The organism is Brevibacterium otitidis (assembly GCF_042429315.1).
Classification (GTDB): Bacteria; Actinomycetota; Actinomycetes; order Actinomycetales; family Brevibacteriaceae; genus Brevibacterium; species Brevibacterium otitidis.
Map to the genome: position 1 here is coordinate 1 of NZ_JBHMAU010000066.1, position 57,671 is coordinate 57,671.

The 57,671-nt window shown below is 67.4% G+C and carries 49 protein-coding genes, 1 tRNA gene and 1 pseudogene (1 of these 51 running past the window's edge); 13 read left to right on the forward strand and 38 right to left on the reverse strand.

What is annotated here, in order from left to right; all coding sequences use genetic code 11:
* Window positions 1–393 precede the first annotated feature (393 nt).
* Window positions 394–687, forward strand: a complete 294-nt coding sequence (locus ACFFN1_RS09800) for a transposase (protein ID WP_376840542.1) — start codon at window positions 394–396, stop codon at window positions 685–687.
* 321 nt (window positions 688–1,008) lie between these two features.
* Here ACFFN1_RS09800 and ACFFN1_RS09805 read toward each other — a convergent pair whose 3' ends face one another.
* The 8 genes from ACFFN1_RS09805 to ACFFN1_RS09840 are packed head-to-tail and all read right to left on the reverse strand — an operon-like array spanning window position 1,009 to window position 7,650.
* On the reverse strand, window positions 1,009–1,344 hold the full coding sequence (locus tag ACFFN1_RS09805) for a metal-sulfur cluster assembly factor (protein ID WP_376840543.1): 336 nt from the start codon (window positions 1,342–1,344) through the stop codon (window positions 1,009–1,011).
* A gap of 30 nt (window positions 1,345–1,374) precedes the next feature.
* Window positions 1,375–1,851 (reverse strand): Fe-S cluster assembly sulfur transfer protein SufU, encoded by a 477-nt coding sequence (sufU, locus tag ACFFN1_RS09810; RefSeq protein WP_376840545.1) that lies wholly within the window; start codon window positions 1,849–1,851, stop codon window positions 1,375–1,377.
* Window positions 1,852–1,870: 19 nt separating this feature from the next.
* The gene (locus ACFFN1_RS09815) at window positions 1,871–3,142 is read right to left on the reverse strand and encodes a SufS family cysteine desulfurase (RefSeq protein ID WP_376840546.1); all 1,272 of its coding nucleotides are present in this window, start codon (window positions 3,140–3,142) and stop codon (window positions 1,871–1,873) included.
* A 17-nt stretch (window positions 3,143–3,159) separates the two neighbouring features.
* Window positions 3,160–3,918, reverse strand: coding sequence for a Fe-S cluster assembly ATPase SufC (sufC, locus tag ACFFN1_RS09820; protein ID WP_376840547.1), 759 nt, complete (start codon window positions 3,916–3,918; stop codon window positions 3,160–3,162).
* Window positions 3,919–3,953: 35 nt separating this feature from the next.
* Entirely contained in the window at window positions 3,954–4,274 is a 321-nt protein-coding gene (locus ACFFN1_RS09825) for a non-heme iron oxygenase ferredoxin subunit (protein ID WP_376840548.1), read from the reverse strand.
* Window positions 4,271–5,422 carry a Fe-S cluster assembly protein SufD gene (sufD, locus tag ACFFN1_RS09830; RefSeq protein WP_376840550.1) on the reverse strand — a complete coding sequence of 384 codons (1,152 nt, stop codon included), beginning with the start codon at window positions 5,420–5,422 and terminating at the stop codon, window positions 4,271–4,273. The genes ACFFN1_RS09825 and sufD overlap by 4 nt, the downstream gene beginning before the upstream one ends.
* A gap of 54 nt (window positions 5,423–5,476) precedes the next feature.
* Window positions 5,477–6,913, reverse strand: coding sequence for a Fe-S cluster assembly protein SufB (gene sufB, locus ACFFN1_RS09835; RefSeq protein WP_376840551.1), 1,437 nt, complete (start codon window positions 6,911–6,913; stop codon window positions 5,477–5,479).
* The gene (locus ACFFN1_RS09840; protein ID WP_376840552.1) at window positions 6,910–7,650 is read right to left on the reverse strand and encodes a helix-turn-helix transcriptional regulator; all 741 of its coding nucleotides are present in this window, start codon (window positions 7,648–7,650) and stop codon (window positions 6,910–6,912) included. The genes sufB and ACFFN1_RS09840 overlap by 4 nt, the downstream gene beginning before the upstream one ends.
* A gap of 123 nt (window positions 7,651–7,773) precedes the next feature.
* On the opposite strand from ACFFN1_RS09840, the gene ACFFN1_RS09845 reads away from it, so the two are divergent.
* The 3 genes from ACFFN1_RS09845 to ACFFN1_RS09855 are packed head-to-tail and all read left to right on the forward strand — an operon-like array spanning window position 7,774 to window position 10,571.
* Window positions 7,774–8,724, forward strand: coding sequence for an ABC transporter ATP-binding protein (locus tag ACFFN1_RS09845; RefSeq protein ID WP_376840554.1), 951 nt, complete (start codon window positions 7,774–7,776; stop codon window positions 8,722–8,724).
* A complete protein-coding gene (locus tag ACFFN1_RS09850; protein WP_376840556.1) occupies window positions 8,721–9,551 on the forward strand; it encodes an ABC-2 transporter permease in 831 nt (276 codons plus the stop codon). Before ACFFN1_RS09845 ends, ACFFN1_RS09850 begins: the two co-directional genes overlap by 4 nt.
* A 12-nt stretch (window positions 9,552–9,563) precedes the next feature.
* On the forward strand, window positions 9,564–10,571 hold the full coding sequence (locus ACFFN1_RS09855) for a COX15/CtaA family protein (protein WP_376840558.1): 1,008 nt from the start codon (window positions 9,564–9,566) through the stop codon (window positions 10,569–10,571).
* Here the strand turns inward: ACFFN1_RS09855 and ACFFN1_RS09860 are convergent.
* Window positions 10,543–12,162 (reverse strand): CYTH and CHAD domain-containing protein, encoded by a 1,620-nt coding sequence (locus ACFFN1_RS09860; RefSeq protein ID WP_376840560.1) that lies wholly within the window; start codon window positions 12,160–12,162, stop codon window positions 10,543–10,545. The two genes, ACFFN1_RS09855 and ACFFN1_RS09860, sit on opposite strands and share 29 nt — an antisense overlap.
* Before the next feature lie 156 nt (window positions 12,163–12,318).
* On the reverse strand, window positions 12,319–13,230 hold the full coding sequence (locus ACFFN1_RS09865) for a heme o synthase (RefSeq protein WP_376840703.1): 912 nt from the start codon (window positions 13,228–13,230) through the stop codon (window positions 12,319–12,321).
* A gap of 408 nt (window positions 13,231–13,638) precedes the next feature.
* Here ACFFN1_RS09865 and tkt point away from each other — a divergent pair, with 408 nt between their 5' ends.
* Genes tkt through ACFFN1_RS09880 form a run of 3 tightly spaced genes read left to right on the forward strand, consistent with a single transcriptional unit; the run spans window position 13,639 to window position 18,442 of the window.
* On the forward strand, window positions 13,639–15,717 hold the full coding sequence (gene tkt, locus ACFFN1_RS09870) for a transketolase (RefSeq protein WP_376840561.1): 2,079 nt from the start codon (window positions 13,639–13,641) through the stop codon (window positions 15,715–15,717).
* Complete coding sequence (tal, locus tag ACFFN1_RS09875; protein WP_376840562.1) at window positions 15,717–16,826, forward strand: transaldolase; 1,110 nt, start codon at window positions 15,717–15,719, stop codon at window positions 16,824–16,826. The genes tkt and tal overlap by 1 nt, the downstream gene beginning before the upstream one ends.
* Window positions 16,823–18,442: a phosphoglucose isomerase-related protein gene (locus ACFFN1_RS09880; protein WP_376840563.1), complete on the forward strand. Its 1,620-nt coding sequence runs from the start codon at window positions 16,823–16,825 to the stop codon at window positions 18,440–18,442. Before tal ends, ACFFN1_RS09880 begins: the two co-directional genes overlap by 4 nt.
* Window positions 18,443–18,576: 134 nt before the next feature.
* Here ACFFN1_RS09880 and secG read toward each other — a convergent pair whose 3' ends face one another.
* From secG to ACFFN1_RS09930, 10 genes are all read right to left on the reverse strand, one after another.
* Window positions 18,577–18,825, reverse strand: coding sequence for a preprotein translocase subunit SecG (gene secG / locus ACFFN1_RS09885; protein ID WP_376840564.1), 249 nt, complete (start codon window positions 18,823–18,825; stop codon window positions 18,577–18,579).
* A gap of 47 nt (window positions 18,826–18,872) precedes the next feature.
* On the reverse strand, window positions 18,873–19,661 hold the full coding sequence (gene tpiA, locus ACFFN1_RS09890; protein WP_376840565.1) for a triose-phosphate isomerase: 789 nt from the start codon (window positions 19,659–19,661) through the stop codon (window positions 18,873–18,875).
* Window positions 19,662–19,671: 10 nt separating this feature from the next.
* Window positions 19,672–20,895 (reverse strand): phosphoglycerate kinase, encoded by a 1,224-nt coding sequence (locus tag ACFFN1_RS09895; RefSeq protein WP_376840566.1) that lies wholly within the window; start codon window positions 20,893–20,895, stop codon window positions 19,672–19,674.
* 77 nt (window positions 20,896–20,972) lie between these two features.
* Entirely contained in the window at window positions 20,973–21,977 is a 1,005-nt protein-coding gene (gap, locus tag ACFFN1_RS09900) for a type I glyceraldehyde-3-phosphate dehydrogenase (RefSeq protein WP_376840567.1), read from the reverse strand.
* A gap of 126 nt (window positions 21,978–22,103) precedes the next feature.
* Entirely contained in the window at window positions 22,104–23,087 is a 984-nt protein-coding gene (gene whiA, locus ACFFN1_RS09905; RefSeq protein WP_376840568.1) for a DNA-binding protein WhiA, read from the reverse strand.
* A 32-nt stretch (window positions 23,088–23,119) separates the two neighbouring features.
* A complete protein-coding gene (locus ACFFN1_RS09910; RefSeq protein ID WP_376840704.1) occupies window positions 23,120–24,103 on the reverse strand; it encodes a gluconeogenesis factor YvcK family protein in 984 nt (327 codons plus the stop codon).
* Window positions 24,104–24,219: 116 nt separating this feature from the next.
* Window positions 24,220–25,125 (reverse strand): RNase adapter RapZ, encoded by a 906-nt coding sequence (gene rapZ, locus ACFFN1_RS09915; protein ID WP_376840569.1) that lies wholly within the window; start codon window positions 25,123–25,125, stop codon window positions 24,220–24,222.
* On the reverse strand, window positions 25,118–27,055 hold the full coding sequence (uvrC, locus tag ACFFN1_RS09920) for an excinuclease ABC subunit UvrC (protein WP_376840570.1): 1,938 nt from the start codon (window positions 27,053–27,055) through the stop codon (window positions 25,118–25,120). The genes rapZ and uvrC overlap by 8 nt, the downstream gene beginning before the upstream one ends.
* 2 nt (window positions 27,056–27,057) lie before the next feature.
* Window positions 27,058–29,931 (reverse strand): excinuclease ABC subunit UvrA, encoded by a 2,874-nt coding sequence (gene uvrA / locus ACFFN1_RS09925; protein WP_376840571.1) that lies wholly within the window; start codon window positions 29,929–29,931, stop codon window positions 27,058–27,060.
* Between the two features lie 47 nt (window positions 29,932–29,978).
* The gene (locus ACFFN1_RS09930) at window positions 29,979–32,507 is read right to left on the reverse strand and encodes a DEAD/DEAH box helicase (protein ID WP_376840572.1); all 2,529 of its coding nucleotides are present in this window, start codon (window positions 32,505–32,507) and stop codon (window positions 29,979–29,981) included.
* Between the two features lie 105 nt (window positions 32,508–32,612).
* Here ACFFN1_RS09930 and ACFFN1_RS09935 point away from each other — a divergent pair, with 105 nt between their 5' ends.
* On the forward strand, window positions 32,613–32,900 hold the full coding sequence (locus ACFFN1_RS09935) for a YciI family protein (RefSeq protein WP_376840573.1): 288 nt from the start codon (window positions 32,613–32,615) through the stop codon (window positions 32,898–32,900).
* Window positions 32,901–33,326: 426 nt separating this feature from the next.
* On the opposite strand, the pseudogene ACFFN1_RS09940 reads toward ACFFN1_RS09935, so the two are convergent.
* Window positions 33,327–34,262, reverse strand: a pseudogene (locus tag ACFFN1_RS09940) (TerC family protein); the annotation flags it as partial.
* Window positions 34,263–34,407: 145 nt separating this feature from the next.
* Entirely contained in the window at window positions 34,408–36,591 is a 2,184-nt protein-coding gene (uvrB, locus tag ACFFN1_RS09945) for an excinuclease ABC subunit UvrB (protein WP_376840574.1), read from the reverse strand.
* Between the two features lie 140 nt (window positions 36,592–36,731).
* On the opposite strand from uvrB, the gene ACFFN1_RS09950 reads away from it, so the two are divergent.
* Window positions 36,732–37,163, forward strand: a complete 432-nt coding sequence (locus ACFFN1_RS09950; RefSeq protein ID WP_376840575.1) for an OsmC family peroxiredoxin — start codon at window positions 36,732–36,734, stop codon at window positions 37,161–37,163.
* A gap of 15 nt (window positions 37,164–37,178) precedes the next feature.
* On the opposite strand, the gene coaE is transcribed toward ACFFN1_RS09950, so the two are convergent.
* The 3 genes from coaE to rpsA are packed head-to-tail and all read right to left on the reverse strand — an operon-like array spanning window position 37,179 to window position 41,766.
* A complete protein-coding gene (gene coaE, locus ACFFN1_RS09955) occupies window positions 37,179–38,354 on the reverse strand; it encodes a dephospho-CoA kinase (protein ID WP_376840576.1) in 1,176 nt (391 codons plus the stop codon).
* Window positions 38,355–38,410: 56 nt separating this feature from the next.
* Entirely contained in the window at window positions 38,411–40,270 is a 1,860-nt protein-coding gene (locus ACFFN1_RS09960; protein ID WP_376840577.1) for a hypothetical protein, read from the reverse strand.
* A gap of 23 nt (window positions 40,271–40,293) precedes the next feature.
* A complete protein-coding gene (gene rpsA, locus ACFFN1_RS09965; RefSeq protein WP_376840578.1) occupies window positions 40,294–41,766 on the reverse strand; it encodes a 30S ribosomal protein S1 in 1,473 nt (490 codons plus the stop codon).
* 263 nt (window positions 41,767–42,029) lie between these two features.
* Between rpsA and ACFFN1_RS09970 the strand changes: the two genes are divergently transcribed.
* Window positions 42,030–42,875 (forward strand): class I SAM-dependent methyltransferase, encoded by an 846-nt coding sequence (locus ACFFN1_RS09970; RefSeq protein WP_376840579.1) that lies wholly within the window; start codon window positions 42,030–42,032, stop codon window positions 42,873–42,875.
* Window positions 42,876–42,919: 44 nt separating this feature from the next.
* On the opposite strand, the gene polA is transcribed toward ACFFN1_RS09970, so the two are convergent.
* A complete protein-coding gene (gene polA / locus ACFFN1_RS09975; RefSeq protein ID WP_376840580.1) occupies window positions 42,920–45,598 on the reverse strand; it encodes a DNA polymerase I in 2,679 nt (892 codons plus the stop codon).
* A 69-nt stretch (window positions 45,599–45,667) separates the two neighbouring features.
* Between polA and ACFFN1_RS09980 the strand changes: the two genes are divergently transcribed.
* Window positions 45,668–46,120, forward strand: a complete 453-nt coding sequence (locus tag ACFFN1_RS09980) for a PaaI family thioesterase (RefSeq protein ID WP_376840581.1) — start codon at window positions 45,668–45,670, stop codon at window positions 46,118–46,120.
* Between the two features lie 97 nt (window positions 46,121–46,217).
* Here the strand turns inward: ACFFN1_RS09980 and ACFFN1_RS09985 are convergent, their stop codons facing one another.
* Window positions 46,218–46,835, reverse strand: coding sequence for an ANTAR domain-containing response regulator (locus ACFFN1_RS09985; RefSeq protein ID WP_376840582.1), 618 nt, complete (start codon window positions 46,833–46,835; stop codon window positions 46,218–46,220).
* Between the two features lie 100 nt (window positions 46,836–46,935).
* Between ACFFN1_RS09985 and ACFFN1_RS09990 the strand changes: the two genes are divergently transcribed.
* A tRNA-Leu gene (locus ACFFN1_RS09990) sits at window positions 46,936–47,017 on the forward strand.
* 95 nt (window positions 47,018–47,112) lie between these two features.
* Entirely contained in the window at window positions 47,113–47,529 is a 417-nt protein-coding gene (locus tag ACFFN1_RS09995) for a phage holin family protein (RefSeq protein ID WP_376840583.1), read from the forward strand.
* Window positions 47,530–47,629: 100 nt separating this feature from the next.
* Here ACFFN1_RS09995 and pyk read toward each other — a convergent pair whose 3' ends face one another.
* The 11 genes from pyk to ACFFN1_RS10050 all read right to left on the reverse strand — a co-directional run.
* A complete protein-coding gene (pyk, locus tag ACFFN1_RS10000) occupies window positions 47,630–49,150 on the reverse strand; it encodes a pyruvate kinase (protein WP_376840584.1) in 1,521 nt (506 codons plus the stop codon).
* 105 nt (window positions 49,151–49,255) lie between these two features.
* Window positions 49,256–50,458 carry a prolipoprotein diacylglyceryl transferase gene (gene lgt, locus ACFFN1_RS10005; protein WP_376840585.1) on the reverse strand — a complete coding sequence of 401 codons (1,203 nt, stop codon included), beginning with the start codon at window positions 50,456–50,458 and terminating at the stop codon, window positions 49,256–49,258.
* Window positions 50,451–51,233: a tryptophan synthase subunit alpha gene (trpA, locus tag ACFFN1_RS10010; RefSeq protein WP_376840586.1), complete on the reverse strand. Its 783-nt coding sequence runs from the start codon at window positions 51,231–51,233 to the stop codon at window positions 50,451–50,453. Before trpA ends, lgt begins: the two co-directional genes overlap by 8 nt.
* Window positions 51,230–52,501, reverse strand: a complete 1,272-nt coding sequence (trpB, locus tag ACFFN1_RS10015; RefSeq protein ID WP_376840587.1) for a tryptophan synthase subunit beta — start codon at window positions 52,499–52,501, stop codon at window positions 51,230–51,232. Before trpB ends, trpA begins: the two co-directional genes overlap by 4 nt.
* 39 nt (window positions 52,502–52,540) lie before the next feature.
* Window positions 52,541–53,347, reverse strand: coding sequence for an indole-3-glycerol phosphate synthase TrpC (gene trpC, locus ACFFN1_RS10020; RefSeq protein ID WP_376840588.1), 807 nt, complete (start codon window positions 53,345–53,347; stop codon window positions 52,541–52,543).
* The gene (locus tag ACFFN1_RS10025) at window positions 53,344–53,619 is read right to left on the reverse strand and encodes a DUF6704 family protein (RefSeq protein WP_376840589.1); all 276 of its coding nucleotides are present in this window, start codon (window positions 53,617–53,619) and stop codon (window positions 53,344–53,346) included. Before ACFFN1_RS10025 ends, trpC begins: the two co-directional genes overlap by 4 nt.
* Before the next feature lie 123 nt (window positions 53,620–53,742).
* Window positions 53,743–54,243 carry a Trp biosynthesis-associated membrane protein gene (locus ACFFN1_RS10030; RefSeq protein ID WP_376840591.1) on the reverse strand — a complete coding sequence of 167 codons (501 nt, stop codon included), beginning with the start codon at window positions 54,241–54,243 and terminating at the stop codon, window positions 53,743–53,745.
* Window positions 54,240–55,757 carry an anthranilate synthase component I gene (locus ACFFN1_RS10035; RefSeq protein WP_376840592.1) on the reverse strand — a complete coding sequence of 506 codons (1,518 nt, stop codon included), beginning with the start codon at window positions 55,755–55,757 and terminating at the stop codon, window positions 54,240–54,242. The genes ACFFN1_RS10030 and ACFFN1_RS10035 overlap by 4 nt, the downstream gene beginning before the upstream one ends.
* Window positions 55,735–56,127, reverse strand: coding sequence for a phosphoribosyl-AMP cyclohydrolase (gene hisI / locus ACFFN1_RS10040; protein ID WP_376840593.1), 393 nt, complete (start codon window positions 56,125–56,127; stop codon window positions 55,735–55,737). The genes ACFFN1_RS10035 and hisI overlap by 23 nt, the downstream gene beginning before the upstream one ends.
* The gene (hisF, locus tag ACFFN1_RS10045; protein ID WP_376840594.1) at window positions 56,124–56,897 is read right to left on the reverse strand and encodes an imidazole glycerol phosphate synthase subunit HisF; all 774 of its coding nucleotides are present in this window, start codon (window positions 56,895–56,897) and stop codon (window positions 56,124–56,126) included. The genes hisI and hisF overlap by 4 nt, the downstream gene beginning before the upstream one ends.
* A gap of 45 nt (window positions 56,898–56,942) precedes the next feature.
* Window positions 56,943–57,671, reverse strand: partial view of a carboxyl transferase domain-containing protein gene (locus tag ACFFN1_RS10050; RefSeq protein ID WP_376840595.1) — the 3' portion only. 777 nt of this gene lie beyond the right edge of the window; only the last 729 of its 1,506 coding nucleotides appear in the window; its start codon lies beyond the right edge, outside the window — the gene reads right to left on this strand; the stop codon is at window positions 56,943–56,945.

Consider the following 57,671-nt stretch of genomic DNA (forward strand, 5'->3'; position numbering starts at 1 on the left):
GGAAGAGACCGGTGAGAGGCCGGGACACTACCTCCTGCCCACTCATCGCGTCCGCGCTCGAATCCGAATGAACCCCCGGACATCAAGCAGATCGGTGGATCAAGGATTAGAAGAGATTGAATCGCATCTGCTTGCTCGGAGCTCAGGGCTAAGAATCCCTGCCCGAGACACCGAGCTGCGTTTCGAAGACAGGCCAGCTCACTAGCCATGCGCTGTTCAATTGCGGTGGGCTCTACTCCGCTGTCGGTGTTGCGGCTGACGATGGCTGAGTTTTGACCCCTCTTGTGTTAGTTTCTGCCGGCTTCGGTCAGTGGCCCTCTACTACGTTTAAACCAGCCGGCTCATCGGAGCCGACGTACCCCTATGAACTCTCCACCGAACTCGGGTCGATCCATGATTCTGCCGCAGGTGCCGGCTGATATTCGGGTTCCGCGGGCTGGTGGTGGTCGTGCTCGCACTTGTCCGAACGCCGTCGTGGCTGATCGTGCTTATGGGGCCAAAGCCAACCGCGAATACGTGCGTTCGCGCGACATCCGGGCTGCGATCCCGAAGAAGAAGGAGGAGATCGCGACTCGAAAGAAGCGCAGCAGCATGGGTGGGTGGCCGCCGGTCTTCGATGCCGCTGCGTATCGGAACCGCAACGTCGTCGAGCGTTCGTTTGCCTACGTCAAGCAGTGGAGGGGTTAGCGACTCGGAATGACAAGCTCGCAATCACGTATCGAGCCGCTGTCGTGATGAGCGCGATCTTGGCGTCGCTCCGTAAATAAGGAGACATGCCCCAGCTACCCAAGAAATGGAGCTACGGCGCGCCTGCACGCGAGTCGCGGTGAACACCCTGAATCACCCGAATTTGCGGGATGGCCATGCCAGATCTGCGGAAAGAGCAGTAAGTTCGCTCGACGGAGGGATCTCGAAGACGGCGCGACCCGACCTCGGGACGCCCTGCGCGGGCACAGAATAAGGCCCTCTGACCTGTAAATATGAAGATCAGAGGGCCTATCCCGAAGCTCAGATGTTGAAACCGAGGGCGCGCATCTGCTCCTTGCCGTCCTCGGTGATGCGCTCGGGACCCCACGGCGGCATCCACACCCAGTTGATGCGGTAGGCCGGCACAATGCCCTCGAGCTGCTGGGCGCACTGGTCTTCGATGACATCGGTCAGCGGGCAGGCCGCCGAGGTGAGGGTCATCTCGATGACGGCGGTGCCGTCGTCCTCGACGGACGCGCCGTAGACGAGTCCGAGGTCGACGATATTGACGCCGAGTTCGGGGTCGACGACGTCCATGAGGGCGTCGACGACCTCTTCGGGTGTTGCATTGGTCGGTTGGTCGATGACTTCAGGCATGGTCTCCTCCTCGCACCTCAAGCCTAATGGTCAGCGGTTGTCTGCGGCCGCCTGCGCCTGGACGAAGGCATCCTTGAATGCCATCCAGGCCAGCAGCGCACACTTGATGCGCGCAGGAAACTTCGAGACTCCTTCGAACGCGGCGGCATCGCCGAGGAGCTCCTCATCGGCGTGCCCCCGGCCGCGGGAGTGCATGAGCTCGTGGAAGCCGGCCTCCACCTCGGCGAAGGCATCCGGGCTCAGCTCTTCGGCCATCTCTGCCAGCACCGAGGCCGAGGCCATCGAGATCGAGCAGCCGGCGCCGTCCCAGCGCATGTGCAGGGACCCTGCGGCTGGGTCGTAGAGCACTTCGACGGTGATCTCATCGCCGCAGGTCGGGTTGACCTGATGCGATGACCCGAAGAGCACTGAGCCGTCCTCGGGTGCGCCGGTGAGCGGCAGGTTGCCGCAGCGGCGCTTGGCGTGGTCGAGGATGACCGCTTGGTACAGCTGCTGCAGATCGCTCATGATGCCCTCATCTCCTGTCTCAGGACAGCCCGAAGAACGGACGGACTTCTGCCAGCGCGGCGAGAAAGGCGTCGCAGTCCTCAGCTGTGGTGAACACCGAGGCGCTGGCCCGGGTGGTGGCGGTCAGGCCGTACCGGCGGTGCAGCGGCTGGGCGCAGTGGTGGCCGACGCGCACCGCGATGCCGCGGCTGTCGAGCACCTGGCCGACGTCGTGGGCGTGGACACCGTCGACATCGAATGACACGGCGGCGATGCTGGCCTCGTCGGCCCGCGGTCCGATGCGCCGGATTCCCGGGATCTGCGCGATGCCGTCGATGAGCCGCTCAGCGATCTGCGCCTCGTGCGCGGCCAGCTCAGCCATCCCGTAGTAGCCGAGGTAGTCGACGGCCGCGTGCAGGCCGACGACCTCTGCGATCGGCTGGGTGCCTGCTTCGAAGCGCTGCGGGGCCGGCATGAACTGGGCTGATTCCATGTCGACGGTGGTGATCATCGAGCCGCCGGTGAGCACCGGCGGCAGTGCATTGAGCAACTCCGAACGGCCGTAGAGGACGCCGATGCCGGTGGGCCCGAGCATCTTGTGCCCGGAGAACGCCGCGAAGTCGACGTCGAGACCGTGCAGGTCAACGGGCACGTGCGGCACCGACTGGCAGGCATCAAGCACCGTGTAGGCGCCGACAGCGCGGGCCCGGTCGACGAGCCGGTCGACCGGGTTGATGGTGCCGAGCACATTCGACACATGCGTGAAGGCCAGCACCTTCGTCGTCTCATCGACGATCGCGTCGAGCTCACTGAGGTCGAGCTGGCCGTCGTCGCTCAGCGGCAGCCAGCGCAGCTGCGCTCCCGTCAGCGCTGCGGCCTGCTGCCAAGGGATGAGGTTGGCGTGGTGCTCCATCTCGGTCACGACGATCGAATCGCCGGGACCGAGGCGGAACCGCTGGGCCTCTGCTCCCCCGAGCCCGGCGGAGGCATGTGCCATGCCGAGGGCGACGACATTGAGCGCCTCAGTGGCGTTCTTCGTCCAGCACACCTCGGACGGGTCCGCGCCGACGAAGGCGGCCACCGCCTCGCGCCCGGCCTCGAACGCATCGGTGGCGTCGACGGCCAGCTGATGCGCACCCCGGTGCACCGCGGCATTGCGCCGCTGGTAGAACTCATCGATCGCGTCGATGACCTGGTGCGGCTTCTGCGCGGTGGCACCGGAGTCGAGATACACCAACCGCCCTCCGCCGACTTCCCGATCGAGGATCGGGAAGTCCTTGCGGATGCGGTCGATATCAGCAGAGCTGAGCACGGCAGTGCGCCTGTCGATCAGGCGTCCTGCAGGGCCAGGCGGTCGTAGCCCTCGTTCTCAAGGCGCTCGGCCAGCTCCGGACCGCCGGACTCGGCGACGCGGCCCTTGTAGAGGACGTGGACGCGGTCCGGGCGGATGTACTGCAGGATGCGGGTGTAGTGGGTGATGAGCATGATGCCAACATCGGTCTTCTCGCGGGCGCGGTTGACGCCTTCGGAGACGATGCGCAGGGCGTCGACGTCGAGGCCGGAGTCGGTCTCGTCGAGGATCGCGAAGCGCGGCTTGAGCATCTCCATCTGGAGGATCTCGTGGCGCTTCTTCTCACCGCCGGAGAAGCCTTCGTTGACGTTGCGGGAGGCGAAGGCCGGGTCGACCCGCAGCTCCTGCATCGCCGTCGAGAGCTCCTTGGTCCAGCTGCGCAGCTTCGGGGCCTCGCCGTCGATGGCCGTCTTGGCCGAGCGCAGGAAATTCGTCACGGTCACGCCGGGGACCTCGACCGGGTACTGCATGGCGAGGAACAGGCCGGCACGGGCGCGCTCGTCCGGGCTCATCTCGGTGATGTCCTCACCGTCGAGGGTGACGGTGCCCGAGGTGATCTCGTACTTCGGGTGGCCGGCCAGGGCGTAGGCCAGAGTCGACTTGCCGGAGCCGTTGGGGCCCATGATGGCGTGGGTCTCCCGGGAGTTGATCTCCAGGTCGACGCCCTTGAGGATCTCCTTGGATTCGGTATCGGTCTGGACGCTGACGTGCAGGTCGCGGATGGAAAGAGTTGCCATTATTCAGTCCTTCGGTGTTGTTCGTTCGGTGAAGATCAGGAAACCGGCGTGGTATCGACGTAGACGACGCCGTCGCGCTCTTCGCACGGATAGACGGCGACCGGTTCGAAGGCCGGCGGGGACAGCGGCTCACCCGTGGTGAGCGAGAACGCCGAGCCGTGCAGCCAGCATTCGATCGAGCAGTTCTCGACTTCTCCATCGGCCAGCGACACCTCGCCGTGGGTGCACAGATCGTCGATCGCATGCACGGTGCCGTCATCGGTGCGGGCGATGCAGATCTCGCGCTCGTCGACGACGACCCGCAGCGCAGAGCCGGCGGGGACGGCGCTTGCCGGGCAGGCTTCGTGCAGGCTCACAGCATGCTCCTGGAGAGCTCTTCTTCGATCTGCTCGTTGAGGACGTCCTCGATCTCCGGCACGCGGATCTGCTGGATGACCTCGTTGAAGAATCCGCGCACCACGAGGCGGCGGGCGACGACCTCGGGGATGCCGCGGCTCATGAGGTAGAACAGGTGCTCCTCATCGAAGCGGCCGGTCGAGGATGCGTGGCCGGCGCCTTCGATCTCACCGGTCTCGATCTCCAGGTTCGGCACCGAGTCCGCACGCGCACCCGCGGTGAGGATGAGGTTGCGGTTGAGCTCATAGGTGTCGATGCCGAGCGCCTCGGGGCGGATGAGCACATCGCCGATCCACACGCTGCGCGCGTCGGTGCCCTGCAGAGCGCCCTTGTACAGGACGTTCGAGGTGGCCTTGGGCGTGTTGTGGTCGATGTAGGTGCGGTGCTCCAGGTGCTGACCGGCATCGGCGAAGTACAGGCCGAGCAGCTCGGCCTCGCCGCCGGGACCGTCATAGCGGACATTGGAGTTCAGGCGCACAATATCGCCGCCGAGCGAGATCGCGATGTGCTTGAACTGCGCGTCCTTGCCGACGAGCGCATCATGCTGGCCGAGGTGGACCGAGCCGTCCTCCCACAGCTGGATGGTGGCGAAGGTGACCTCTGCGCCCGCGCCGACGAGGATCGAGACATGCTCGCTGTAGCGGGCCCGCCCCTCGTGCTCGACGACGATGGTGGCCTTGGCGTTCGTGCCGATGGTGACGAGGACCTGGCCGTGGACGGTCTGGCCGTCGACGCCGTCGGCGTGGATGATGACCGGGGCGTCGAGCTCGGTGCCGGCGGGCACATCGTAGTGGAGCACGCCGGGTGCCTGGTTGGCGGCGATCGCTGCCGGGCGGTCCTCCGGGGTCAGCGCGCCGAGCTGCTGGGCAGCGGCAGCGTCGATGGCCTCGCAGCTGACGCCGGCCGGCAGATCCTGCTGCAGCGCCAGCTTCTCGCCCGTGCCGGCATCCTCCATGAGGTCGGACAGTTTGCGCACCGGAGTGAAGCGCCATTCCTCTTCCCGTCCGGTGACCTGCGGGAAGTCGGCGACTGAGAAGCTGCGGATCCGTTCGCTGCGGGAGGCCGCCGGAACCTGAACCTCGCTCGGGTTCTCAAGAGTCTGGGACATGTAGTTCTCTCTCCTGTGTGAGACGTGGGTGCCTGGATGGGGACGGCGGGGTGATCAGCCGACCGCACCCTCCATCTGCAGCTCGATGAGTCGATTGAGCTCGAGGGCGTACTCCATCGGCAGCTCACGGGCGATCGGCTCGACGAAGCCGCGCACGATCATCGCCATCGCCTCGGTCTCGTCGAGGCCGCGGCTCATGAGGTAGAACAGCTGATCCTCGCTGACCTTGGAGACGGTGGCCTCGTGGCCGAGCGACACATCGTCTTCGCGGATGTCGATGTAGGGGTAGGTGTCCGAACGCGAGATATTGTCGACGAGCAGCGCATCGCACAGCACGGTGTTCGACGATCCCTTGGCCTTCGGATGGATGTGGACGAGGCCGCGGTAGCCGGCACGTCCGCCGTTGCGGGCCACGGACTTCGACACGATCGAGGACTGGGTGTGCGGTGCGGCGTGGACCATCTTCGCGCCGGTGTCCTGGTGCTGGCCGCCGCCGGCGAAGGCGACGGACAGGGTCTCGCCCTTCGCGTGCGGGCCGGTGAGCCAGATGGCCGGGTACTTCATGGTGACCTTCGAGCCGATGTTGCCGTCGACCCATTCCATCGTCGCGCCCTCTTCGGCGATCGCACGCTTCGTCACGAGGTTGTACACATTGTTCGACCAGTTCTGGATCGTCGTGTAGCGCACGCGGGCGTCCTTCTTCGCGATGATCTCGACGACAGCCGAGTGCAGCGAATCGGACTTGTAGATCGGGGCGGTGCAGCCTTCGACGTAGTGCACATAGGAGCCTTCGTCGGCGATGATGAGGGTGCGCTCGAACTGGCCCATGTTCTCGGTGTTGATGCGGAAGTAGGCCTGCAGCGGGATCTCGACATGGACGCCCTTGGGCACGTAGATGAACGATCCGCCGGACCACACTGCGGTGTTGAGCGCGGAGAATTTGTTGTCACCGGCGGGGATGACGGTGCCGAAATACTCTTCGAACAGCTCCGGGTGCTCCTTCAGCGCAGTGTCGGTGTCGAGGAAGATGACACCCTGGCGCTCGAGCTCTTCGTTGATGCGGTGGTAGACGACCTCGGACTCGTACTGTGCGGCCACACCGGCGACGAGGCGCTGCTTCTCCGCTTCCGGGATGCCGAGGCGGTCGTAGGTGTTCTTGATGTCCTCGGGCAGGTCCTCCCAGGACTGCACCTGGCCTTCGGTCGAGCGGACGAAGTACTTGATCTCGTCGAAGTCGATCTCGCTGAGATCGGCACCCCAGTTGGGCATCGGCTTCTTCTCGAACAGGCGCAGAGCCTTGAGCCGGCGGTTGAGCATCCACTCCGGCTCCTCCTTCAGCTCTGAGATTCGGCGCACGACGTCTTCGTTCAGACCGCGCTCGGCGGTCGCGCCTGCATCGGTCTCGTCGTGCCAGCCGTAGGCGTAGTTGCCGATGTCGTGAAGCTCGGGATTGGCTTCAAGAATCGGATTGGTCTCGGTGGTGTCAGTCACCTTGAGCCTCCTTGTGTGCGGTCATTCTGGTCGATCAACGGACGGTTGACGACAGACGTTGGGATATGGGTCGTGCAGACGTGGGCGCCGCCGGCGAGCGTCGACAGCCGGCGCACGTCGACCCCGAGGTAGTCCGAGAACATCTCGAGCTCCTGTTCGCAGAACTCGGGATACTCCTCGGCGACGTTCTGAATCGGGCAGTGACCCTGGCACAGCTGCATCGCCTCCAGCGGCGTGCCAACGGCTACGGGGGTTGCCGAGGCGGCGAAGCCCTCCGCTGAGAGCGCCTGGGCGAGTTCGCGCGAACGGCTGGGAATCGTCTCCGCTGACTGCGCAAGACGCGCACGCAGCCGGGCGCGCAGACCCTCGACGTACTCGGCGGCGAACTCCGCGACGGCCTCGCGACCGTCCTTGCGGGCGAGGAAGTCGAGGACGTCGACGGCGAGGTCGTCGTAGCTGTGACTGATCTCGGCATGGCCTTCGGCGGTCACCACGTACTGGCGTGCCGGGCGGCCGCGGCCGAGCTTCGAGCCTGCCAGATCGCGGACCTCGACGAGGCCGTCTGCAGCCAGGGCGTCGAGGTGCCGGCGGATCGCGGCTGCCGTGAGGTCCATGGACTTCGCCACCGCCGAGGCGCTGACGGGCCCCTGGTCGAGGACAGCGGCCAACACCCGATGCCGGGTCTTGACGTCCTCGTGTGCGCGCGACTTGCGCTGTGGAGCATGCTGAGCAGCCATGTTCTTCACCCCGCTTCCCACCGACGGCACCAATGACACTGCATTACACAACAGTATTGTGAGCTAAATTGTTCCGTGTAAAGAAAGGGCACCCTAAAGTGTCGCGCCCGGGGCACAGCTACGATGGTACGCGTGTCTGCCTCACCTGCCGCTGCGCTTCCGCTGCAGATCGACGGCCTGGCCTTCTCGTATCGTGCCGGCCGGCGTGCCGTCGATGACGTCTCCCTGCATGCCGCTCCCGGCACGGTGCACGCGATCCTCGGCCCCAATGGCGCAGGCAAATCGACGACGATCGCCTGCGCGGTCGGCCTGCACCGCCCGGAGGCCGGCAGCGTGCGCATCTTCGGCCGCGATCCGGTGTCCGAACACACCTTCACCGCCGGGCGCACCGGGGTGATGCTCCAGGACGGCGGGCTGCCGATGGCCGCCCGTCCCCTGGCCGTGCTGCGGCATCTCGCGCGCCTCTATGCTTCCCCGCTCGATGTCACTGCGCTGGCTGAGCGGCTCGGCATCACCTCCTTTGCCGACCGCTCGATCCGCCGCCTCTCCGGCGGTCAGCGGCAGCGTGTCGGACTGGCGGCCGCACTCATCGGCCGGCCGCGGCTGCTGTTTCTCGATGAGCCGACTGCCGGCCTCGACCCGCAGGCCGCGCTCGTCGTCCACGAGGTCATCGCCGAGCAGCGCAGCGCCGGCGCCTGCATCGTCCTCACCACGCACGATATGGACGATGCGCAGCAGCTGGCCGATGAGGTCACCGTCATCGACCACGGCCGGGTCATCGCCGCCGGCACACCCCGCCGGCTCATGAACGGCGGCGGGAACCGGATGCTGCGCATCGTCACCGGCTCACCCCTGCCGGCAGCGGTGCGGGAGAGGCTCGACCGCTTCGGCACGGTCGATGCGCGCGAGGCGGAGACGAGCACGCTCATCCTACGCGGCGATCTGACACCGGCTGATCTTGCCGCGATCACCGCGCTGCTCGCCGAACACGAGATCAGCTGTGAGGAGTTCGCCGTCACCGGCCGGACCCTCAATGACGTCTTCCTCGACCTGACCGGAAGGAGCCTGCGGTGAGCAAAGTCGACCGGACCCCCGCCTCGGGGGCGGCGCCGAGCGCACAGCCGGCCCCCGCCTCGGGCGTGGCCGCAGGAACCGGGGCCGCCCCGGCCGGCTCCCGGGTGCTCGCCCAGACGGGCTTCGAGATCGCCGCGATCCTGCGCAACGGCGAGCAGCTGCTCGTCTCCATCATCCTCCCGGCGATCATCCTCATCGGCTTGGCGACCACCCCGATCCTCTCAGCACTCGGCGCCGATCTGGGCGGCCGGCCGGCCGTCGATGTCGCCACCGCCGGCGTGCTGAGCCTGGCGCTCGGCTCGAGCGCCTTCACCGGGCAGGCGATCGCCACTGCCTTCGACCGCCGTTATGGGGTGCTGCGCCAGCTGGCCACCACTCCCCTGGGCGTACGCGGTCTCATCGCCGGGAAGTTCATCGCCGTCGCCGCCGTCGTCGTCATCCAGTACGCCCTCATCGGCATCCTCGCGTGGATCCTCGGCGCCAGCGGCGGCGTGCACATCCTGAGCCTGGCGCTCACCGCAGGGCTGGGCACCGCGATGTTCCTCGTGTGGGGGCTCGTCATGGCCGGCACGATCCGTGCCGAGGCGACGCTGGCGCTGGCGAATCTGCTGTGGGTGCTCATGGCCGCCGCCGGCGGGCTGCTGCTCGCACCTCCCGGCATGTGGGGTGCGATCGTGTCGTGGCTGCCCTCCGGGGCGCTCGGCGAGGCGATGCGCACGGCGGTGCTCAGCGGCGGCATCGATCCGCTCGCCCTAGCGGTCATGGCCGGCTGGACGCTTATGGGTATTGTCACAGGGGTGCGGTTTTTCTCATTTGATGCCAGATGAGATAATCAGCCTATGACCGCCACAACCCCACCGCCGAGCATCGCGCAGCCCAGCGTGATGAGCCGGCTCATGCCGCACCAGCCCAATCGCTTCACCCGCGCAGTCGCGTGGATCATGCTGCTGGCGCAGTCGGGGATCATCATGACCGGCGGCACAGTGCGGCTCACCGGCTCCGGGCTCGGCTGCCCGACATGGCCGCGCTGCACCGAGGACTCCCTGACGAACACCCCGGCGATGGGCATCCACGGCTACATCGAGTTCGGCAACCGGGTGCTGGCGATCTTCCTCGGCATCTACTGCCTCGTCGCCCTCATCGCAGTGTGGCGGATGCGCCGCACCCGCCCGGATGTGTTCCTGCCGGTCGTCGGGCTCGGCCTGCTCGTCGTCGCCCAGGGCATCGTCGGCGGCATCAGCGTGCGCATGCAGCTGAATCCGTGGATCGTCGCCAGCCACTTCCTGTTCTCCGCCGTCGCCGTCATCATCTCCGCATACATGCTGCGGCGCACCGGTGATGCCGGGAAGCCCATCGCGCCGCTCGGCACGGCCCTGCTGCGCCGGCTGGGTTGGGCGATCGCGGCGCTGACATCGCTCGTCGTGCTCCTCGGTGTGCTCGTCACCGGAGCCGGGCCCCATGCCGGCGATGCGCTCAGCGCCCGCAACGGCTTCGACACCGTCGTCATCTCCCGCATGCATGCGCTGCCGGTCTGGCTGCTCGTGGCGACGACGATCACCGCTCTGCTGCTCGCCCGCCGGCAGGGCCTGGCACAGCCGACCCGCACGCTCAGCGTGCTCCTCATCATCGAGCTCGCCCAGGGCCTCATCGGCTACATCCAGTACTTCACCGGTCTGCCGGAGCTGCTCGTGGCCGCCCATCTGCTCGGCGCCTGCTTCATGCTCGCCGGAGCGACAGTCGTCGTCGACTCCCTCTACCGCCGGCCGGCCCTCGCCGAGGCGGACATGGCCGACGGCCCACAGAGCGAGGGAGCCGAGGTCACAGCTTCTGTTCGAGTGCCTTCCTGAGCACCCGGTCGGCTTCCTTCAGTGAGGCCTCCGTGTGCTGCAGCTGGGTGCCGAAGAGCACCCCGTAGGTGAAGGACGACTGGCCGTCGGCCTCTGCCCGGCGCGCCAGCTGCTGGATCCACTCCCGCGCGACAGCGGCATCGTTGAGCTCACCGTAGTGTTCGGTGACCGCCTCCCACCGCGCTGCGGCCTCTTCGGCTGGGCGTCCGAGCGCCAGGGCCAGCGCCTCGCAGACATAGCGGACGACCTTGGCCTTCTTGCGCACCTCGTGCCGGTGCTCCAGCTGCTCCGCACCCGAGGTGGCCCGCACCTTCCGATGCTCCCGCCGGACCTTCCGGATCGCCTTCTCCAGCAGCTCCGGATACGCCTTGCCGGTGCTCCGGGAGGTGTCCCAGGCCGGATCGAAGGGCGGATCCTGCAGCCATCCGAGGAGGCTGCCGAGCAGCCGCCCATAGCGCTCGGTCGACAGGGTGCGGCGCACATTGGCCACCGATTCGCGGTGGTGGGCGCTCAGCTGATCCGTCATGTGCTCGGCTGCGTGCTCTGTGATCGCCTCATCCGGCAGCTCCGCCAGCAGCCGCGGCAGCCGTTCGAGCTGCACTTCGGCATCGCGGGCATAGCCCAGCCGCGTGGCGTACCACTTGAGCTCGCCGCGCAGCCGTTCGACGGAGCTGGCGTCGAACAGCGGGGCGAAGGTCTTGAGGATGCTGCGCAGCCGGCGCGAGGCCACCCGCGCCTTGTGCACCCCATCCGGGGCGTTGTCGGCGACATCCTGTTCGCGGTGCTGCAGGACGCCGATGTGCTCGGCCATCGCTGCGAGCACAGTCTCGGCCAGCGGCGACTTGCGTGAGAGCCGGCGGGCTGCCGCGAGCTCCGGTGCGGTGCCGAGCGCCTGGGCGAGCTTCGAGGGCGCAGCCGATGGGGAGATGCCGGCGGCTGCGAAGGCACCGGCGATCGCGTCGAGGAGTTCACCACCGGTGCCTGCATTGAGCAGCTCGACTTCGAGCTCGCGCCATTCGGAACGGGCAGCGGTGACGCCCAGCCGGGCGAAGCGGGCGGCAGTCACGGTGTCATCGGAGAGCTCTGCGACCGCCGGGCCGCCGGCTTCGGCAGCGAGCAGGCGGGTGGTGCGCTCCGTCGTGAGCCGGGCGACGGGGATGAGCGGCACGAAGCCGATCTCCTCGCGGATGACGGCGAGCAGCTCACTGGGCACCCGCAGCTCATCGCCGTCGTTGAGTTCGACATGCATCTCCGTGCGGGCGCTGCCGGCCGGCAGCTTGAGATGCCAGCCGGCATCGGCACCTCCGGTGCGCCGGCGCAGGGTGAGCTTCGCCCGCGCGAGCTGGAAGTCCGGAGAATCGAAGTACACCGCATCGAGCAGCATCTCATCGCCGTCCACCTGGTGTGCGACGCCTGTCAGCTCGGGCACCGGCTGGCTGGGGTGGGGGGCGAACTTCAGCTCCTCTTCGGTGGCCACCTGCACCCGGTCGGACGCGGCCGCGGCCTCAGCGACCGCCTCGGGAACGGGGGCGCTGTCCGGTGCTGCAGAGGGATTCGGGTCACCGTGGGGATCAGCGTGCACGTCGCTCACAGACACTCCTGTGCTCATCTCAGGGCGCCGCAGAATGGCGCTTGCGGTTATTCTCGTCAAGTATATCGAGACCCCTGACGCACCAGCGGGCGCAGGCGGGCGGAGACGACTGCAGCCCGGCACCGGGCCGGGCTGCAGAGAACGGCTGGCCGCAGCTCAGCCGAAGAACGGGTTGAAGAACGGGTCGACCGCCACCGCGAGGAACAGCACCGACAGGTAGGTGATCGATCCGTGGAAGACCTTCATGGCACGCAGCTGGGTGCCGCTGAAGCCCTTCTTGGCGCGGGAGACGAGCCGGTAGCACTGGTACATGAACCAGCCGCCCGAGAGCACCGCGACGGTGATGTAGATAGGGCCCATCGGCGCAACCGGGATGAGCGCGAGGCTTGCTGCGACCATCGCCCAGCCGTACCAGATGATCTGCTTGCCGACGCTCGTCGGCGGGACCTTCGACGGCAGCATCGGCACGCCGGCGGCGTCGTAGTCGGCCTTGTACTTGATGGCCAGCGGCCAGTGGTGCGGCGGCGTCCAGAAGAACACGACGAGGAAGAGGATGAACGGCTCCCAGCTGAGCGAACCGGTGACAGCCGACCAGCCGATGAGCACCGGCATGCAGCCGGCAGCACCGCCCCAGACGATGTTCTGGGTGGTGTGGCGCTTGAGCATGATCGTGTAGAACACGGCGTAGAGGAGGATCGCGGTGGCGGTGAGACCGGCGGCGACCCAGTTGGTGAAGCCGCCCATCCAGAAGATCGATCCGATGCCGAGCGCGAAGGCGAAGACGAGGGCCTCGCGCGCGCTGACCTCACCGGTGACGAGCGGACGGTTCTCCGTCCGGTGCATCTTCGCGTCGATATCGCGGTCGAGGTAGCAGTTGAAGACATTCGCCGAGGCGGCGGCAGCCGAACCGCCGATGAGCGTCGTGAGCACGAGCCACAGGCTCGGCATCCCCTGCGCGGCGAGGAACATCACCGGAGCGGTCGTCACCAGCAGCAGTTCGATGATCCGCGGCTTCGTCAGGGCGACGAAGGCCATGAACCGGCTGCGGGGCTTCGAACCGCGCGTCATCTCGTCGGCGATCCGCTGCAGCGGCTTCTCCTCGGAAAGGGCGGCACGGTTCTGGTCAGCAGTCACGCTCAGGTCACTTCCTCAGTCCATCAGGGGCACGGCCGGGCTGCGGCGTCTCCGCCGACACGCGGCCAACTGCCCTTATTCTACTCGTCGTCGAGTTAAATTCCACTTCCGTCCCCACGCCCGTGTCCCCGTGGGAACCATGCCCGCCCACCCGACTCTCACCGCGCCCGAGGCGGGGGCCGGCTGGGGCGTGCGGGCCGCCTCGGCGGCGGCGACCCGGCGGCCTGTGCCGGTCGTCGCACAGCCCGTCACGAACGCCTGCCGGCACAGTTCCCCACAGCTGTGCCGGACGGGTAGAGTCAGAGGTGGACAACCGTTGATGAGAAGGATTGATTCAGCCACATGAGCTCCCTCCCCTGGTCCGCCGCTGACCGCACCGCTGTCGACACCGCCCGCCTGCTTGCCGCCGACGCCGTGCAGAAGGCCGGCAACGGTCATCCGGGCACCGCGATGAGCCTGGCCCCAGTCGCCTACTACCTCTATCAGCATGCGATGGTCCACGACCCTGCGGATCCGCAGTGGATCGGCCGGGACCGCTTCGTCCTCTCTGCGGGACATTCGAGCCTCACCCAGTACATCCAGCTCTACTTCAGCGGCTACGGCCTGGAGCTCGACGACCTCAAGGCGCTGCGGCAGTGGGGTTCGCTCACCCCCGGCCACCCGGAGGTCGGCCACACCGACGGCGTGGAGATCACCACCGGCCCGCTCGGCTCGGGTCTGGCCTCCGCTGTCGGCATGGCGATGGCTGCACGCCGGGAGCGCGGGCTCTTCGATCCGGAGACCGCAGCCGGAAAGTCCGTCTTCGACCACCGCATCTTCGTCATCGCCGGTGACGGCGACCTGCAGGAAGGCGTGTCCTCGGAGGCCTCTTCGCTGGCCGGCACCCAGAACCTCGGCAATCTCATCGTCATCTGGGACGACAACCGGATCTCCATCGAAGACGACACCTCGATCGCCTTCACCGAGGACGTCGAGGCCCGCTATGCGGCCTACGGCTGGCACGTCCAGCACGTCGACTTCCTCGGCGACGGCGAGTACCGCGAGGACATCGACGCCCTGCATGCTGCCGTCGAAGCCGCCAAGGCCGATCCGCGCCCGTCCTTCATCCGCCTGTCGACGATCATCGCCTGGCCCACCCCGACCGCACAGGGCACTGGGGCCTCCCATGGTGCCGCGCTCGGCGCCGAGGAGATCGCCGAGACGAAGAAGCTCCTCGGCTTCGACCCGGAGGTCGACTTCGCCGTCGCTGACGACACCCTCGCCCACGTCCGGCAGGTCCGCGACCGGGCAGCCGCGGTGCGCAGCGACTGGGATGCCCGCTACCAGCAGTGGCGCGCCGCCGAACCCGAACGCGCCGCACTGCTCGACCGCCTGCAGGCCGCTGCGCTGCCTGACGGCCTGGCGGAGCTGTTCCCGGTCTTCGAGGCCGACGGCAAGGGCGTGGCCACGCGTGCCGCCTCGGGCACCGTCCTCAATGCGATCGCCGGTGCGATGCCGGAGTTGTGGGGCGGCTCCTCGGACCTGGCTGGCTCGAACAACACCCTCATCAAGGATGATGTGTCCTTCCTGCCGCCGGAGCGCAGCTCGGCGATGTTCGCCGGCGAGCTCTACGGCCGCAATCTGCACTTCGGTGTGCGCGAGTTCGCCGCGGCGCTCATCTGCAACGGCATCGCCCTGCACGGACCGACCCGCCCGTACAACGGCACCTTCCTCGTGTTCTCCGACTACCAGCGCCCGGCCGTCCGCCTGGCAGCCCTCCAGCAGCTGCCGACGGTCTTCGTGTGGACCCACGATTCGATCGGCCTCGGCGAGGACGGCCCGACCCACCAGCCGGTCGAGCACCTGTCCTCGCTGCGCGCGATCCCCGGCCTCGACGTCGTCCGGCCGGCCGATGCCAATGAGACTGCCGAGGCGTGGAAGCAGATCCTCACCCGCACCGATGGGCCCTCCGGTCTCGTCCTCACCCGCCAGGCCGTCCCGGTGCTCGATCGCAGCGAACTGGCCCCCGCCTCGGGAACGGCGCGCGGCGGCTACATCCTCAAGGACTGCACCGGCACCCCGGACGTCATCCTCATGGCCTCCGGCTCCGAGGTGGAGGTCGCGCTGGCAGCCGCCGCGACCCTGCGGGAGCAGGGCCGGGCAGTGCGCGTCGTGTCGATGCCGTGCTTCGAATGGTTCGCCGCCCAGGACGAGGACTACCGCACCTCGGTGCTGCCGGATGCGGTGGCCGCCCGCGTGAGCGTCGAGGCCGGCATCGCCCAGAGCTGGCACCAGTTCCTCGGCACTCACGGACGTGCCGTCTCGCTGGAGCACTTCGGCGCCTCGGCGGACTACAAGCGCCTGTACCAGGAGTTCGGCATCACCGCCGAGGCCGTGGTCGCAGCAGCAGAAGAGAGCATCTCCGCAGTGGAAGGACGATGATGACCGATCGACTCGCTCAGCTCAGCCGCGCCGGAGTCTCCGTCTGGCTCGACGACCTGTCCCGCTCCCGCATCACCTCCGGCTCCCTCGGCAGGCTCATCGTCGACAGGAGCGTTGTGGGTGTGACGACGAATCCGACGATCTTCGCAGCGGCGTTGGCCGACGGCGAAGCCTATGACGCCCAGGTCCGCGAGCTCGCGGCAGCCGGCACCCGCGTCGACGCTGCGATCGACGCCCTCACCTGCCACGATGTGGCACAGGCGGCCGATATCCTCGCGCCGATCTACCGCTCCTCCGGCGGCGTCGACGGGCGCGTGTCGATCGAGGTGCCCCCGCATCTGGCGCATGACACCGAAGGCACCGTCGAATGCGCCCGCAAGCTGTGGGAGATGATCGACCGGCCGAACGTCCTCATCAAGATCCCCGCGACCGAGGAGGGGATGCTCGCCATCGCCCGCACCCTCGGCGAGGGCATCAGCGTCAACGTCACCCTGATCTTCGCGCTCGACCGGTACCGCAAGGTCGTCGAGGCGTTCATCAGCGGTCTGGAGCGGGCTCGCGAGGCCGGCCGGGACATCTCCCGGATCCATTCGGTCGCCTCGATCTTCGTCTCCCGCGTCGACACCGAGATCGACAAGCGCCTCGACGCGATCGGCACGGAGAAGGCGCTGAGCCTCAAGGGTCAGGCCGGCATCGCGAACTGCCGGCTCGCTTTCGAGATCGCCTCCCAGCTGTACGACAGTGAGCGCTGGGACGTCCTCGCAGCCGCAGGTGCGCACCGGCAGCGTCCCCTGTGGGCCTCGACCGGCACGAAGAACCCGGACTACCCCGACACCCTCTATGTCAGCGAGCTCGTCACCGACGGCGTCGTGAATACGATGCCGGAGAAGACGCTGGAGGCCTTCGCCGATCACGGCGAGCTGCACGGCGACACCGTGGCCGGCCGCCATGTCGCTGCCGATGAGCTGTTCGACCAGCTGGCCGTCTTGGGCATCGACTACGCCGAGGTGATGGACGTCCTCGAGCGCGACGGCCTGGAGAAGTTCGATGCCAGCTGGGCTGAACTTGTTGAAACCGTCACCCGCCAGCTCGAAGGAGCGACGTCATGACCCTCTCACTCGGCTACCCATCCCCTGCAGAGTTCGACGACGAGGTCCGCGATCTCGTCACCGCCCGCGCCGCCTCGCGGATCACCTCCGGTGACCACACCCTGTGGGGTGAGGCCGCTGAGGAGGAGGCCGCCAAGCGCCTCGGCTGGGTGCGGCTTCCGGACACGTCCGTGGAGCTGCTCGACGACATCGCCCGGCTGCGCGAGGAGCTCGTGGCCGAAGGCATCGACCATGTGACCCTGTGCGGTATGGGCGGATCTTCGCTCGCCCCCGAGGTCATCTGCGCCACCGCTGGCGTGTTCCTCGAAGTCGTCGATACGACCGATCCGAGCCAGATCGCCGAGGCGATCGGCACCGACCTGGAGCGCAGCGTCGTCGTCGTGGCCTCGAAGTCCGGTTCGACGATCGAGACCGAGTCGCAGCGCCGCGCCTTCGTCGAGGCCTTCGAGGCCGCCGGCATACCGGCCGCTTCCCGGATGGTCGTGGTGACGGACCCGGGATCGCCGCTGGGCCAGCTGGCTGAGCGTGAGGGCTACCGCAGGGTCTTCTACGCCGATCCCACCGTCGGCGGCCGGTTCTCCGCCCTCAGCGCCTTCGGGCTCGTTCCCGCCGGCCTGGCCGGTGCCGATATCGCCGGGCTGCTCGCTGAGGCCCGCGAGATCGCTCCACAGCTGGCAGAGGATTCTGCAGACAACCCGGCGCTCCGCCTCGGCGCGTTCCTGGGTGTGGCCCATGCCCGCGACACCGACAAGCTCGTCATCGCCGACACCACCTCTCCGATCGTCGGGCTGGGCGCCTGGCTGGAGCAGCTGCTGGCCGAATCGACCGGCAAGGACGGCGAGGGCATCCTCCCGGTCGTCGTCGAAGGCCCGCAGGCTCCCGGCTTCGCTGACGCCCGCGCCGATGCGCTGCTCATGTACGTCGGCGAGATCGACGGTGAGGCTGCTCCCCCATCAGGGTTCGCCTGCGCTGTCGACTATCCGCTCGGTGCGCAGTTCCTGCTGTGGGAGTACGTCACCGCGATCACCGGCTTCAGCATCGGCATCAACCCCTTCGATCAGCCCGATGTGGAAGCGGCCAAGGCCAGCGCCCGCGCCCTGCTCGCTCAGGACTCCGCCGCAGAGGCTGAGGAGCCGCTCTTCACCGACGGAGCGGTCGAGGTCTACGGCTCCCCGCACCTGCTCGAAGGTGTCGACAGCGTCGAAGGCGCGCTGCGCGCACTCGCCGCGACGGCCGACGAGTACGGGTACCTCGCGATCCAGGCGTTCCTCGACCGGCTCAGCGATCGCCGTGCCGAGCTCATCCGCCAGGCGGCAGCGCTGCGCACCGGCCTGCAGACGACGCTCGGCTGGGGTCCGCGCTATCTGCACTCGACCGGCCAGTATCACAAGGGCGGCCGTCCCAATGGCGTGTTCCTGCAGATCACCGGCAGCACCCGGGCTGATGTGCTGATCCCCGATGAGAGCTACAGCTTCGGTCAGCTGCAGGCTGCGCAGGCCGCCGGAGATGCCGATGTGCTCACCGACCGCGGCCGACCTGTCGTGCGGATGCACCTGCGCGACCGGGCCGAGGGCATCTCCGAGATCCTCGCAGCCTTCGGATTCGACGACGCCTGATGAGCGGCTGAGGCTGCAGAGCATGCGCATGCTCTGCAGCCTCAGCCGCTGGGTGCTGCGGACAGTAGCGATACAGAGAAGCAGGTGGGGCCGGCGAGTGATCGCTGGCCCCACCTGCTGTCATTCAGCTGTGCTCAGCCCTGGAAGCGGACCATGAGCCCCAGCAGCACGATGGACGCCACCCAGACGATCGCGACCAGCGTGGTGAAGCGGTTGAGGTTGCGCTCGGCAACACCCGAGGACCCGAGATTGGAGCTCATGCCGCCACCGAACATGTCCGACATACCGCCGCCCTTGCCCTTGTGCAGGAGGATGAGCAGGGTGAGGAAGATGCTGGTGAGCACGAGGATGCTCGTCAGTGTCCACGTGAGGATCGAATCCACAGTTGTCTGCCTTTGCGTACGTTGAGGTAATGATGCTGAGTGAGAGTCTACTTCGATGACGCCGCACGACACAACGAGGCGAACCCCTCGGGGTCGAGACTCGCACCGCCGACCAGCGCGCCGTCGACATCGTCATGTGCGACGATCTCTGCGACGTTCTCAGCTTTGACGCTGCCGCCGTAGAGCAGCCGCACTCCCGCGGCGAACTCCGGGCTGAAGAGCTCCCCGAGGCGGGCGCGGATCGCCGTGCACATCTCGGCTGCGTCCGCAGCGGTCGCCGTCTCCCCGGTGCCGATCGCCCAGACGGGCTCATAGGCGATAACGAGCTCGGAGAGCTCATCTGCGGTCCGCCCGTCGAGCGCCCGCTCGACCTGGCCGAGGGTGAAGGCGACATGCTCGCCGGCCTGCCGGGTCTCCAGCGATTCGCCGACGCACAGGATCGGGGCGAGCTCATGCCGCAGCGCGGCCTGCAGCTTGGCGCTCACGACCTCATCGGTCTCCGCATGGTGTGCCCGGCGTTCGCTGTGGCCAACGATGACGTAGCTGCAGCGCAGCCGATTGAGGAAGGCGCCGGAGACCTCGCCGGTGTAGGCGCCGTCATCATGTGCTGACAGGTCCTGGGCACCGTAGGCGATCGGCAGCTTGTCGCCCTGGACGAGGGTCTGCACGGAGCGGATGTCGGTGAAGGGCGGCAGCACCGCCACTTCCGTCTGCTCCGGATCGACCCGGTTGTCCTTGAGCGACCAGGCCAGCTTCTGCACCGTGGAGATCGCCTGCAGGTGATCGAGGTTCATCTTCCAGTTCCCCGCCAGCAGCAGGGTGCGAGTCGTCGTCATCGTTCCTCTTTCAGTCGGCGAGTGCGTCCAGGCCCGGAAGGGTCTTCCCCTCAAGATACTCGAGGCTGGCGCCGCCGCCGGTGGAGATGTGGCCGAACTGCTCGTCGGCGAAGCCGAGGCTGCGCACCGCGGCAGCCGAGTCGCCGCCGCCGACGACGGTCAGCCGGCCGTCGGCCTGGCCGCCGTGGTCATCGGTCAGCGCTGCTGCCACCGCGCGGGTGCCGGCAGCGAAGGCCCGGAACTCGAAGACGCCCATCGGGCCGTTCCAGAACACGGTCTTGGCTGCGGCGATCCGCTCAGCATAGGCCTGCGCCGTCGCCGGGCCGATGTCGAGGCCGACACCGTCTGCGCCGGCGGGAGTCGATTCGAGGGCGTCGCTGCTGACCGTCCAGTGCTCGGCATCGGCGGCGAAAGAGGCGGCCATGACGATATCGGTCGGCAGCAGGATCTCGACGCCGCGCTCCTCAGCGGTGGCGAGGTAGCCCTTGACGGTGTCGATCTGATCCTCTTCGAGCAGGCTGGAGCCGATCGCGTGGCCCTGGGCCTTGAGGAAGGTGAAGAGCATGCCGCCGCCGATGACGAGGGTGTCGGCACGTTCGAGCAGGCTGGCGATGACGCCGAGCTTGTCGGAGACCTTCGAGCCGCCGAGCACGACAACATAGGGGCGGGCCGGGTCGTGGAGCAGCCGGTCGCAGACCTCGACTTCGGCTGCGACGAGGCCGCCGGCCATATGCGGCAGACGCTGGGCGATGTCGTAGACGCTCGCCTGCTTGCGGTGCACAACACCGAAGCCGTCGGAGACATAGACATCGGCGAGAGCGGCGAGCTCATCGGCGAAGGCACCGCGCTCGGCATCGTCCTTGGAGGTCTCGCCCGGGTTGAAGCGCAGGTTCTCCAGCAGCAGGATCTCGCCGTCAGCCAGGGCGGCGGCCTTGGCCTTGGCATCCTCGCCGACGGTGTCGGCTGCGAATTGGACGTCGCGGCCGACCGCCTCGGACAGGGCGGCGACGACAGGCTTGAGGGAGTACTTCTCCTCCGGGACGCCCTTCGGCCGGCCGAGGTGCGCCATGACGATGACCTTGGCCCCGGCCTCGGCGAGGCTGCGCAGCGTCGGTGCGGAGGCGACGATGCGGCCGGTGTCGGTGATCGTGGTGCCGTCCATCGGAACGTTGAGGTCGCTGCGCACGAGCACTCGCTTGCCGGCGAGCTCTGCCGGATGCTCCAGTTTCTTCACTGTCGTACCTTCCTGTGAGGGTGCCGCGCCCGGCAGGCGCGTGTGCCTGCCGGGGAAAGACGGGATGCGGTTGCTGATCAGAGGGACGAGCCGACGAATTCGACCATGTCGAACAGGCGCTGCGAGTAGCCCCATTCGTTGTCGTACCAGGAGACGACCTTGACCTGGTTGCCGACGATCCGGGTGAGCTGGGCATCGAAGATCGAGGAGTACTCGCTCATGACGATGTCCGAGGAGACGATCGGGTCCTCGGTGTAGCCGAGGATGCCCTCGAGCTCGCCTTCCGAGGCCTTCTTCACCGCGGCGTTGATCTCCTCGACGGTGACCTGCTGCTGAGGCGTGAAAGTCAGGTCGACGAGCGAGCCGGTCGGCACCGGGACGCGGACAGCGAAGCCGTCGAGGCGGCCCTTGAGCTGCGGCAGCACCTCGGCGACGGCCTTGGCCGCACCGGTGGTGGTCGGCACGATGTTGATCGCGGCGGCACGCGCGCGGCGCAGATCCTTGTGGGCGGCGTCGACGATGTTCTGGTCGCCGGTGTAGGCGTGCACCGTCGTCATGAGGCCGGCTTCGATGCCGAAGGCATCGTCGAGGACCATCGCCAGCGGGGCCAGGCAGTTCGTCGTGCACGAGGCGTTCGAGATGACGTGCTGGGTCTCCGGATCATAGGTGCTGTCGTTGACGCCCATAACGAAGGAGCCGTCGATGCCCTTGCCCGGCGCGGAGAGCACGACCTTCTTGGCACCGGATTCCAGGTGCACGCCGGCGGCTTCGCGGGTGCGGAACTTGCCAGTGGCTTCGACGACGACATCGACGCCGAGGCCGGCCCAGTCGATGTTGTGCGGATCCTTCTCCTCCGAGGCGTGGATCCGGGTGCCGTCGACGGTGAGCGATTCATCATCGTGGTCGATGGTGCCGGGGAATCGGCGCCACACCGAGTCGTAGCGGAGCAGGTGTGCGAGGTGTTCGTTGTCGGTCAGGTCATTGATCGCGACGATCTCCACGTCGGTGTCGACTTCAAATGCCTGACGCAGGAACGAGCGGCCGATGCGGCCGAAGCCGTTGATGCCTACGCGAATGGACATTCCGATTCCTCCTGAGATTCAGCGGGTAGATGAGGGTCGGCTGGGATTGCACTCTTCATCCTAGTCACGCTGGGGCCGGCTCTGCAGGCTCAGCGGGGCGTGCATATGAAGCTCCGGTGAACTGTGTCAGGCATCCTCGAGCATGTCCGGGGTCAGGCTCGCTTCGGTGTCGGGGATCCCGAGCTCATCGGCCTTCTTGTCCGCGGTTGCGAGCAGCCGCCGGATCCGCCCGGCGATGGCATCCTTCGTCATCGGCGGATCGGCGTGCTGGCCGAGCTCCTCCAGGGAGGCCTGCTTGTGCTTGAGGCGCAGCTCACCGGCGTATTTGAGGTGGTCGGGGATCTCCTCGCCGAGGATCTCGAAGGCTCGTTCGACGCGCGCTCCCGAGGCGACGGCTGCGCGGGCAGAGCGGCGCAGATTGGCATCGTCGAAGTTCGCCAGCCGGTTGGCGGTGGCGCGCACTTCCCGGCGCATCCGCCTCTCCTCCCAGACGAGCCGGGTCGGCTCGGCGCCCATATTCGTCAGCAGATCGCCGATCGCCTCCCCGTCGCGGATGACGACGCGGTCGACGCCGCGCACCTCGCGGGCCTTGGCGGCGATGCCGAGGCGGCGGGCGGAGCCGACGAGGGCAAGCGCCGCCTCGGGACCGGGGCAGGTGATCTCCAGTGCCGAGGAGCGGCCGGGCTCGGTCAGCGAGCCATGGGCGAGGAACGCGCCGCGCCACGCGGCCTGCGCATCGGCCAAGGAGCCGTTGACGATGACCGAGGGCAGGCCCCGGACCGGCCGGAGCCGGCCGTCGATGAGCCCGGTCTGGCGGGCCAGTGCGGCCCCGTCGTTGGCGACGCGCACGAGGTAGCGGCTGCTGCGGTGGATGCCGGAGGCGCCGATGACGACGACATCAGCGGAGTGGCCGAACAGCGACTTGATCTCGGCGCGCAGCCGGCGGGCGACGATGTTCGTGTCGACCTCGGCCTCGATGACGATGGTCCCGGCGACGATGTGCAGGGCGTTGGTGAACCGCAGGATCGTCGACACCTCGGCCTTGCGGGCGGAGATCCGGGTGACGCTCACGCGTGCGAGCTCATCCTTGACCTGAGCTGTCAGTGCCATTGCATCGTGTCCTTTCCCTTGTCCACCGGCGCTCACCACTGCTCGTCGACATTGATGCCGGCGTCGAGCAGCACATCACGGTAGCAGGCGGCGAGTTTGAGGCTGTCGTGCTGGCTCTCCTTGCGTCCGCGCAGCGGCCGGGTCCACAGCTGGGAGCCGAAGAGGCGCTGGGCTTTGGCTTCGAGCTCTGGTTCGCTCGCAGCTGCGTCCTCATCGACGAGAACGTAGTCGAAGCGCAGCCGCGGAGCATGCGAGTGCAGCGATTCGAGGTGGTCGCAGAGGCTGAGGTTGCGGGTCTCGGCGCGGGCTCCCGGCAGGTTGAGGGTGAGGGTGCGCAGCGCATTCGAGGTGAAGATCGCCTCGGCGAGGTCTGGGACGAGCAGGTGCGGCATGACCGAGGTGTACCAGGAGCCGGGCCCGAGGTTGAGGATCTCGGCGGCCTGCACCGCCTCAATCGTCTCGGCACGGGCCGGCGGGTTGTGCGGGACGAGACGGACTTCGCGCAGGTGCCCGCCGGTGGCGGCGAGGGCAGACTGCCCGTGCACCACCTCGGGAGCGGTCCCGGGTGCGAACTCGACATCGCCTTCGATGCGCAGCGGCAGCGAGGACATCGGCAGCACGCGGCCGTGGGCGCGCAGCAGGCGCGCCATCCAGTCGAGGCCTTCGACGTGGTCGCCGAGCAGCTGCCACAGCGCGGAGATGAGCAGATTGCCGACCGAGTGGTCGTGCAGCGGGCCATCGGATGTGAAGCGGCTCTGGATGACATCGCGCCAGACGCGGCCCCATTCGCCGTCATCGCACAGCGCGGCCAGGGCCATGCGCAGATCGCCCGGCGGCAGACCGCCGAGCTCCTGCCGCAGCCGGCCGGAGGAGCCGCCGTCATCGGCGACGGTGACGACGGCGGTGAGGTTCTCCGTCAGCAGGCGGAAGGCACGCAGCGCGGCATAGAGGCCGTGGCCGCCGCCGAAGGACACGACTTCCGGTCCGCCGCTGCTGCGGCTGGCGCGCGCGGACATGTACAGCGGCAGCTCTTCGGTGCCCGGCGCACGCACGCTCGTCGTGTAGCGGTGCTGGACGGGCGGTGTGAAGGCCGGCGACTGGTGCGGGTACGGCTGCTCTGGGTGCTGGGACATTATTCGCGCCCCAGATCCCTGTGCCGGACGGTGACGGAGGTATCGGGGCGTTCGGCCAGCCGGCGGCCGAGCATCTCGCTCATGACGACCGAGCGGTGCTTGCCGCCAGTGCAGCCGATCGCGACCGTCATATGTGAGCGGTTCTCCCGCTTGTAGCCTTCGATGACGACGTCGAGGGCGCCGAGGTAGCGGTCGAGGAAGGTGAGGGCAGCGTCCTGGCCGAGGACGAAGTCGCGCACCGGCTCTTCGGTGCCGTTGTGGCGGCGCAGCTCCGGAATCCAGTAGGGATTGGGCAGGAAGCGCACATCAGCCATATGGTCGGCGTCGACCGGGGCGCCGTACTTGAAGCCGAAGCTCTGCACGGTCAGGCGCAGCCGGTGGTCGTTGCAGCCGCCGAGCAGGGAGTGCACGCGGGCGCGCAGCTGGTGGACGTTGAAGTCGCTCGTGTCGATGAGGATGTCGGACTGATCGCGCAGCGGCGCCAGGGCCCTGCGCTCCTCGCTGATGCCGCCGGTGAGCGTGCCTTCGCCCTGCAGCGGGTGCGGACGGCGGACCGATTCGAAGCGGCGGACAAGCGCCTCATCGGAGGCGTCGAGGAACAGGACCTTGATGTTGAGTCCCTGCGCCCGGTAGGCCGTCAGCGTCTGCTTGAGCTCGGAGAACATCTGTCGGGTGCGCACATCGGTGACGACGGCGACCTTCGGCAGGGAGCCGTCGGCGCGTGCGACGAGGTCGACGAGCGGCGGGATCATCTGCAGCGGGAGGTTGTCGACGACGTACCAGTCCATGTCCTCCAGGGCATTGGCCGCGGTCGAACGGCCGGCACCGGACATGCCGGTCAGCAGCAGGACTTCGACATCGTCGGCGGCGGCGTCGACAGCTGGCGGAGCGGGCGTCTCAGTCATCGGCGGTCTCTTTCGCAGCGGTCTCGTGTGGTTCAACAGTATCGGATCCTCCGGCCGGTGTATCGGTTGCCGGCTCCGAATGCAGCGCCTGTGCGATCTTCTCCGCCAGTGCCGGTCCGATGCCCGGGGCTGCCTGCAGCTCTTCGGGATCGGCGGCGCGGATCCGCTTGACGGAGCCGAAGTGCTTGAGCAGCGCCTTCTGCTTGGCCGCGCCGAGACCCGGGATGCCGTCGAGCGCTGACTTCCGCTGCGCTTTGGTGCGCTTCTGCTGGTGGTAGCGGATGGCGAAGCGGTGGGCTTCATCGCGGATGCGCTGCAGCATGAACAGGCCTTCGGATCCGCGCGGCAGGATGACGGGGAATTCGTCTCCGGGCACCCACACCTCTTCGAGCCGTTTGGCCAGCCCGACGACGGAGATGTCGGTGATGCCGAGATCGTGGAGTGCCTGCAGAGCGGCATTCACCTGGGGCAGAGCGCCGTCGACGACGAGCAGGCTGGGCCGGTAGCCGAAGCGCTCATCCGGTTCATCCTCGCTCAGGCTCTCCAGATAGCGGGAGAACCGCCGGGAGACGACGTCGTACATTGCCGAGGTGTCATCGCGGGCGGCATCGCCGGTGATGGAGAAGCGGCGGTAGTCGCGCTTCTTCGCCAAGCCGTCTTCGAACACGACGAGCGAGCCGACGACGTTCTCGCCGGACATATGGGAGTTGTCGATGCATTCGATGCGCAGCGGCGGTTCTGCCAGATCGAGGGCCTGCTGGATCTCGGTAAGGGCCTCGCTGCGGGTGGTGAGGTCCGAGGCGCGCTGCATCTTGTGCCGCATGAGCGCCTGTTCGGCGTTCTTGTGCACGGTGTCGAGCGCGGCCTTCTTCTCGCCGCGCTGCGGCACGCGCACCTCGACCTTCGCCCCGCGGCGTTCCGACAGCCATGCGGTGACGAGGTCGACGTCGCTGGGCAGCGTGTCGACGAGGATCTCGCGTGGGATGGCGTCAGCGTCGATATCGCTGTACGCCTGCCGCAGATAGTCGAGGGTGAGCTCTTCGGGCGTGAGGTCCTGGAGGCGTTCGATGATCCACCCGCGCTGACCGCGGATGCGGCCGCCGCGCACATGGAAGACCTGCACGGAGGCTTCGAGCTCTTCGACGACCATGGAGAAGATGTCGACGTCGACGTTCTGCGACAGCACCACGGCGCTCTTGTCGAGCACCTTCTCCAGCGCCTGGATCTCGTCGCGCAGTTCGGCTGCCCGCTCATAGTCGAGGTTCTGGGCGGCTGCAGCCATCTCCCGCTGGCGGCTGGAGATGAACTGTCCGGTGTTGCCGCGCATGAAGTCTGCGACATTGCGGGCGAGCTGCTTGTGCTCCTCCGGGCTCACCCGGCCGACGCAGGGCGCGGCGCACTTGTCGATGTAGCCGAGCAGGCAGGGACGGTCCGACTGGCGGGCGCGCCGGAACACACCGTTCGTGCAGGTGCGCACCGGCCACGCTTTGAGCAGCAGGTCGAGGGTCTCCTTGATCGCCCACACCTGGGTGAAGGGACCGAAGTACGTCACCCCCTTCTTGCGCTTGCCGCGGGTGACGAAGGCGCGCGGATACTCGTCCTGCAGGGTGATCGCAAGATAGGGGTAGGACTTGTCGTCGCGGAACATGACGTTGAACCGGGGGCGGAACTCCCGGATCCACGTCCATTCGAGCTGCAGTGCCTCGACTTCGTTGTTGACGACAGTCCAGTCGACGGATGCAGCGGTGTGGACCATCATGAAGGTCCGCTGCATGAGCCCGGCCGGATTCCCGAAGTACGAGTTGAGGCGGGCGCGCAGATTCTTCGCCTTGCCGACGTAGATGACGCGCCGGTCGGCGTCGCGGAAGCGGTAGACGCCGGGCTGCGTCGGGATCTCGCCGGTGGCTGGACGATACTGACTGGGATCCACGGTCACGTCCGGTCGGCGAGCATCTCAGCGAGGAACTGTCCGGTGTAGGACGATTCCACCGCTGCCACCTCCTCGGGCGTGCCTTCGGCGATGACGGTGCCGCCGCCGCGGCCGCCTTCGGGACCCATGTCGACGATGTAGTCGGCAGCGCTGATGACGTCGAGGTTGTGTTCGATGACGATGACCGTATTGCCCTTGTCGACGAGCCCCTGCAGCACCCGCAGCAGCTTGCTGATGTCCTCGAAGTGCAGGCCCGTGGTCGGCTCATCGAGGACATAGACGGTGCGGCCGCGGGAGCGCTTCTGCAGCTCGGCTGCCAGCTTCACACGCTGTGCCTCACCGCCGGAGAGCGTCGTCGCCGGCTGCCCGAGGCGCACATAGCCCAGACCCACTTCGACGAGGGTGCGCAGATGCCGGGCGATGGCCGGAACAGCGGAGAAGAAGTCGGCGGCCTCTTCGATCGGCATATCGAGCACATCGGCGATGCTCTTGCCTTTGAACTTCGCCTCCAGGGTCTCGCGGTTGTAGCGGGCGCCCTGGCAGACCTCGCAGGGCACGTAGACATCGGGCAGGAAGTTCATCTCGATGCGGATCGTGCCGTCGCCGTGGCAGTTCTCGCAGCGGCCGCCCTTGACGTTGAAGGAGAAGCGGCCTGGCTGATAGCCGCGGATGCGGGCCACCTCGGTCTCGGCGAAAAGCTTGCGCACATGGTCGAACACGCCGGTGTAGGTGGCCGGGTTCGAGCGCGGGGTGCGGCCGATCGGCGACTGATCGACGTGGATGATCTTGTCGAGGTCTTCGTGTCCGGTGATCCGCTTGTGGCGGCCGGGCACCCGGTTGGCGCCGTTGAGGTCGTTGGCCAGCTGGGTGTAGAAGATGTCGTTGACGAGGGTCGACTTGCCGGATCCGGACACACCGGTCACGGCGGTGAAGACGCCCAGCGGCAGGGACACGGTGATGTCCTTGAGGTTGTTTTCCCGCGCGTGGTGGACGGTCACCATCCTCTTCCGGTCGACCGGCCGGCGCTCGGCGGGGATCTCGATGCTGCGCTCCCCGCTGAGATAGGCGCCGGTGATGGAGCGCTCGGCGCTCGTGAGCTGGCCGACCGGGCCGGAGTAGACGACCTCTCCCCCGTGCTCGCCGGCTCCGGGGCCGATGTCGACGATCCAGTCGGCTGCTTCGATCGTCTCCTCATCGTGTTCGACGACGATGAGGGTGTTGCCCAGATCGCGCAGTTTGAGCAGCGTCTCGATGAGCCGGCGGTTGTCCCGCTGGTGCAGGCCGATCGAGGGCTCGTCGAGCACATAGAGGACGCCGACGAGCCCGGAGCCGATCTGGGTGGCCAGGCGGATCCGCTGCGCTTCACCGCCGGAGAGCGTGCCGGCGGTGCGGTCGAGGCTGAGGTATTCGAGGCCGACATCGAGCAGGAAGCCGAGCCGAGCCCGGATCTCCTTCATCACCTGCGCGGCGATCGCGGCATCCCGGCCGCTGAGCTCGAGCCCGGAGAGGAAGTCCGCAGCCTGGTCGAGCGCCATGCGGGAGACATCGGCGATCGACTTGTCGGCGATCTTGACATGCAGCGCCTCCGGCTTGAGCCGGGTGCCGTCACAGGCCGCGCACGGAACGTGCCGCATATACGACTCATAGCGTTCGCGGGCATGATCCGATTCGGTCTCGCCGTGCTTGCGCAGAATGTACTGGAAGACCCCTTCGAAGCCGGTCGAGTAGGTGCGTTCGCGGCCGAACCGGTTCCGGTAGCGGACGTGGACCTGATAGTCCTTGCCCTCCAGGATCGCCTTCCGGTGGCTCTTCTTCAGCTCCTTCCACGGGGTGAGCAGATCGAAGCCGAGCTCATCGCCGAGTCCCTTGAGCAGCCGGTTGAAGTACTTCGCAGTCGTCTTGCCCTTCGACCACGGGGCGATCGCGCCATCGGCCAGGGACAGGTCCTCATCGGGCACGACGAGGGTCTCATCGACCTGCAGCCTGGTGCCGATGCCATCGCACACCGGGCAGGCGCCGAAGGGTGAGTTGAAGGAGAAGGTCCGCGGCTCGATCTCATCGACGGTGAGCGGATGGTCGTTCGGGCACGACATGTGCTCGGAGAAGGTCCGCGTCGTGCCCTCATCGACGAGTTCGACATCGAGGCGCCCACCTGCGGTGGCGAGAGCCGTCTCAACCGAATCGGTCACGCGCTGGCGGATGCCGTCCTTGGCGATGAGCCGATCGACGACGACGGAGATGTCGTGCTTGTACTGCTTCTCCAGCTTGGGCGGATGCGTCAGCTGCACCTGCTCCCCGTCGACGACGGCACGGGAGAAGCCCTTGGTCTGCAGGTCGGCGAACAGATCGGCGAACTCGCCCTTGCGGCCGCGCACGATCGGCGCCAGCACGATGAACTTCGTCCGCTCCGGCAGCGCCATCAGCTGATCGACGATATTCTGCGGGGTCTGCCGAGTGATCGGCTCGCCGCACTCGGGACAGTACGGGGTGCCGATCCGGGCCCACAGCAGGCGCAGGAAGTCGTACACCTCGGTGATGGTGCCGACGGTCGACCGCGGGTTCTTCGACGTCGACTTCTGGTCGATCGACACCGCCGGAGACAGACCCGCGATGAAGTCGACATCGGGCTTGTCCATCTGGCCGAGGAACATCCGCGCATAGGAGGACAGCGATTCGACGTAGCGCCGCTGTCCCTCCGCGAAGATCGTGTCGAAGGCCAGCGACGACTTCCCGGACCCGGACAGTCCGGTGAACACCACCATCGAATCGCGCGGAATCGCGATCTCGACGTTTTTGAGATTGTGCGCCCGAGCGCCCTTGACCCACAGCGTGTCGAGGTGCGAGACGCCGCGTTGGGCCGGTGATTGCGCGGTCATATCAGTCACGGTATGTACTTTAGTTCCCTTCGCAGACATCGGTGCTCTCAGCGCATCGGGCCGACGTCGAGGATCTCGACGACGACCTCTCCGGCGCTGTCGCTGGCGGCGACGTCGACGCGGGCGCTGATCGCCCAGTCGCGGTCGCCGTCGGGGTCGGCGAGGATCTGCCGCACGGTCCAGTGCTCCTCGCCTTCGGTGATCTGCACATACGCCGAGCTGCGGGCGTCAGCATCGATGCGCAGATCCCCGTATTCCTCATAGAAGTCTTCGATCGCGTCCTCCCAGGCCCGCGCGTCCCAGCCGGAGTCGCCGTCGAGCTCGCCCAGATGCTCATAGGCGGCGCGTTCGGCCAGCAGCACGCGGTGGAACATCGTGTTCCGGATGAGTGCAGTGAAACGCTTCCGATCGCTGCTGAGCGTCTGCGCGGTCTCCGGCAGCAGCGCGGGCTCATCATCCTCCCCGCCGCTCGTGTCGCGCAGCGCCTCCCACTCCTCGACGAGGCTGGAGTCGACGCGCGCAATGAGCTCGCCGAGCCAGTCGATGATCTCCTGCAGCCGCTCATCGACCGCATCGGCCGGCACATTCTGCACGAGCGCCCGGTAGACATCCATGAGATAGCGCAGCAGCCCGCCTTCGACCCGGGCGAGCCGGTAGTAGGCGACGAACTGGGAGAAGTTCATCGCCTGGTCGATCATATCGGCGACGATCGCCTTGGGTTCGAGACCCACCTCGCGCACCCACGGCGAGGTCTCGGCGTAGGCGTCGAAGGCGGTCTCGAGGATCTCCGCATTCGGCTGCGGGTATGTCAGCTCGTCGAGGATCGCCATCCGCTCGGTGTAGTCGACGCCGTCAGCCTTGAGGGTGGCGAGCTCCTCCTGCTTGATCCGGTCGAGCTGGCCCTTGAGGATCGCGAAGTGCACCGGCGTCGTCGCTTCGATGATTGAGAGCACATTGAGCGCCCAATCCTCACCGTCGCGGTCGAAGAGGTCGAGCGCGGCCAGCGCGAACGGCGAGAGCGGCTGGTTGAGGGCGAAGTGCGGGCCGAGGTCGCGCTGCAGCACGTAGCGGACCTCATCCTCCCCAGCCGGGCCCGAGGCGGGGGTCACCTCCCGGCGGATGACCTCCGAGCGCAGCAGGGCCCGGCCGATCTTGAGCGCCTTGAGGTAAAGCTCAATCTTCGCCGCTTCGGTCTCGTGGGTCGCGTCGATGAACCGGCGGATGGTGTGCACACCGCTGCCGGGCCGCGAGAGCAGATTGAGGATGGTCGCGTGATTCAGCTGCATGCGGGAGCGCAGCTCCTCCGGCTGCCCGGTCGTCAGCTGTTCGAAGGTCTCCTGAGACCAGCCGACGAAACCGGCCGGGGGCTGCTGCTTGCGGACCTTGCGGCGCTTCTTCGGATCGTCACCGGCTTTGGCGAGGGCCTTCTGGTTCTCGATGACATGTTCGGGAGCCTGCGCGACGACATAGCCGACGGAGTCGAAGCCGGCGCGCCCGGCACGTCCGGCGATCTGCTGGAACTCGCGCACGCTCAGCCGTCGCATCCGCCGGCCGTCGAACTTCGCCAGCCCGGTCAGCAGCACCGTGCGGATCGGCACGTTGATGCCGACGCCGAGGGTGTCGGTGCCGGAGATGATGCGCAGCAGGCCGGCACCGGCGAGCTGTTCCACCAGCCGCCGGTAGCGCGGCAACATCCCGGCATGGTGGACGCCGATGCCGTGGCTGAGCAGACGTCTGAGGATCTGGCCGAAGCCCTTGGCGAAGCGGAAGCCCTTGATCTCCGCGGCGATCGCCTCGCGCTCCTCGCGCGTGCACAGATTCGCGCTCACAATGCTGCTGGCCAGCGTGACGGCCTGCGCCTGCGCGAAGGACACGATGTAGACCGGCGCTCGGTCCTTCGTCATCAGCTGGCGCAGCGTCTCATGCAGCGGCTCTTCGGAGTAGCTGTACTCCAGCGGCACCGGCCGCGTCGCCGAGGTGACGAGGGACACCTCGCGTCCGGTGAGCTCGGTGAGGTCGGCGCTGATATGGGACATATCGCCGAGCGTCGCAGACATGAAGACGAACTGGGCCTGCGGCATCTCCAGCAGCGGCACCTGCCAGGCCCAGCCGCGCTGCGGGTCGCCGAAATAGTGGAACTCGTCCATGACGACGAGCCCGACATCGAGTGCCGAGCCTTCGCGCAGCGCCTGGTTGGCGAGGATCTCTGCCGTCGCGCAGATGATCGGGGCATCGGAGTTGACCGCTGAGTCGCCGGTGATCATGCCGACGTTCTCGGCACCGAGTGCCGCAGTGAGGTCGAAGAACTTCTCGCTCACCAGCGCTTTGATGGGCGCGGTGTAGTAGGCGCGGCAGCCGGTGCTGAGCGCAGAGTAGAGGGCTGCGAGGGCGACCATCGACTTGCCGGAGCCGGTCGGGGTGGCGACGATCGTGTGATCGCCGGCCAGCACGGAGAGGATCGCCTCCTCCTGCGCCTCATAGAGTTCGATGCCCTGCTCGCCGACGTAGTCGGTGAAGGCTGAGAACAGAGTGTCCGGATCGGCGTAGTCACTCGGAATCTCAGGCAGCGTGGGCACGCATGTCTCCTTCGGCGATGACGGGAACGGTCTACCGTACACTCTAACCAGTGAACACCGCGCGGCTATTCCCGTGCGGCCGGCCCTCACGATCAAGGAGCCCTGATGGCAGTCTTCGCAGTTCAGTACACCTACACCGCCGATGTCGAAACGCGCATGCAGGCCCGGCCGCAGCACCGCACGTGGCTCTCGCGGCTGCACGACGAGAACGTCATCCTCGCCGCCGGCCCCTTCGATGAGGAGCGCCCCGGTGCGCTGCTCGTCGTGAACACCGATGAGCAGGCGAACGTCGAAGACATCCTCACCCAGGATCCCTATGCCGGCGCCGGGGTCATCGAGACCGTCGAGATCCGTGAGTGGACGCCGGTCTTCGGGCCGTGGGCGCAAAGCTGAGCGCAGTGACATGAGGCAGTGGGGCCAGCCGGTGCATCCGGCTGGCCCCACTGTTCTGTGCCCGTGGTCCGCTCAGTCCCGGCCGGGGTCGTCGGTGGCTGCTGACTCTGTGCCTTCTGACTCTGTGCCTTCTGAATCCGCAGCTTCGTCGTCCGGCGACACGCCGTCCGCCTCCTCCGGCAGGGCGACGGGTGCGCCGTCGACGCCCAGGCTCGGGCTGGCGCTGCGTTCGGCCGCCGCCGAGGTGCCCGGCAGCGTCGGTTCGGCTGCGACGGCATCCGAGAGCGTTGGCGTGCCCGAGGTGCCGGCCTCCTCGTGAGCGGAGCGCACCTCGTCGTAGGCGTGGGCGGCGTCGACGTACTCGACCGAGCCGTCCTTGTGACGGACCGTGTGCTCGACCGGGCCGAGTGGCACACGGGACGGGAAGCGGCGCATGTGGATGAGTGAGGCGATCGTCGCGATGAGCATCGCCGCACAGATGACGATGAGCGAGGTCCACGTGTTGATGTCCGGCACGGCGGGCAGGAAGGTCTCGTGGGCGGCGTGCATGATGAGCTTGACGCCGATGAACGCGAGGATCGCGGCGATGCCGTACTTGAGGTAGATGAGGCGGTCCATGAGGCCGCCGAGCAGGAAGTACAGCTGGCGCAGGCCCATGAGGGCGAAGATGTTCGCGGTGAAGACGATGAACGGGCTGCGGGTGATGCCGAAGATCGCCGGGATCGAGTCGAGTGCGAACATCACATCGGTCGTGCCGATCGCGAGGAACACGAGCATCATCGGGGTGTAGAACCTCTTCCCGTCGATGCGCGTGGTGAGCTTGTTGCCGTTGTACTCCTCGGTGATGTTGATGCGCTTGCGCAGCAGCTTGATGAGCTTGTTGTCCTCGGCTTCATCATCATCGCCGCCGAAGGCCTGGTTCCAGGCGGTCCACAGCAGGAACGCGCCGAAGAGGAAGAAGACGCCGATGAACAGCTCGATGATGAAGGCGCCGGCGAGGATGAAGGCGCCGCGGCAGATGAGCGCGATGATGATGCCGACCATCAGCACTTCCTGTTGGTACTTCGCCGGGACCTTGAAGCGGGTCATGATGATGACGAAGACGAACAGGTTGTCGATGCTGAGGCTGTATTCGGTGAGCCAGCCAGCGAGGAACTGGGCGCCGTGTTCGGAGTCGCCCATGAGGAACATGATCGCGGCGAACACGAGTGCGAGGGCGACGTAGAAGCCGACCCACAGGCTCGCCTCCTTCATGGAGGGCACGTGGGGGCGTTTGAGGACGATGAGGAGGTCCGCCAGCAGGATGAGGCTGAGGCCCGCCAGGGAGGCGATCTCAAACCACAAGGGCAGCGCAGAGGTCATAGCAGCCTTTCTTCACAGCGTTGAAAGTCTCTCCCGCAGGCTGCGTGCGTGTACCTGCTCCCGTGTCCGGACCGCATGGGCGGACGTGATGACGAACAAGGGATGACTGGGATACTCCCCTTCCAGACCCCTAAGTGTACATCCCTCAGGCGTGGCCCTCTTTCTGCATCGTCCGCAGCTCCTGCTTGAGTTCGCCGAGCTCATCGCGCAGGCGGGCGGCGAGTTCGAACTGCAGTTCGGCTGCCGCGGCATGCATCTGCTCGGTCATCGTGGCGATGAGCTCGGTGAGGTCTGCGGCCGGCGGGCGCAGGTTCGTGCCCTCGCTGGCGGCGGCCGCTGCCCGCTGCTCATCGGTGATGGTGGCGTTGTAGCCGCGGCGGCCCTTGCCGTAGTCGAACTGGGTGAGCAGCTCGCGGGTGTCCTCGTCTTCGCGCTGCAGCCGTTCGGTGATGTCGGCGATCTTCTTCACCAGCGGGGTCGGGTCGATGCCGTGCTCTTCATTGTAGGCGATCTGGATCTCGCGGCGGCGATTGGTCTCGTCGATCGCATAGCGCATCGACGGGGTGATCGAGTCGGCGTACATGTGGACTTCGCCGTTGACATTGCGAGCCGCGCGCCCGATCGTCTGGATGAGAGAGGTGCCCGAGCGCAGGAAGCCCTCCTTGTCGGCATCGAGGATCGCCACGAGCGACACCTCGGGCAGGTCGAGGCCCTCACGCAGCAGGTTGATGCCGACGAGGACGTCGAACTCGCCGCTGCGCAGCTCGCTCAGCAGTTCGACGCGGCGCAGCGTGTCCACGTCGGAATGCAGGTACTGAACCCGCACCTCGTGCTCGAGCAGATAGTCGGTGAGGTCTTCGGCCATCTTCTTCGTCAGCGTCGTCACGAGCGTGCGCTCATTGCGGTCGACGCGGTCGCGGATCTCGCCGAGCAGATCGTCGATCTGGCCCTTCGTCGGTTTGACCTCGACCTTCGGGTCGACGAGGCCGGTCGGGCGGATGATCTGCTCGACGACGCCGTTGGCGCGTTCGAGCTCGAACGGTCCTGGGGTGGCGGACAGATACACGGTCTGGCCGACCCGGTCGAGGAACTCGGTGAACTTCAGCGGCCGGTTGTCGAGGGCGCTCGGCAGCCGGAAGCCGTGTTCGACGAGGGTGCGCTTGCGCGACATATCGCCTTCGTACATGCCGCCGATCTGCGGGACGGTGACATGGCTCTCGTCGATGACGAGCAGGTAGTCCTCGGGGAAGTAGTCGAGCAGGCAGTTCGGCGTTGATCCGGGTGCACGCCCGTCGATGTGCCGGGAGTAGTTCTCGATTCCCGAGGTGAAACCCATCGACTGCATCATCTCGAGGTCGTAGGTGGTGCGCATCTTCAGGCGTTGGGCTTCGAGCAGCTTGTTCTGGCTCTCGAGCTCGTGCAGCCGCTCCTGCAGCTCGTCTTCGATATCGGATATCGCCCGGCCCATCCGGTCCTCACCGGCGACGTAGTGGCTGGCGGGGAAGATGTGCAGGACCTCTTCTTCACGGATGATCTCACCGGTGAGCGGGTGGAGGGTGTAGAGCGCTTCGATCTCATCGCCGAAGAACTCGATGCGCAGTGCGAGCTCTTCGTACTGCGGGATGATTTCGACGGTGTCGCCGCGGACCCGGAAGGTGCCGCGGGTGAAGGCGACATCGTTGCGGGTGTACTGCATCTCGACGAAGCGTTTGAGCAGGGCATCGCGGTCGTGCTGCTCGCCGACGGCCACGGAGACCATGCCCTCGACGTACTCCTCCGGGGTGCCGAGGCCGTAAATGCAGGAGACGGTGGAGACGACAACGACATCACGGCGGGTGAGCAGCGCGTTCGTCGCCGAGTGGCGGAGGCGTTCGACCTCGTCGTTGATGGAGGAGTCCTTCTCGATGAAGGTGTCCGTCTGCGGGACGTAGGCCTCCGGCTGGTAGTAGTCGTAGTAGGAGACGAAGTACTCGACCGCATTGTGCGGCAGCAGCTGCCGGAACTCATTCGCCAGCTGAGCGGCGAGCGTCTTGTTCGGAGCCATCACCAGGGTGGGCCGCTGCACCTTCTCGATGAGCCACGCCGTCGTCGCCGATTTGCCGGTGCCGGTGGCGCCGAGCAGCACGACATCGCGCTCGCCTGCAGCCAGGCGCTCGGAGATCTCTCGGATCGCCGTCGGCTGATCACCGGAAGGCGAGTACTCGCTCACGACCTCGAACGGGGCCACGGAGCGCACCACCTCGGGCCGGTGGCCGATCTTGGGCACAGGCCGCTGCGGGGCGTCCTGCGGTGTGGTGTCTGCCGGGTTGAGGGCCTCACTCGATGCCATGGGACCACTGTACGCCGGGGCTGCAGGCGGGCCAACAGACTGTAGGGTGGAACACGTCAGCGCGGATGAGCGCCGCTTGCGGTCGTCCCAGAATGCTGGCGACGACTACGACGGCTCAGCGCGAATGAAAGGACCCTGCTATGGCCGAGATCGTTTCGAAAGCACACACCACCTGGCGCGGAGACCTCGCCGAGGGTTCCGGCACGGTCGGCCTCGATTCCTCGCAGGCTGCCACCCTCGATCTGAGCTGGGCTTCGCGCGCCGCCCAGCACACGAGCGGCGTCACCAATCCGGAGGAGCTCATCGGCGCGGCCCATTCGGCCTGCTTCTCGATGGCGCTGGCGAATGCGCTGACCGAGAACGGCACCCCGCCGGAGGACATCACCACCGGCGCTGATGTCACCTTCTCCCCTGACAAGGGCATCACCGACATCCACCTCGTCGTCGTCGGCCGCGTGCCGGAGCTGTCGCATGGGGACTTCGAGCGGATCGCGCAGAAGGCCAAGAAGGACTGCCCGGTGTCGAAGGCGCTCAAGGGTGTGAACATCCACCTCAACGCCTCGCTCGGCTGAGCCGGAGTAGCCCCTTCAGCTCGACTCTGAGCGACGGAACTCGTCACGCAGCGGCGTGAAGAACGGTTCCTTCGCTTCGGCGTACCGGCTGGTCGAACGGTCATCGATATGCTGTTCGGCCAGCCGCTTCTTCGTGCCCTCATAGTCGGCGCGCAGGGCGGCATCGGTGCGCAGCCGTTTCGCGAAGTGCGCAGCGAACCGCGCTGACAGGCTGCCGCGGGTGCGCACGTGCACATTCACCGGCTGGCCGGGATCGGCGTTGCGGTGGAAGCGCTTCGCGACGCGCCCGGCGTCGTCCCAATCGTCGAAGGCGTCCACATGGTGCTGTGGGTAGCCGGCAGCCGTCAGGGCCTCAGCTGCGGCATCCCAGTCTGCATCTGAGCGGGTGAGGACCTGGAGGTCGATGATGTCCTTGGCCAGCAGGCCCGGCACGCTCGTCGAGCCGATGTGCTCCACCTCGGCATCGGTCAGGCCCGCCTCGGTCAGCGCGCGCGCGATGCGGCTGCTCAGCCGCTGCGCCGTCTGCCCGTGCTGCTCCCCTGCCGTGACCAGCTGGACGCCGGAGCTCTCAGCTGTCCGGCCGGCGGCGAGATTGTCGGCGAAGGGCTGGATCCGCTTCTCGAACACCGTGGTGAACGCGTCCTGTGCCGCTTCCGGTGTGCCGGAGTTGTCGATGACGACATCGCAGGCGGCGTGACGCTCGACATCGCTGGCCTGCGCACTGATGCGCTTCTGCGCATCGGCTGGGTCCATCCCGCGGGAGTCGACAAGCCGCTTGAGCCGGATCTCGGCGGGAGTGTCGACGAGGACTGCGAGGTGGTACAGGCGCGTCATATCGTTCTCCACGAGCAGCGGCACATCGTGGACGACGATCGGCGCCTCGGCGTGGCGGGCGTAGTGCGCGCGGGTGCGTTCGGCGATCGCCGGGTGCATGATCGCATTGAGCGCTGCCGTCGACTGCGGATCGGAGAAGGCCACCACTGCCAGTCCCCCGCGGTTGAGAGTGCCATCGGGGTGAAGGATCTGCTCACCGAACTCCTCGACGAGCGCAGCGAGAGCCGGTTCTCCGGGTGCGACGATCTCGCGGGCGATCTCATCGGCGTCGATGACGGGAATGCCGCGGAGACGGAACTGTTCGGCGATGGTCGATTTGCCGGCGCCGATGCCGCCGGTGAGTCCGATTCTCAGCATGGCCCTCACTCTACTCTCATCGGTCACGGCGACCGGCGCCTCGGCTGCGGCCGCAGTCAGTCAGTGCGCAGGTCGATGAGGAAGACACCGTCGATGTCCTGCGGCTGCGTGTCAGCGCCGTCGGCGACGAAGGAGGCGATCTCCTCCGCGCCGAGCGGCAGGTAGCTGACGTCCCGGCCGATGACAAGGAAGTCGACGCCCTCAGCGCGCAGCTGTGCGACGGTGTCTGCGGCGCTGCGCTGCCGCTCGGCCGGCTCGCTCGGCAGCGGCTGGCGCAGCACCTCATCGAGTGCATCGCGTTCGGAGTTGAAGAGCATCGGGCTGGTCTCGGACGAGCCGATGAAATAGCCGCCGGTCTCCCGGTAGTGCATCCCGGTGACGGCCTGCCAGACGAGGGCGACGGCAGCGTCCTGCTCAGCCCAGGCGACCGGCCGCGGCATCGTCTTGACGACACTGCCGGTGGGGATGTGCGCGGCATAGGAGCTGGTGTAGAACGCGGGAACCGGCACGGGCCGGGCGGCCACCGGGCCCGAGCTCACAGCGATGAGGATGACAGCTGCGGTGACGCCGGCCATCCCGCGGAGGAACGAACCGGGCGCCAGCGAACGTCCGGCGGCATAGACGCCGACGGCCAGCAGCACCGCGGCAGCGAGCGTCGGGTAGATCGACAGGCGCATCGGCAGCACATTGCCGAGCACCGGCAGCGATTCGATGAGCCGGTAGGGGCCGATGGCCAGCACCTGCCGGCCGGCGAAGAACCACGGCGAGCCGAGCGACAGCAGCCACATGGCGAGCCCGCTGAGCGCAGTGATCCGCACGAGCGCGCCGAGGCGCCGGCTGCGCCACAGCAGCACCGCGACGAGGACGGCGAAGGCGAGCCAGAAGAAGCCGAGGTAGGCGCCGATCTCTGCCGGATCGATGCCCTGCACGCGCGGCAGCGGGTCACCGTCCGGGCGGCCGAGGAAGGTGAACTGGCCGGGGACGACCATCTCAAGCAGATCGTTGTTCCACACGCCGTGGGGTCGGATCGTGTGCTGGGGTGCGCCTGGGCCGGTGGCCATCGTGAGGATGAGCGGCAGGCCGATGAGCACCGCCACCGCGACGGCGAGGCCACCGGCGGCGGCGAAGCGGCGGATGCCGGCGCGGATCTGCTGCCGGTCGAGGCGCGGCCACAGGACGGCGCCTGCGATGAGGCAGAAGATGATCCCGGCGACAGCGAGTCCGGCGGTGAGCTCAGAGCTGACGTAGAGCTGCCAGCCGACGAGGCAGCCGAGTCCCGCGCCGATCCGCAGGGCCGCGCGCAGGCTCACCGCCCGGGCGATGCGCACGAGGCCATAGGCCACCAGCGGTGGGGTGACGGCGACGGCGAGGTTGAGGTGGCCGGCCGACTGTGCGATGACGTAGGTGGAGAAGCCGTAGGCGAAGCCGCCGAGGAACGCCGGGCCGCGGGTGGTGAACTGCCGGATGAGCACCGCAGCCGCGACCGCGGAGGTCGGCGCGGCGAGCATGATCGCCAGGTTGTAGGCGACGACGGGACCGCACAACCAGGTGATGGGCACCAGCGGCAGGGCGATGCCGATGACCGAGGTGTTCCAGGCGCCGTTGACCCCGTCGGGGTGATTCATCAGCTGGGTGAGCAGCAGGTTCTTCTCCCCTGAACCGTGTCCGAGCCAGCTGGCGGAGACATCGGCGGCGTGGGCGAACCACCAGATGAACAGGGATGTGTCGTCGTTGTGGGCGAAGACGGACCCGCCCAGATCGGTGAGCAGCTGCCAGTAGATGATGCACGACCAGGCTAGGACGCACAGCACGAAGGCGCCCCACTGCTTGAGCGGGGCGGTCAGCTGTCGGGTGCGCAGCGCCTCGGGCACGGAGAGCAGACGCCAACGAGGGCGCCCGAACCGTGGTTCGGGCACCCTCGTATCAGGCTGCGTATCGGTCAGTTGCCTGCCAGCTTCTCGCGCAGAGCGGCGAGAGCCTCATCGCTGGCGAGCGTACCGGAGTCGGCCGGCTCGTCGGAGCTGTAGGAAGCCTGCGACGGGGTGTCGGCGGCTTCGGAGGCTCCGGCCTCGGCGTCGGCAGCGATCGCCTTGGCGACCTGCTTCTTGTGCTCTTCCCAGCGAGCCTGGGCGGCAGCGTACTCCTGCTCCCATGCCTCGCGCTGAGCTTCGTAGCCTTCCATCCACTCCTGGGTCTCCGGATCGAAGCCCTCGGGGTACTTGTAGTTGCCGTCCTCGTCGTACTCCTGGACCATGCCGTAGAGGGCCGGGTCGAGGAACTCGGTGGCCTCGGGGTCGACGCCCTCATTGGCCTGCTTGAGCGACAGCGAGATGCGGCGGCGCTCCAGGTCGATGTCGATGACCTTGACGTAGATGGTCTCGTCGACGGAGACGACCTGCTCCGGCAGATCGATGTGGCGCACGGCCAGCTCCGAGATGTGGACGAGGCCCTCGATGCCGTCCTCGACGCGCACGAAAGCACCGAACGGCACGAGCTTGGTGACCTTGCCCGGCACGATCTGTCCGATGACGTGGGTGCGGGCGAAGTGCTGCCACGGGTCTTCCTGGGTGGCCTTGAGCGACAGGGAGACGCGCTCGCGGTCCATGTCGACGTCGAGCACCTCGACGGTGACCTCGTCACCGACGGCGACGACCTCGCTCGGGTGGTCGATGTGCTTCCAGGACAGCTCGGAGACGTGGACGAGTCCGTCGACACCGCCGAGATCGACGAAGGCGCCGAAGTTGACGATCGAGGACACGACGCCCGGACGGACCTGGCCCTTCTGCAGGGTCTGCAGGAAGTCGTGGCGGACCGCCGACTGGGTCTCTTCGAGCCAGGCGCGGCGGGAGAGGACCACGTTGTTGCGGTTCTTGTCCAGTTCGATGATCTTGGCCTCAACCTGCTGGCCGATGTACGGCGAGAGGTCCCGGACGCGGCGCATCTCGACGAGCGAGGCCGGCAGGAAGCCGCGCAGTCCGATGTCGACGATGAGACCGCCCTTGACGACCTCGATGACGGTGCCGGTGACGACGCCTTCGTCTTCCTTGATCTTCTCGACGTCACCCCAAGCGCGCTCGTACTGGGCGCGCTTCTTCGACAGCATCAGGCGTCCGTCCTTGTCCTCCTTCGTGAGGACCAGGGCTTCGATCTCATCTCCGACCTCGACCACCTCAGCAGGGTCGACATCGTGCTTGATCGACAGTTCGCGCGAAAGGATGACGCCTTCCGTCTTGTATCCGATGTCGACCAGAACTTCGTCGCGGTCGACCTTGACGATCGTGCCTTCAACGATGTCTCCGTCGTTGAAGTACTTGATGGTCTCGTCGACTGCCGCGAGGAAATCGTCTGCAGATCCGATGTCGTTGACTGCGATCTGCTCGTTGGTCGCCGTTCCCGGCGTAGTGGTGGTCATAAAGGTTGAGGCTCCGTAATGGACTTTTCACCGGCGCGGACGCCGGTGGCTAGATGGACTGATGGACTTGTGGCATGCACCGCCGCGGTGAATGTGTCACCATGAGTGAATCGGGAATGCCCAGGATTTCCGACGGTGTCTGTTCTCATGACGGGAACCGCACCCACACGCGTCGCGCATACGGTAACCAATGCTAGCATCTTCGGTGCGCCCGGCGCACACGCGCGAGCAGAGTTTACTTTTCACAGCACTGGAGCGTTCCCATGACGGACAGCGAGTACTTCCCGGAAACCATCAGCGGCGGCTACCTCGCCATCGACGAAGAGGCGTCAGTGCGGGCGAATCGCAGCTACTGGGACCATTCTGCCGAGGAGTATCTTGCCGAGCACGGGAGCTTCCTCGGGGCCGCGGAGTTCGTCTGGTGTCCAGAGGGAATTCACGAATCTGACATCCAGCTGCTCGGTGATGTGACCCGGCAGCAGGTGCTGGAGGTCGGCTGCGGTGCCGGGCAGTGCTCCCGCTGGCTGGCGGAGCAGGGGGCGATCACCACCGGCGTCGATCTGTCCTCGGGCATGCTCGAGCAGGCCTCCCGGCTGCAGAAGGAGCACCCGCTCTCCGACACCGCTGTGCGGCCGACCTTCCTGCAGGCCGATGCCCGGCAGCTGCCGTTCGCCTCCAACAGCTTCGACATCGCCTTCTCCTCCTATGGCGCCCTCCCCTTCGTCAAGGACGCCGAGGTGGTCCTCGCCGAGGTGGCCCGCGTGCTGCGTCCCGGCGGCCGCTGGGTCTTCTCGGTCACGCATCCGGTGCGCTGGATGTTCCCCGATGTGCCCGGCGAGTCCGGACTGGCGGTCGAATACTCCTATTTCGACCGCACGCCCTATGTCGAGATCGACAGCTCCGGCGAACCCGTCTACGCCGAGCATCACCGCACCTTCGGCGACTGGATCTCCCTGCTCGTCGCCGCCGGCTTCGAGCTCACCGGCGTGACCGAGCCCGAATGGCCTGAGCACAATGAGACCGCCTGGGGCGGCTGGTCGCCGCTGCGCGGCTCCCTCATGCCGGGCACCGCGATCTTCTCCACCCGCCTGCCGGCTGCAGCTCAGTGAAGCCGGATCAGCGAGCAGGCCTCATCAGCAGGGCCTGCACCGGTTCAGTGGGCGGCGTCCTGCCAGGAGCGGCCGATGCCGATGTTGACACTGAGCGGTACCGACAGCTCTGCCGCACCGCCCATCGTCGTGCGCAGCACCTCGCAGACGGCCTCACGTTCGCCGTCGGCGAGTTCGACGATGATCTCATCGTGGACCTGCAGCAGCATCCGGCTGCGCACATCCGCCTCGGCGAGGGCGGTGCTGAGGTTGAGCATCGCGATCTTCATGATGTCGGCAGCTGAGCCCTGGATCGGAGCGTTGAGGGCTGCACGCTCAGCCATCTCGCGGATCTGCCGGTTGGAGCTGCCGAGTTCGGGCAGATAGCGGCGCCGGCCGTACATCGTCTCGGTGAAGCCGCGGCCGCGGGCCTCCTCGACGATCTGATCGAGGTACTCCTTGACCGCGCCGAAGCGCTCGAAGTAGCCGTCCATGAGGCCGCGGGCCTCCTCGACGGAGATCCGCAGCTGGCGGGACAGGCCGTAGGCGGAGAGCCCGTAGACGAGGCCGTAGGACATCGCCTTGACCTTCGCACGCATCTCCGGGGTCACCTCGTCGACGCCGACGCCGAACACCTTGGAGCCGACATAGGAGTGCAGGTCCTCACCGGCGTTGAAGGCGGCGATGAGGCTCTCATCACCGGACAGGTGGGCCATGATCCGCATCTCGATCTGCGAATAGTCCGCGGAGACGAGATCCGTGTAACCGGCATCAGCAGCGGAGACGAAGACGTGGCGGATGCGCCGGCCGGCTTCGGTGCGGACCGGGATGTTCTGCAGGTTCGGGTCGGTCGAGGACAGCCGCCCGGTCGCCGCGATCGTCTGCTGGTAGACGGTGTGGATGCGGCCGTCAGCGGCGACCATCCGCTCCAGGCCGGCGACCGTCTGCTTGAGCTTCGTGACATCGCGGTGGGCGAGCAGATGCTCGAGGAAGGGATGCTCGCTCTTGACGTAGAGGTCGGCCAGCGCCTCGGCATTGGTGGTGTAGCCGGTGCGGGTCTTGCGGGTCTTGGGCAGCTCCAGCTCCTCGAACAGCACCACCTGCAGCTGCTTGGGTGAGTTGAGGTTGACCTCGTGACCGATCTCCTCATAGGCCTGCTGGGCGCACATCTCAGCCTGCTGCGTGAATTCCGCGATGAGGGCCGAGAGCTCGGTGCGGTCGACGGCGATGCCGGTGTGCTCCATATCGGCGAGCACCTGCACAAGCGGCACTTCGATCTCATCGAGCACCCCGGTCATCCCGGCCTTCTCGATCTGCGCGGCGAGCACCGGCGCCAGATGCAGGATCGCCGCGGCCGCCTGTCCGTGCTCCCGCAGCCTCGCGTCGTCGCCGGCGAGGTCGAGGGCGAGCTGGCCGTCGTCGGCCGGTTCGCTCAGCACGATCCCGCAGTGGGTGCTCGCAAGCTCGGCGAGCTCATAGGAGCGTGCGCCCGGTTCGAGCAGATAGCCGGCGATCTCCGTGTCGACGCTGAACCGCACATCCCGGTAGCCGGCCTCGGCGAGGGCCTTGAGCTGTGTCTTCGCACCGTGGAAGGCCAGCTGGGTGTGCGCGCTGAGGAACGCGGAGAGCGCATCAACGGCAGCGGTGTCGAGGCCCGTGAGATCCGCGGCGATGGCGGCATCCTCACGTGCCAGGCCGATGACATCGACACTGCCGTCCCCGAGCTCATAGGTGCCGTTCGTCGCAACGGCGACGGGCACCTCGGCGCCGGTGTCGGACAGCCAGGCGATGAGGCTGGCGCTGTCGACGACGGCCACCTCCGGCAGGTCGGCGGCTGGCACCTCGGCTGCGGTGTCAGCGGTGCCGATGAGATCGTCGAGGCGCCCGCCCAGCTGCCGGAACTCCAGCTGGTCGAAAAGCTCGTTCACGGCCGGACGGTCGACGCCGCTCCAGGTGACATCGGTGACGGCGACCGGCAGCTCCAGGTCGTCGATGAGCCGATTGAGCCGGTAGTTGCGTTCGACGTCGCCGAGGTGGTCGCGCAGGTTCCCACCGACCTTGCCGCCGATGTCCGCAGCGCTGTCGATGACGCTGGGCAGGTCGCCGTACTTCGCCAGCCACTTCGCAGCGGTCTTGTCCCCGACCCCGGGCACGCCGGGCAGATTGTCAGCCTTCTCCCCCACGAGGGCGGCCAGGCCGCGGTAGTTCGCCGGGCTGACCCCGTACTTCTCCTCGATCGCGGCCGGCGTCATGCGGCTGAGGTCGGAGACTCCGCGCTTGGGGTAGAGGATCGTGACGCCCTCGCGGGCGAGCTGGAAGGAGTCCTTGTCGCCGGTGATGACATAGGTGTCGATGCCGGCCTCCTCACCCTGCCGGGCGAGGGTGGCGAGGACATCGTCGGCTTCGTAGTTCTCCTTCGTCACCACCGCGATGTTCATCGCTTCGAGCACCTGCTTGATGAGTTCGACCTGGCCGTGGAACTCCTCCGGCGTCTTCGCACGCCCGGCCTTGTACTCGCTGTACTCCGCCAGCCGGAAGGTCTCGCGCCCGAGGTCGAAGGCCACAGCGATGTGGCTGGGCGCCTCGGCGCGGCAGACGTTGAGCAGCATGGACACGAACCCGAACACAGCGTTCGTCGGCTGCCCGGTGGTGGTGGAGAAGTTCTCCACCGGCAGCGCATAGAACGCCCGGTAGGCGAGGGAGTGTCCGTCGATGAGAAGGAGTTTCTGGCTCTGATCGCTCACCCTTTCACCCTAGCGCGCCGGCCGGCACGGCGACCACTGCCCGGCAGCGCGATCCCGTAGAGTCAGAGCATGAACGAAGATGATCTCCTTCCCCTCACACAAGACACCCCGCCCGAGGTGCGGGCGCAGCTGGTGGCCGGGAACGTCGCCCGCAGTGCCGGCACCCTGCTCGAACGCGTCGGCATCGTCGTCGAGGACGTGTCCTATGAGCAGGCGGTCGCCTCGATGCCGGTGGAGGGCAATACGCAGCCCTTCGGTCTGTTCCATGGCGGCGCGCATGTCGTCATCGCCGAATCGCTGGCCTCTCTGCACTCGTACTTCCTCTCAGCGCGGCCGGTGGTGGGAGTCGATCTCAATGCCACACATGTGCGCGCGACCAAGGAGGGTCGTGTGCATGCGACGGCGACGGTGAATCATCACGGCCGCAGGGTGATCAACCACGAGGTGCGGATGACCGATGACGACGGCCGGCTGCTGTCGATCGTGCGGATCACGAATATGGTGCTCTCCGGGCGCAGCTGACGCAGATCGGCCCTGCCGCCTGCTGGCGGTCGGGGCCGATCTGTCACGTCTGTGCGGTCCGGCGGGCTGCTGTGCGGCTGCCGGACGTGCTGCTGCGTTACTTCTTGCTGCCGATCTGTTCGAGCACGGTCTCGGCGACTTCGCGCATCGTCAGGCGACGATCCATCGAGGTCTTCTGGATCCAGCGGAAGGCCTCGGGTTCGCTCAGACCCATGCTGGAGATGAGCAGGCTCTTGGCGCGCTCGACGAGCTTGCGGGTCTCGAACCGGTCGGTCATATCGGCGATCTCGGATTCGAGGGCGGTGATCTCGGCGTGCCGGGACAGCGCGATCTCCAGGGCGGGGACGAGATCGCCTGCGGTGAAGGGCTTGACGACATAGGCCATCGCGCCGGCATCGCGGGCGCGTTCGACGAGCTCCTTCTGGCTGAACGCCGTCAGCAGCACGACTGGGGCGATGCGGGCCTTGGTGATCCGCTCAGCGGCGGAGATGCCGTCGAGGACGGGCATCTTGATGTCCATGACGACGAGGTCAGGGCGCAGCTCCTCTGCCAGCCGGATGGCCGATTCGCCGTCGGCAGCCTCGCCCACGACGTCGTAGCCGACTTCGCGCAGCATCTCGACGATGTCGAGTCGAATGACGGCTTCGTCTTCTGCCACGACGACACGACGCACGACGCCGTTCTCTGTCTTGGGTGCTTCTTCTTCATTAGCCACGCTTTCATCTTAGTCACGCCGCTGCGCGTTTTGACAGCGCGGGCCGGTGTTCATCCGGAGGTGCGGGTGGGCGCCCGGCTGGTCTAGGATGTTCTTCGTTGCCGGATTGGCGGAATTGGTAGACGCGCCGCACTCAAAATGCGGTATCGAGAGGTGTGTGGGTTCGAGTCCCACATCCGGCACTTTTTTCCTGCACCGCTGCACCCGGTTGCAGGCCGTTCACTCGCGCTCAACCCCGGTGCGCACAGCACCCGTCACCGCCTGGGACAATGAGAGCATGGCTTTTCTACTCCGCGTCATCGTCAACGCCGTCGCCATCTGGGTGGCCACCGCGCTGCTGCCCGGCCTGTCCATCAGCAGCGCCGACACCATCCTCACGGGTCTGGGCCCCAGCGCCTCGGCCGTCATCTCCTATCTCGTCATCGGGCTGATCTTCGGGGTCGTCAACGCGATCATCCGGCCGCTCATCGAGTTCATCGCCGTGCCGATCACCTGTCTGACCCTCGGCCTGTTCACCATCATCATCAATGCGGCGATGGTGTCGCTGACGGCATGGTTCTCCGCCTTCACACCCATCAAGCTCGTCGTCGACAGCTTCTTCGGGACGGCGATCCTCGCCTCGATCATCATCGCCGTCGTATCGTTCGTGCTGAATTTCTTCGTCCGCCCACGCGAAAGCGACGACGCCCGCTGAGTGCCGTCCCGTTCGGGAACGGCCGTCAGCGGGCGTCGTCGCTGCCGGGCGCCTGAGGCGCAGTCCTCCCCGCCCTCAGGCGGAGTTCTGTCTGAGCGCCTCAGTTGGAGTTCTGCGTATAGGGCTGCGGTTCGGTGATCTCGCCGTAGACTTCGTTGACCGGGCCGGTGTCGGTGTCATCGCGGTAGGCGGCAGCCTTGCCGGTGATCGCATTGCCGACAGTGTGGATGCGCAGCGCGTTCGTCGAACCGACGATTCCTGGAGGCGAGCCGGCGACGATGATGCACTTCTCGCCGTCTTCGGCCAGGCCGCGGGAGCGCAGCACATGGTCGACCTGCCGGGCCATCTGGTCGGTGTGGCGGACCTGGTTGACGAGGAAGGCGCGCACACCCCAGGTCAGCGCGAGCTGATGGTAGACCCGAACATCCGGGGTGAAGGCGAGGATCTGCTGCATCACCCGCAGCCGTGACATACGGCGCACCGAGTCGCCGGACTGGCTGAAGGTGCACAGGATGTCGATGTCGAGCTGCTCGGCGATCCGCACTGCTGCCGCGGTCACTGCACCACCCTGCGTGTGCGGTTCGGTGCCCAGCGGCGCGATCCGGTCGAGGCCGTGTTCCTCGGTCGATTCGATGATCCGCGTCATCGTGCGCACCGCATCGAGCCAGTGCGCGCCGACGGAGGTCTCACCGGAGAGCATGAGCGCATCTGCGCCGTCGAGCACAGCATTGGCGCAGTCGCTGGCTTCAGCACGGGTGGGCCGCGGCTCCTCGATCATCGATTCGAGCATCTGCGTGGCGACGATGACGGGCTTGGCGTTGCGGCGGCACAGTTCGACGGTGCGCTTCTGCACGATCGGCACCTGCTCCAGCGGCAGCTCGACACCGAGGTCGCCGCGGGCCACCATGACACCGTCGAAGGCATCGACGATGCTCTCCAGCGACTCGACCGCCTGCGGCTTCTCCAGCTTCGCGATGAGCGGGACGAGGATCCGCTCCTCCCGCATCACCTCGCGGACGGTCTCAGCGTCATCGGCATCGCGGACGAAGGACAGCGCCACCCAGTCGGCGCCCAGGCGCAGACCCCAGCGCAGATCGTCGACGTCCTTCTCCGTCATCGCCGGCACTGAGACGGGCACACCGGGCAGATTGATGCCCTTGTGGTCGGAGATCCGGCCGGGCACCTCGACCTCACAGGTGACGTCAGTGTCGGTCACCGCGGTGGCGCGCAGCCGGATCCGGCCGTCATCGACGAGCAGCGGATCCCCGACCTCGATGTCACGGGCGAGACCAGGGTAGGTGGTCCCCACCTCGGTCTCGGAGCCGATGATGTCACGGGTGGTGATGGTGAAGGTGTCGTCCTTGCGCAGTTCGGGTTTGAGGCCGTCGGCGAAGGTGCCGACGCGGATCTTGGGACCCTGCAGGTCGATGAGCACGCTCACCGGTTCGCCGGTGTCGCGGCCGGCCTTGCGCACCCAGCGGTACTTCTCTTCGTGCTGTTCGTGGGTGCCGTGGCTGAGGTTGAATCGGAAGACATTGACGCCTTCTTCGATCAGCGACCGGATGTCTTCGTAGTTCTGCTGTGCGGGTCCGAGAGTGGCGACGATCTTTGCATGCCTCATACTCCCCAGCGTAGTCGGCTGACACGTGCAGCCAACAGTCCGTTCCAGGAGTTTCGCCACGTGGACACCACACCGCCACCGAAGTGACGAGCCGGAGGTGAGGGCTCAGTCGGACTGCGCGGATCCCTCGTCCCCGGGGCCGCGGCGCACCTGCGGGACGATCGAGATCGCCGAGGTGACAGCGCCGAAGAAGCCGAAGCTGCGGTCGGTCAGCGCATTGCCGCCGTCCTCCCGGCGGGTCTCTCCGCGATCGCGGCCGCTGCGAGTGGCATCACGCCCCGTGCCCGTTCCCAAGCCGGTGCCGCCGCCCGCGCCCGAGGCGCCGGTTCCCGAGGTGCCGGGGCCCGGCCGGTCATCGTCGCCTCCGCTGCCGCGCTGGCTGCCGCTGCCGGCGGCCTGCTCGGCCTGCATGCGGGCCAGGCCCTGTTCGGTGTAGACCTCGGGGCTCGGCTCCTTGTACTTGAGCCGGGAGAGGGTGAAGAGGGTGATGCCGATGAACAGGACGACGATGTAGAACCACAGGTTGATGCGCACGCCGAGGAAGTACTCGGAGTGGTCGATGCGCAGGGATTCGATCCACAGCCGGCCGACGGTGTAGTAGCAGATATAGGCGAAGAACACCTGGCCGTGGCCGAGCCGCAGGCGCTTGGCACCCCAGATGAGGAGCAGGCAGCCGGCGAGGTTCCACAGCGATTCGTACAGGAAGGTCGGGTGGAACAGGGTGTCGGCCGGCAGCGCGGCATCCGGCCAGTTGGGGTTCGGTGCGCCGTTGAGGACCTTGTCGATCTGCAGTCCCCAGGGCAGGGTGGTGGGCCGGCCGAAGAGCTCCTGGTTGAACCAGTTGCCCCAGCGGCCGAAGGCCTGCGCGAGGATGAGTCCCGGGGCTGCGGCGTCGATGAAGGATGTGAAGCGGATGCCGTAGTGGCGGCACACGAGCCACACTGTCAGCGTGCCGATCGCAACCGCGCCGCCGATGCCGAGGCCTCCCTGCCAGATCTTGAAGGCGTCCAGCGGATTGCCCTCGGGCCCGAAGTACGGAGTCGGCACGGTGAGCACGTAGTAGAGGCGGCCGCCGATGATGCCGAAGGGGATCGCCCATACGGCGATGTTCCACAGATCGTCCTCACTGCCGCCGCGCCGCTTCCAGCGGGCCTGGGTGAGCGTCAGTGCGGCGACGATGCCGGCGAGGATGCACAGCGCATAGGCGTGGATGGTGAAGGGTCCGATGTTGAAGCCCGACCAGCTCGGTGAGGGGATCGCCGCGCTCAGCGGGCTGAGTGCGACGGCACCGGCGAGGGTTTCATGCATGATCTCTGACTCCCTGGGCGAACTCGGCGGCATGGGATTCGACGGCGGCGGGTCCGCCCTCTGCAAGTGCGGTGACGAGAGCAGAGCCGACGATGACACCGTCAGCATAGCCAGCGACCTCGGCGGCCTGCTGGCGGTTGGACACGCCGAGGCCGACGCACACGTGTTCGGCACCGGCGGCGCGGGTGTCGGCGACGAGCTGCTGCGCGGAGGCGCCGACCTGTGCGCGGGTGCCGGTGACACCCATGGTCGAGGCGGCGTAGACGAAGCCCGAGGCGTGCGAGGCGACATAGGCGAGCCGCTCCGGACTCGAGGACGGGGCGACGAGGAAGATCCGGTCGAGGCCGTGGGCGGTGCTCGCGGCGATCCACTCCTCGGCTTCGTCCGGGACGAGATCGGCGGTGATGATGCCTGCTCCCCCGGCGTTGGCCAGGTCGCGGGCGAAGGCGTCGACGCCGTACTGGTAGATGAGGTTCCAGTAGGACATCACGACCGGGGTGGCGCCGGCGGCAGCGACGGCCTCGACAGCGGTGAAGCTGTCGCGGGTGCGCACTCCTCCGCGCAGCGCCTTGACGGAGGCCGCCTGGATGGTGGGGCCGTCCATGCCGGGGTCGGAGTACGGGATGCCGACTTCGACGATATCGGCGCCGCCGGCGACGACGGCGCGCAGCGCATCGAGCGAGCCGGGCACATCGGGAAAGCCGACGGGCAGGTAGGCGATGAAGGCGGCACGGTTCTCTGCTGCGCAGGCGCGCAGCACCTCAGCGGTGCTCATGGGCGGCTCCTCTCATCGTCGTGGGCGCGGGAGGGATCCTCGGCGTTCTGCGCGTCAAGGTAGCCGAAGTACTTTCCGGCAGTGTCGACGTCTTTATCGCCGCGGCCGGAGAGGTTCGCGATGATGATCGCACCCTCACCGAGTTCGCGGCCGAGCTGCAGCGCCCCGGCGAGAGCGTGAGAGCTCTCGATCGCCGGGATGATCCCCTCGGTGCGGCACAGCAGCCGGAAGGCCTCCATCGCCTCGGCGTCGGTGATCGGCAGGTACTCGCCGCGCTCGATCGACTGCAGCCACGCGTGTTCGGGGCCGACGCCCGGATAGTCGAGGCCAGCGGAGATCGAGAAGGACGGCAGGGTCTGTCCGTCCTCATCCTGCATGATGACCGACTTGGAGCCGTGCAGCACGCCGACGCGTCCGTCATTGAGCGGCGCGGCATGCTGTCCGGTGTCGATCCCGGCGCCGGCGGCTTCGCAGCCGACGAGGCGGACGTCCTCATCGCCGATGAAGGCGTGGAAGATGCCGATGGCGTTCGAGCCGCCGCCCACGCAGGCGGTGATGGCATCGGGCAGCCGGCCGGTCTGCTGCTGGATCTGGTCGCGGGCTTCGACGCCGATGATGCGCTGGAGCTCCCGCACGAGGAAGGGGAACGGGTGCGGGCCGGCGACGGTGCCGAAGAGGTAGTGGGTGGTCTCCACCGAGGCGACCCAGTCGCGGAAGGTCTCGTTGATCGCGTCTTTGAGCGTGCGGGTGCCGGCTTCGACGGGCACCACCTCGGCGCCGAGCAGACGCATCCGGGCGACGTTGAGCGCCTGCCGGGCGCAGTCCTCTGCACCCATGTAGATGGTGCAGTCGAGGCCGAGCAGCGCGGCAGCGGTCGCTGAGGCGACGCCGTGCTGGCCGGCGCCGGTTTCGGCGATGACGCGGGTCTTGCCCATCCGCTTCGTCAGCAGCGCTTGGCCGAGGACGTTGTTGATCTTGTGGCTGCCGGTGTGGTTGAGGTCTTCGCGCTTGAGGAAGATCCGTGCTCCCCCGGCGTGCTCGGAGAACCGCGGCGCTTCTGTCAGCAGGCTCGGCCGGCCGGTGTACTCGGCGTGCAGGCGGGTGAGTTCGGCGATGAACTCGGGGTCGAGGACGGCCTTGGAGAAGGCTTCGGTGATCTCGTCGAGGGCGCCGACGAGTGCTTCGGGGACGAACCGCCCGCCGAAGTCACCGAAGTACGGTCCCTGCGGCAGTGCGCTGTGCTGCGGGGAGAAGAGTTCGTAGTCCAATGCTGTCCTTTTCGATCAGAACGGGCGAGACGCAGCAGTTCAGGTGCGCTGCCGCTCGGCTTTGGCTGTCTGTCCGGCTGCGGTGAACGCGGCGACGTTCTCCTGCGGCTGCCCGCCGGTCACGAGTGCCTGGCCGACGAGCGCGAGATCAGCGCCCTGTGCTGCATAGGCGGAGACATCAGCGGCGGTGCTGACACCGGATTCGCCGACGAGCACCGACTCCGGCGGGCACAGCTCGGCCAGCGGTGCGAAGCGGCCGAGGTCGACGCTGAGATCCTTGAGGTTGCGGGTGTTGATGCCGAGCAGCGCGGGTCTGATCGCAGCAGCGGCTTCGATCTCCTCGGCGGTGTGCGCTTCGACAAGGGCGGCCATCCCGAGGCTGGCGGCCAGTTCGCTGAACTCCTGCAGCTGCGCGGCACTGAGGCCGGCGACGATGAGCAGCACGATGTCCGCACCGTGGGCGCGCGCCTCGTAGAACTGGTACTCATCGACCATGAAATCCTTGCGCAGCACCGGGATGTCGACGGCGGCGCGGACGGCGTCGAGGTCGGCCAGCGAGCCGTTGAAGCGCCGCTGCTCGGTGAGCACGCTGATCGCTGCGGCGCCGCCGACGGCATAGGCGGCGGCCAGTGCGGCCGGGTCTGCGATGTCGGCGAGCGGGCCGGCTGAGGGCGAGGATCGCTTGACTTCGGCGATGATGCCGAAGTCCTCAGCCGCACGGGGCAGGAACGACCGCACCGCGGGAGCATCCGCGGCGCGAGAGGTGATGTCGGTCAGTGGGACGGCGGCCCGACGCTCAGCCAGGTCCGCCCTGACACCGGTGATGATGTCGGCGAGAACGCTCACGCCTTCGCCTTGGACTTCTTTCCGCCCATTCCGGCTGCACGCAGCACGAGGCCGACGATCGGTCCGAGCACAGCGATGCCCGCTCCGGCGTAGAGGACGGGGGTCATCGCAAGGTTGACGCCGATGCAGCCGACGATGAAGCCGAGGAGAACGATGAACACGCCGGTCCAACCGGCGACGGTGTTGCCGTGTCCGGGATCCTGCACGGCGTTGTAGTCAATGCTCGACTTGTCGAGGTCCTGTGCCCCGGCGGGGGCCATCGTCTGCGTCATGGTTCTCCTTTGTGCTGGCACTTCTGTGCTGCCGCTGTCTGCGGTCATTCTCTCATGCCGGGCGCAGCGGTCCGAAACCGGCTCGCGATCCGACACCTGATCGTCATCGATGTGAGATGCGCCTCAGCTCGGGTCCTCTCCACGGGAGAGCGCATCCCAGGCGCGGGTGGGATCGAGGTACTCGTCGTCCTCCGCGCCGGTTTCTGAGGCATCGGCTTCGAAGCGGGCGGTCGTCTGCCAGCTGCCGGAGCGCAGCAGCACCCACACCGCCAGCGCGCCGGCAGCGAGTCCGGCGATGATGCCGAAGATCGGCAGGTTCGTCGTGGCGGTGCTGCTGACAGCTGCGGTGAGGCCGATGAAGGCGTAGCCGAAGCCGGCCAGCGCGGCGCAGGCGGTGATGATCCAGCGGCCGATGCGCTTGAGCAACGTGAGCAGCAGCCCGGAGACTGCGACGATGCCGGCGCAGGCGAGCAGCACCGGGGAGTTCTGCGGCGCCTCACCGGGCCCGGCGCTCACCCCGGTGAGCTCAGCGGTCTCGACCGCCTGGAACCACGGCTGGGAACCGATCATCCACAGCACGGCGGCTGCGGCCAGCAATGCGATGACGGCACGTGAGCGGGTCATCGGCTGGCCTCCGGCCGGCGCAGCGTGTGGGCTGCGGCTGCCGCCCGCAGCACGGCGGCTGCCTTGTTGCGCGATTCCTGGTCTTCGGAGGCGGGCACGGAGTCGGCGACGACACCGGCGCCGGCGCTCACGGAGATCCGCCCGTTGCAGATGACGCCGGTGCGGATCGCGATCGCGACGTTGAGGTCGCCGGTGAAGGACAGGTAGCCGACCGCTCCCCCGTAGACCCCGCGGGCGACGGTCTCGTACTCGTCGATGAGCTGCAGGGCCCGCGGCTTCGGCGCACCGGAGAGCGTGCCGGCCGGGAACACCGCGGAGAGCACGTCGATGCCGTCGACATCGTCTGCGCAGGTGCCGACGACCGTTGAGCCGATGTGCATGATGTGGCTGTAGCGTTCGATCTCCATGAAGCTCACGACATCGACGCTGCCGGGCCGGCACACCTTCGACAGGTCGTTCCGGGCGAGGTCGACGAGCATGAGGTGCTCGGCCCGCTCCTTCTCGTCAGCGAGCAGATCGGCTGCCAGCTGGCGGTCCTCCTCGGCGGTGGCGCCACGCGGTCGCGAACCGGCGATCGGATGGGTCTCGACCCGGCCCTCGCTCACGGTCACGAGCGCCTCGGGCGAGGAGCCGACGATCGTCATCGGGGTGCCGTCGGGGGTCGGCACGTCGAGCAGATACATGTACGGGCTCGGGTTGAAGGTGCGCAGCAGCCGGTAGACGTCGAGCGGATCGGCGCTGCACGCGGTTTCGAAGCGCTGGGAGAGCACGACCTGGAAGATATCGCCGTCGACGATATTGCCCTTGGCCTCCTCGATCATCCTGAGGAAGTCAGCGCGCTCGGTGTGTGAGGCGACCTCCGGTTCGGCCCGCTCATAGGAGGCGACAGCGGAGTCCAGGGGTGCGGCGAGTTCGGCCAGCATCTGGTCGATGCGCTGGCAGCCGGCGTCATAGGCCTCGTCGACGCCGCTGTCGAGTCCGTTGACGTTGACGACATTGGCTACGAGCGTGACCTCGGAGGTGTAGTGGTCGTAGATGGCGACGTCGCCGGGGATCGAGAGGCTGAGCTCGGGCACCGTGTCGACCGGTGCCGGGCCCTCGCCGAGGCGTTCGATGCGGCGGACGAAGTCCCAGCCGAGGTAGCCGACGAAGGAGGAGATCATCGGCGGCAGCCCGCCGTGGGGCCGTTCGATGGACAGCAGCCTGAGCGCCTCGTGCAGGCCGGTGAGCACATCGCCGCCGGTCGGCACGCCGACGGGAGGGTCGCCCAGCCACAGCAGCTCGCCGTGCTGCTCGGTGAGGGTGGCGACCGGGTTGCGGCCGATGAAGGAGTAGCGGTCCCACTGCCCGTGGCTGGCCGATTCGAAGAGGAAGGCGCCGCTGCGGCCGGCAGCGAGCTTGCGGTAGAGGCTCAGCGGGGTCTCGGCGTCAGCGAGCACGCGCCGGAACACGGGCACGAGGCGATGGTCGGTGGCGGCAGCGCGGAACTGCTCACGTGTCGGCGAGATGTGCATTGAGCTCCCTTCCGGTGAAGCAGGTGGCTGTCTGAGTATGACATGCGGGCCCGAGCTGATCGACCGTCAGCAGAATGGTGTCCGCATCGCAGTCGAGGGCGACGGAGCGCACCTGCTGGATGTGGCCGGAGGTCTCCCCTTTCACCCAGTACTCGCGGCGCGAGCGCGACCAGTAGGTGGCCTTCCCGGTGCTGAGGGTGCGGGCCAGAGCCTCATCGTCCATCCAGGCGAGCATGAGCACCTCCCGGGTGCTCGCCTCCTGCACGACGACCGGCAGCAGACCGCCGGGCCCGCGGCGCAGCCGGGCGGCGATCGCCGGGTCGAGGCTGGAGGCGGGCAGCTGCGGGTCGGGAGCCGAGGCGCCGGTCATCGGACGGTGATCCCTTCAGCCGCCATGGCCTCCTTCACCTCGGCGATGGTGAAGGTGCCGAAGTGAAACACGGAGGCCGCGAGCACCGCATCGGCCCCGGCGTGCACGGCCGGCGCGAAGTGCTCGAGCCTGCCTGCCCCGCCCGAGGCGATGAGCGGCACGTCGACGGCAGCACGGGCGGCGCGGATGAGCTCCAGGTCGAAGCCTGCGCGGGTACCGTCGGCGTCGACGCTGTTGAGCAGGATCTCACCGGCGCCGCGTTCGGCGGATTCGCGGATCCAGCCGATCGCGTCGAGGCCGGTGCCAGTGCGCCCGCCGTGGGTGGTGACCTCGAAGCCCGAGGCGGTGGCCGGCTGTCCCTCGGGCACCCGCCGGGCGTCGAGGGAGAGGACGAGGACCTGGCTGCCGAAGCGCTCGGCAATCTCGGTGATGAGCTCCGGGCGGGCGACCGCAGCGGTGTTGACGCTGACCTTGTCGGCACCGGCGCGCAGCAGCTGTGCGACGTCCTCGGCGCTGCGCACTCCCCCGCCGACGGTGAGCGGGATGAACACCGATTCAGCGCAGCGAGAGACCATCTCATAGGTCGTCTCCCGGCCGCTGCTCGAGGCGGTGACATCGAGGAAGGTGATCTCATCGGCGCCGCGTTCGCTGTAGCGGCGGGCCAGTTCGATCGGGTCTCCGGCATCGCACAGATCCTCGAAGCGCACACCCTTGACGACGCGTCCGGCGTCGACATCGAGGCATGGGATGACGCGCACGGCCAGGGTCATCTGAGCTGCTCTCCTCTCACTGCTGCTGTATCCACGGCCGCCGGCTCACAGCCCGAGGCTGCGGTAGCGGTCGATGCGGCGGTGCTCGCGGCGGTAGGCGGGTTCGCGCATAAGGGTGATGATCTCATGCTCGAGCGTCTGTGAGACGCGGGTGACGAAGGCCTCGGGCTCATCGGCGGCATCGGGCTTCTCCGCCACGACCCGGTCGACGATGCCGTTGGCGAGCAGCATCTCCGCATGCACGCCCTGTTTCTGGGCCATCTCCGGGGCGTGGTCGGTGTCGCGGTAGACGATCGCCGAGGCGCCCTCCGGCGGCAGCGGCGAGAGCCAGCCGTTCTCCGCTGAGAGCACCCGATCGGCCGGGATGAGCGCCAGCGCACCGCCGCCGGTGCCTTCGCCCATGATGAGCGAGACCGTCGGGGCGTCAAGGGTCACGAGATCGGCGAGACAGCGGGCGATCTCGCCGGCCAGTCCGCCCTCTTCAGCACTCTTCGACAGCGCCGCGCCGGGAGTGTCGATGATGGTGACGAGCGGGATGTGCAGCTCAGCGGCCAGGGCCATGCCGCGGCGGGCCTCACGCAGGGCGGCCGGTCCGAGCGGTCCGCGAGCGGACTGCCGGCTGCGGTCCTGGCCGAGCACGATGCACGGGGCGGTGCCGAAGCGGGCGGCGGCGAGCAGCAGCCCGGGGTCCTTCTCCCCCTGGCCGGTGCCGTTGAGCGGTACGACGTCCCGCGCGCCGGTGCGCAGCAGCTCGCGCACGCCGGGCCGGTCGGG

Bases quoted from the DNA above. Each gene is read 5' to 3' on its own strand.
- ACFFN1_RS09800 (WP_376840542.1), top strand. From the start codon at position 394: ATGATTCTGCCGCAGGTGCCGGCTGATATTCGGGTTCCGCGGGCTGGT.
- ACFFN1_RS09805 (WP_376840543.1), bottom strand. From the start codon at position 1,344: ATGCCTGAAGTCATCGACCAACCGACCAATGCAACACCCGAAGAGGTC.
- sufU (WP_376840545.1), bottom strand. From the start codon at position 1,851: ATGAGCGATCTGCAGCAGCTGTACCAAGCGGTCATCCTCGACCACGCC.
- sufC (WP_376840547.1), bottom strand. From the start codon at position 3,918: ATGGCAACTCTTTCCATCCGCGACCTGCACGTCAGCGTCCAGACCGAT.
- sufD (WP_376840550.1), bottom strand. From the start codon at position 5,422: ATGTCCCAGACTCTTGAGAACCCGAGCGAGGTTCAGGTTCCGGCGGCC.
- ACFFN1_RS09840 (WP_376840552.1), bottom strand. From the start codon at position 7,650: ATGGCTGCTCAGCATGCTCCACAGCGCAAGTCGCGCGCACACGAGGAC.
- ACFFN1_RS09845 (WP_376840554.1), top strand. From the start codon at position 7,774: ATGGTACGCGTGTCTGCCTCACCTGCCGCTGCGCTTCCGCTGCAGATC.
- ACFFN1_RS09855 (WP_376840558.1), top strand. From the start codon at position 9,564: ATGACCGCCACAACCCCACCGCCGAGCATCGCGCAGCCCAGCGTGATG.
- ACFFN1_RS09865 (WP_376840703.1), bottom strand. From the start codon at position 13,230: ATGACGCGCGGTTCGAAGCCCCGCAGCCGGTTCATGGCCTTCGTCGCC.
- tkt (WP_376840561.1), top strand. From the start codon at position 13,639: ATGAGCTCCCTCCCCTGGTCCGCCGCTGACCGCACCGCTGTCGACACC.
- tal (WP_376840562.1), top strand. From the start codon at position 15,717: ATGACCGATCGACTCGCTCAGCTCAGCCGCGCCGGAGTCTCCGTCTGG.
- ACFFN1_RS09880 (WP_376840563.1), top strand. From the start codon at position 16,823: ATGACCCTCTCACTCGGCTACCCATCCCCTGCAGAGTTCGACGACGAG.
- tpiA (WP_376840565.1), bottom strand. From the start codon at position 19,661: ATGACGACGACTCGCACCCTGCTGCTGGCGGGGAACTGGAAGATGAAC.
- gap (WP_376840567.1), bottom strand. From the start codon at position 21,977: ATGTCCATTCGCGTAGGCATCAACGGCTTCGGCCGCATCGGCCGCTCG.
- whiA (WP_376840568.1), bottom strand. From the start codon at position 23,087: ATGGCACTGACAGCTCAGGTCAAGGATGAGCTCGCACGCGTGAGCGTC.
- ACFFN1_RS09910 (WP_376840704.1), bottom strand. From the start codon at position 24,103: ATGTCCGCGCGCGCCAGCCGCAGCAGCGGCGGACCGGAAGTCGTGTCC.
- rapZ (WP_376840569.1), bottom strand. From the start codon at position 25,125: ATGACTGAGACGCCCGCTCCGCCAGCTGTCGACGCCGCCGCCGACGAT.
- uvrA (WP_376840571.1), bottom strand. From the start codon at position 29,931: ATGACCGCGCAATCACCGGCCCAACGCGGCGTCTCGCACCTCGACACG.
- ACFFN1_RS09935 (WP_376840573.1), top strand. From the start codon at position 32,613: ATGGCAGTCTTCGCAGTTCAGTACACCTACACCGCCGATGTCGAAACG.
- uvrB (WP_376840574.1), bottom strand. From the start codon at position 36,591: ATGGCATCGAGTGAGGCCCTCAACCCGGCAGACACCACACCGCAGGAC.
- ACFFN1_RS09950 (WP_376840575.1), top strand. From the start codon at position 36,732: ATGGCCGAGATCGTTTCGAAAGCACACACCACCTGGCGCGGAGACCTC.
- coaE (WP_376840576.1), bottom strand. From the start codon at position 38,354: ATGCTGAGAATCGGACTCACCGGCGGCATCGGCGCCGGCAAATCGACC.
- rpsA (WP_376840578.1), bottom strand. From the start codon at position 41,766: ATGACCACCACTACGCCGGGAACGGCGACCAACGAGCAGATCGCAGTC.
- ACFFN1_RS09970 (WP_376840579.1), top strand. From the start codon at position 42,030: ATGACGGACAGCGAGTACTTCCCGGAAACCATCAGCGGCGGCTACCTC.
- ACFFN1_RS09980 (WP_376840581.1), top strand. From the start codon at position 45,668: ATGAACGAAGATGATCTCCTTCCCCTCACACAAGACACCCCGCCCGAG.
- ACFFN1_RS09995 (WP_376840583.1), top strand. From the start codon at position 47,113: ATGGCTTTTCTACTCCGCGTCATCGTCAACGCCGTCGCCATCTGGGTG.
- pyk (WP_376840584.1), bottom strand. From the start codon at position 49,150: ATGAGGCATGCAAAGATCGTCGCCACTCTCGGACCCGCACAGCAGAAC.
- lgt (WP_376840585.1), bottom strand. From the start codon at position 50,458: ATGCATGAAACCCTCGCCGGTGCCGTCGCACTCAGCCCGCTGAGCGCG.
- trpA (WP_376840586.1), bottom strand. From the start codon at position 51,233: ATGAGCACCGCTGAGGTGCTGCGCGCCTGCGCAGCAGAGAACCGTGCC.
- ACFFN1_RS10025 (WP_376840589.1), bottom strand. From the start codon at position 53,619: ATGACGCAGACGATGGCCCCCGCCGGGGCACAGGACCTCGACAAGTCG.
- ACFFN1_RS10030 (WP_376840591.1), bottom strand. From the start codon at position 54,243: ATGACCCGCTCACGTGCCGTCATCGCATTGCTGGCCGCAGCCGCCGTG.
- ACFFN1_RS10035 (WP_376840592.1), bottom strand. From the start codon at position 55,757: ATGCACATCTCGCCGACACGTGAGCAGTTCCGCGCTGCCGCCACCGAC.
- hisI (WP_376840593.1), bottom strand. From the start codon at position 56,127: ATGACCGGCGCCTCGGCTCCCGACCCGCAGCTGCCCGCCTCCAGCCTC.
- hisF (WP_376840594.1), bottom strand. From the start codon at position 56,897: ATGACCCTGGCCGTGCGCGTCATCCCATGCCTCGATGTCGACGCCGGA.